Origin of the sequence: Natranaerovirga pectinivora, from assembly GCF_004342165.1 — a bacterium.
Lineage (GTDB): Bacteria > Bacillota > Clostridia > Lachnospirales > DSM-24629 > Natranaerovirga > Natranaerovirga pectinivora.
On sequence record NZ_SMAL01000006.1, the window covers coordinates 1 to 57,671 of the forward strand.

Consider the following 57,671-nt stretch of genomic DNA (forward strand, 5'->3'; position numbering starts at 1 on the left):
AATTAACATGTTAAAGGGAATTGAGGATAAGTGCATTATTTTTTTACAAAAAAATAATGTTGAGGTTTTTACACCCCAACATTTATTATAGAACCTAAAAAAGAAAGATTATAAAGGAGCGTGTCATATGATATCGAACCAAATACTACAAAACACAATAGATGGACTCAAATCAATAACAAAAATAGATATAAATGTAATGGACATAGAAGGAAAGGTATTAGCTTCTACTGAAGAGAATAAAGAGGATTATAATAGTGCAGTGGTCTCTTTTGTAGCATCCCAAGCAGAAAGTCAATTGGTCCAAGGTTATCATTTCTTTAAAATATTTGATGACTTGCAAGTAGAATTCGTTATTTCTGTAAAAGGGGATGGGGAAGAAGTATACAAAGTTGGGAAGATAGCTTCTTTTCAAATTCAGAACTTACTTGTAGCCTATAAAGAAAGATTTGATAAGGATAATTTTGTTAAAAATTTATTATTAGATAATTTATTATTGGTTGATATCTACAATCGCTCCAAAAAATTGCATATAGAAACAGAAGTAAAAAGAGTGGTTTATATTGTTGAGACAAAACTAGAAAAAGACAATAATGTGTTAGAAACGGTTCGTAGCATTTTTCCAGCAAAATCAAAAGATTTTATTACAGCAGTAGATGAAAGAAATATCATTTTAGTAAAAGAATTAAAAGATAATGATGGATACGAAGAAATAGAAAAAACTGCTAAAGTGATTTTAGATACTTTAAATAGCGAAGTAATGTCTAATGTGTATATTGCATTTGGTACAGTGGTTAATGATATTAAAGACGTTTCTAGATCCTATAAAGAAGCTAGAATGGCTTTAGAGGTAGGGAAGATTTTTTATAGTGATAGATATGTCATTGGATATAATAATTTAGGAATAGGAAGATTGATATATCAATTGCCAATACCACTTTGTAAAATGTTTATCAAAGAAATTTTTGATGGCAAGACACCGGATCAATTTGATGAAGAAACAATTACTACTATCAATAAATTTTTTGAGAACAGTTTAAATGTTTCAGAAACATCAAGACAGTTATACATCCATCGTAATACTTTAGTATATAGATTGGATAAACTACAAAAAACAACAGGGTTAGATTTAAGGGTCTTTGAAGATGCCATTACTTTTAAAATTGCATTAATGGTTGTAAAATATATGAATCATATGGATTATATGAATTATTAAGATATAAAAGGTAATAATTATCTATTTAAAAATGACAAAAAAAGCTATAGACTACTAGTAAGGAGGCAGATTCTGTGATACAACTGGATAACGTTTCAAAAGTGTACCCAAATGGTACAGAAGCACTAAAAAATATAAACATCAAAATAGAAAAAGGAGAATTTGTTTTTATAGTAGGAAGTAGTGGTTCAGGCAAGTCTACTTTAGTAAAACTATTATTAAAAGAAACAGATCCAACTGAAGGAAGAATATTCATAAAAAATTATAATCTAAGTATCTTAAAAAGAAAAAATGTGCCTAAGCTTAGAAGAGAACTAGGAATTGTTTTTCAAGATTTTAGATTATTAAAGAATATGACAGTATATGAAAATATAGAGTTTGCTCTTACGGTAACAGAAGCATCTAGAAGAAAGATAAGAAGACAAGTTCCTATGGTTATGTCTATGGTCGGATTAGCTAACAAAGCCAAAAGTTATCCTTATCAATTATCAGGTGGGGAACAGCAAAGAACAGCTTTAGCGAGAGCCCTAGTGAATAATCCGCCAATTCTTTTAGCAGACGAACCTACAGGAAACCTTGACCCTAAGAACTCTTGGGAGATTATGAAATTATTAGATGATATAAACAAACGTGGGACAACAATCATATTGGTAACACATAATAAAGATATCGTAAATGCCATGCAAAAAAGAGTAATTACCCTTAATAATGGTAGAGTTATAAGTGATATCCAAAAGGGAGGCTATGATGATGAAAATTAGTGCCCTTGGGTATAGCGTAAAACAAAGTGTAAAAAACATGGTTAAAAATCGTTTGTTAACTGTTGCATCAATAAGTACAATAGCCGCATGTTTATTTATTCTTGGACTCTTTTATACAATACTAACCAATTTTCAATATATGGTGAATCATTTAGAGATTGGCGTAACAGTTTTCTTTAGAGAAAACATAACAGAAGAAGAAATAGATTTTATTGAAAGTGAGATAAGGCTTAGACCGGAGTTAAAATCCATAAAATATGTCTCACCAGATGAAGCATGGGAAATGTTTAAAGAAAAACTTGGAGATTTTCCAGAAGTATTACTTGGTTTTGATGACGATAACCCATTAGCCCATTCTGCATCTTTTGAGATATATCTAGATGATGTTGAAAAGCATAATGAATTTGTAAGATACGTGGAATCTATACCAGGTGTAAGACTTGTAAGAAGGTCTGATGATGTAGCTGAAATAATTAAAGGATTTAATGTCCTTATTGCCTATGTGTCTATTGGTATTATAATAATACTCTTATTGGTCTCTGTATTTCTTATTAGTAATACAGTAAGAATAGGGGTAAGTATGAGAAAAGATGAAATAAAAATTATGAAGCTAATAGGTGCAACAGATGGATTCATTAGAAGACCATTTATTTTTGAAGGAATCATTATAGGATTAGTTGGGGGAGCAATACCACTAGGTTTAATATATTTATTGTATAACAATGTTATACGTTATATAGAAGAAAGGTTTAATATATTAAGGGACTTGTTACAGTTTCTAGAACCTAGTGAGATATTTAATATCTTAGTACCTGTTTTATTAGGTATTGGAATTGTTATTGGTATAGTTGGTAGTAGGATTACACTTAAAAAACATTTACGTGTATAATCATGGAGGTGGGTAATGATTAAGTCTAAAAGATTACTTAAAATTGTACTAGCTATTGGTATGCTAACGATTTTATCAACAAGTATTTTTGCAAACCAAATAAATGATGCAAAAAACCAGAAAAACGATTTACAAGAGAGAATTGAACAAACGAGACAAAAAATAGAAGCATTAGAAGAGAACAAAGCGAATACTAAAAACTACATAAATACCCTTGATAATGAGATTGTAACTTTGACAAAAGAAATTATGAGTTTAGAAGACCAGCTTACTGTAAAAGAGAGAATGATAGAAAACACCCTAGCTGAATTAGAAGAAGCGAGACAAAATGAAAGAAGACAATATGAATTAGCTAAAGACAGAATAAGGTTTATGTATGAATATGGTGAAACATCATATATTGATTTATTATTACAATCAACAAGCTTAACGGATTTCTTTAATCGGGTAGAGTATGTTGGCAAAATAGTAGAGCATGATAAAAGTGTTATGGAAAACTTATTGTTTGCAAAAGAACTTATTGAAGAAAAAGAGATGCAATTAGAAAATGAAAGAAATAAACTTGAACATTTAAGAGCTGAAAATACCCTTCAAAAGCAAACAGTTGAACGTGTTATGGTTATGAAGACTAATGAATTGGAAAATGTGGCTCAAAATATTGAAAAAAGTATAAAAGCATTAGAAGAAGATGAAAAAAGCTTAAAAGAAACAGAGGATCTTATTAAAAGATTAGAAGCTGAAAGTAGATTGGTATATGCAGGTGGCAATATGGAATGGCCAGTACCTGGGTATGGGCGAATAAGTTCTCAGTTTGGAATGAGAACCCATCCAATTTTTAAAACTCAAGATTTTCATAATGGTATAGATATACCAGCACCAACGGGAACCTCTGTGGTTGCAGCAGCAGCAGGACAAGTTGTAGAAGCAGGATGGAATAATTCTTATGGGTATTATATTATAATAGACCATGGTAGTGGTTTTATGACACTATATGCACACCATTCTCAATTGCTTGTTCAAAGAGGACAGACCGTTAAAAAGTGGCAAACGATAGCTAAAATAGGTAGTACAGGTAATTCAACTGGACCTCATTTACATTTTAGTATAAGAAGAAATGGAGAATGGATTAATCCATTAACAATGTTAAATCGATAAATTCATATAAAAAAGTAGTAATATTAAGTGATACTTAAATTACTACTTTTTAACATTTAAAGGTAAAAATACTATGATTTATAATGGGTATTTTCTAAGATATAACAAATACTTTATAACATAGTGATGATTCATATTATATTTTTTCATGGTATAATAATTAATGTATAGAATAGAATAATATTAGTTAACTAAGGAGATATTTTTATATGAATAGAGAATACTTAAAAGGTTTAATATCTGGGTTTACCATCATACTCCTTATTGGGGCAATATATATTGGTTCAAATAATTTTGTTGACTTTCTTCAAGAAAATGGCATATATTTTGAAGGAACAGGGGTACAAGAATTAGAAGTTGATGAAAAAATAAACAAAATCATTAGATATCTAGATAATTTTTATTATGAAGATTTTGATACGGATGAAATTTTAGATAGAGCTTTTAAAGGAATGGTAGCTGGTATTGGTGATCCCTATTCTACTTATTATACAGAAGACGAATTTCGGAATGTATTGGAATCAGCGGCAGGTGAATATAGTGGGATAGGTGTTGTTATATCTCACAATGAAGTAGACGATGAATTTATAGTATTACTACCTTTTGTAGGTGGACCAGGAGATAAAGCAGGATTGTTACCAGGGGATATTATTATTCAAGTAGATGGGATTAGCATAGAAGGAATGGATTTAACGGAAACAGTGAATTTAATAAAAGGAGAAGTAGGTACAGAAGTTGTACTAACTATAATAAGAAATAATGACCAACTAGAAGTACCTATTATTAGAGAAAAAATAGACATTCCAACTGTATCAAGTGAAATGTTAGAAGACAATATAGGGTATCTAAGAATAAGTGAATTTGATAGGGTCACATATAATCAATTTATGGATGCAATAAATGAATTAGAAAACCAGGGTCAAAATGGACTTATTATAGATTTAAGAAATAATCCTGGAGGCATGCTTCATACGGTTATTGCTATAGTAGATGAACTGATTCCTAAAAATAAAATAATAGTTTATACGGAAGATAAACATGGTAGACAAGAAATAGAAAGATCTAAAACAGGGACTTACTTTGATAGGCCATTGGTAATACTTATAAATGAGCACAGTGCTAGTGCGTCTGAAATACTAGCTGGGGCTATAAAAGATCATGGTGCAGGAACATTGGTTGGAACTACAACATTTGGTAAAGGTTTGGTTCAACGACTTATACCTCTAGGGGATGGAACAGCAATAAAGACAACAATATCAAGATATTTTACCCCATCTGGAAATTATATACATGATAGAGGTATTGAACCAGATGTGGAAGTTATTTTACCAGATGAGTTAAGATTTAGAGGCAACCTTACATTGGAAGAAGATTTACAATTGCAAAAAGCACTGGAGATAATTAATGAGAAGATAAAATAAATATAATGGAGATTATTATATGCATTTATTAGAAATCATTCATTTAACTCTACTTAGTACTGCTAAAGCAGTATTCGATAGTGCTTTTTTACTTATTATAATTTTAATAGCTTATATGATTAAAAAAACACAGAACTTAAATATATATGGATATAAAATCCCATATAATAGCTTTACTCAATTGATTGAGAGCGTTTTACAAGGCATAATTATTGGTGTGGTAGGGAGTGCTATAATAGCTATTATAGGATTGCCAATTCGAATTACTACTCCAATATTATTTCTTCTACCAATTGCTATTATATCTGCATTTATACATCCAAGGTTCCTGTGTTTTTCTTATTCAGCATCCATACTTTCACTTTTGAGTATTATTTTTAGCGGACAAAATATACTAGGTTATACCATTCCTAATCTAGATATTGATGTAAATGGTTTGATTGTATTAGTAGGTGTTTTACACTTAATGGAGGCAATACTCATTTTCTTTGTTGGAGGTAAAAACCCTATCCCTATAATAACAAAAAAAAATAATAAAATCGTAATGGGACATATGCTACAAAAATTTTGGCCAATACCATTTTCTTTATTAGCACTTAATATAGGAGAAATAAGTGGGAGTATTATAAAAATGCCTAGTTGGTGGCCATTAATAAAGCCTGTTATTGATAGTAATGCTTCCTATTATTTTGTATTGTTACCTATCATAGGGGCATTAGGATATAGAACAGTTACTTTTGCCTATCGTCCAGAAATAAAAGCCAAAATCTCTTCTGTAAGACTATTGGTATATAGTGTGATATTAATTATATTGGCAGTGATTTCTGTAGACAATGGTATATTAAGGGTAATAGCAATACTTTTTATGGCACTTGCTCATGAAGGTATTATTCAATACGATCATTTTATAGAAACTGTAAAAAAACCTTTATATGGGGTGCCTAGAAAAGGCATAAGAGTATTAAGTGTCCATCCTGATGGAATAGCACAACGATTGGGGATAAAAGTTGGAGATATTATACATAATATTAATGGGTTTGAAATTGAAAATTCAAAAGACTATAAAACTGTAATGCAAGATAGTTATAAAAGTTTTTATATAGAAGTAGAATGTGAAGAAGGGTATAAAGACAAATTAACATATAATACTTTTATAAAAGAAAAGAATTTAGGGTTAAATTATTTGCCTGAAAATCCTAAAATAGTATTTAAGTATAATACATTAAATGACTTTAAATTAATAAGGATAATATTAAAGAAATTGAATAAAAAAATATAAATGATAGTAAGGTTATTCTTACTATGAGAGTATCGACAAAGTCGATACTCTTTTGATATATTCTAGGTGGTGAAGGGATTTTTATTATATATAAGTTTCAGAAACCTGTAACCATCCTTGGCTACGCTATTACACTTATATATAATAAAAATCCTTGTTAAAATAGGAACATATGTTTTAAAATTTATATTGATTATGTTATAATAATAAAATATAATAATAAGAAAGTAGTATTTTCTCAAACTTTGCAAGGAAGTTTGTAGATTAGTCTTTCATATCAACCGTGTAACATGCCATTCGTTTCGCTACAGGCATAAGGTTTCAATGAAAGACTAATCTCCAAATCCTTGCAAGCAAGTTTGTAGATTAGTCTTTCATATCAACCGTGTAACATGCCATTCGCTTCGCTACAGGCATAAGGTTTCAATGAAAGACTAATCTCCAAATCCTTGCAAGCAAGTTTGTAGATTAGTCTTTCATATAAAAAAGAAAAAGGTGATTATATGCCTGAATTTAAGATTGTTTCAGATTTTCAACCAACAGGAGATCAGCCCCAAGCCATAGAGATGCTGGTAGATGGATATAAAAAGAATAATAAAGCACAAACATTACTAGGGGTAACAGGTTCTGGTAAAACCTTTACGATGGCACATGTAATAGAAAAAATCCAAAAACCAACATTAATTATAGCCCATAACAAAACTTTAGCAGCTCAATTATATGGTGAATTTAAAGAGTTTTTTCCAGAGAATGCAGTTGAGTACTTTGTAAGTTATTACGATTATTATCAACCAGAAGCATATGTACCCCATACAGATACATTTATAGAAAAAGATTCATCTATTAATGAAGAAATAGACAAGCTTAGACATTCAGCCACTGCATCGTTATTTGAAAGAAAAGATGTTATTATAATAGCCAGTGTATCTTGTATTTATGGATTAGGTGACCCAATAGATTATAATAATTTAGTTGTTTCATTAAGACCTGGAATGGAAAAAGAAAGAGATGAAATACTAAGAAAATTAATTGATATACAATATTCTAGAAATGATTTAGATTTTAAAAGAGGTACCTTTAGAGTTAGAGGAGATGTTGTAGAAGTCTATCCAGCTGGCTCAGGGGAAAGGGCCATAAGAATTGAATTTTTTGGAGATGAAATAGATAGGATAACAGAAGTAGATACACTAACAGGAGAGTTATTAGGAACCTTAGATCATATTTCTATTTTTCCCGCATCTCATTATGCCATCCCAGAAGAAAAGATAGAACTGGCCATCCAATCCATAGAAGAAGAATTAGTAGAATGTGTTAAAAACTTTAAAAGCGAGGACAAACTTTTAGAAGCTCAAAGAATAGCTCAACGAACCAATTTTGACATAGAAATGTTAAGAGAAACAGGATTTTGTTCAGGTGTTGAAAACTATTCAAGACATTTATCTGGACGAGCACCAGGAAGTACACCCCATACATTAATCGATTACTTTCCAGAAGATTTTTTAATCATAGTAGATGAATCTCATATAACTTTACCTCAAATTAGAGGAATGTTTGCAGGTGACCAAGCTAGAAAAAGTACTCTAGTGGAGTATGGTTTTAGAATGCCATCGGCTAAAGACAATAGACCATTGAATTTTCCAGAGTTTGAAGAAAAAATCAATCAAATATTATTTGTTTCGGCTACACCTGGCCCATATGAAAAGGCCAATGAAGAATTAAGAGCAGAACAAATTATAAGACCAACAGGTCTATTGGATCCTATTATTGAAGTTAGACCAGTAAAAGGACAAATTGATGATTTGATAAAAGAAGTAAATATAGAAATAGACAACAAAAGGAAGGTATTGATTACAACATTAACAAAGAGAATGTCAGAGGACTTAACCAATTATATGAAAGAAGTTGGCATACGAGTAAGGTATCTACATTCTGATATTGATACTTTAGAAAGAATGGAAATTGTAAGAGACTTAAGAATGGATGTTTTTGATGTTTTAATTGGTATTAATTTATTAAGAGAAGGCTTGGATATACCAGAAGTTGCTTTAGTGACAATATTAGATGCAGATAAAGAAGGTTTTTTACGTTCAGAAACCTCTCTTATTCAAACGGTGGGTAGAGCTGCAAGAAATGCTGAAGGTAGAGTTATTATGTATGCTGATAAAATCACAGACTCTATGAGAAAGGCAATCTCTGAAACCAATCGAAGAAGGTTGATTCAAGAAGAATATAACAATGTCCATGGCATTACACCTCAAACCATTAAAAAGAAAGTAAGAGATTTAATTAGAATATCAAAAGTATCTGATGAAAAAGGGTCATATCAACTTAAAAAAGATCCTGAGTCTATGGATATAGACGAAATAAGAGCATTAACAAGTCAATTATCTAAAGAGATGCATCAAGCAGCAGCAGACTTACAATTTGAGAAAGCAGCAACAATACGTGATGAATTAATAGAGCTAAAAAAACACTTGCAAAAGTTAAAGGATTAATCGTTACATTAGAAAGAAGAGGATATAATGGCGCAAAATAATATAGTAGTAAAAGGAGCTAAAGAACATAATTTAAAAAATATTGACTTAACAATTCCTAGGGAAAAATTTATTGTATTTACAGGGTTAAGTGGATCGGGAAAATCCTCTTTAGCCTTTGATACAATATATGCAGAAGGCCAAAGAAGGTATGTAGAGTCTTTATCAGCATATGCTAGACAATTCTTGGGACAAATGGAAAAACCAGATGTTGAACATATAGAGGGATTATCCCCTGCTATTTCTATTGATCAAAAAACCACTAGCAGGAACCCAAGGTCAACGGTTGGGACAGTAACTGAGATCTATGACTATTTTCGATTGCTTTTTGCTAGAATAGGCATACCCCATTGTCCAAGTTGTGGAAAAGAAATAAAGAAACAAACAGTGGATCAAATGGTTGATCATATTATGTCATTAGAAGAAAGAACAAAAATTCAGCTATTGGCTCCAGTGGTAAGAGGGAGAAAAGGACAACACTTAAAAGTTCTAGATCAAGCAAGAAAAAGTGGATATGTACGAGCTAGAATCGATGGCAATTTATATGAACTAACAGAAGATATAGATTTGGATAAAAACAAAAAACACACCATTGAAATAATTGTAGATAGGCTAGTAGTAAAAGAAGGCATAGAAAAAAGATTAGCAGATTCTATTGAGACTGTATTACAGATAACAGGTGGTTTATTGGTTGTAGATGTAGTGGATAAAGAATCTCTGACTTTTAGTCAGAGCTTTGCCTGCCCAGATTGTGGCATTAGTATTGATGAAATCGAACCTAGAATGTTTTCTTTTAACAATCCCTTTGGTGCTTGTGCTGAGTGTCACGGTCTAGGATTTAAGATGGAATTTGACCCAGAACTTATTGTGCCAAATGAAAAACTCACCATTACAGAAGGTGCTTTTGTTGTGCCAGGGTGGGCTTCTGCTGCTAATGATGATAGTTATGTACGAAGTTTATTAGATGGGCTGGCTGGGGCATATAAGTTTAACTTACGTGTGCCTTATGAAGCGTTATCAGATGAAGTGAAAAACATACTAATGTATGGAACCAATGGAGAGAAAGTTAAAGTCATCTATAGCAATGAAAGAGGTACAGGTGAGTACGATACAGAATTCGAAGGTATCCTTAAAAATCTTGAAAGACGTTATAGAGAGACTTCATCTGAATATATGCGACAAGAATATGAAGGCTATATGACCAATACCCCTTGCCCAAAATGTAAAGGGGCAAGACTAAATGAAGAAGTATTGGCCATCACAATTAGTGATAAAAATATTGCGGATTTAACAGAGTTATCTATAAGCGATTTATATGAGTTTTTTAATACAGTAGAGTTAAATGATAGACAAAAACTCATTGGGGAACAAATACTAAAAGAAATTAATGCAAGAATAGGCTTTTTAATGGATGTTGGATTAGACTATCTGTCATTATCAAGATCTGCAGGAACTTTATCTGGTGGAGAAGCACAAAGAATTAGATTAGCAACTCAAATTGGTTCTGGATTGGTTGGTGTTGTCTATATTCTTGATGAGCCAAGTATTGGACTTCATCAAAGAGACAATGAAAAATTATTAAAAACATTGGATAACTTAAGAAGCTTAGGGAATACACTAATTGTTGTAGAACATGATGAAGATACAATGTTTGCAGCAGACCATATTGTGGATATTGGTCCGGGAGCAGGAGCTCATGGTGGACAAGTAGTTGCTCAAGGAACAGCGAAAGAGATTATGGCAAATGAAAACTCTATTACAGGGGCTTATCTAAGTGGCAAGAAAAAAATAGAAGTGCCAAAAACAAGAAGAAAACCTAATGGCAATTGGCTTACAATAAAAGGGGCTTCTGAAAACAACTTAAAAAATGTAGATGTTAAGATTCCTCTGGGGGTTATTACTTCTATAACTGGGGTTTCAGGCTCAGGCAAAAGTACATTAATTAATGAAATATTATATAAAAGTCTGGCAAAAGAATTAAGTCGAAGCAAAGTAAAGCCAGGAAAGCATAAGGCTATAGAAGGCATAGAACATCTAGACAAGGTAATTGATATAGACCAAGCACCAATAGGTAGAACACCAAGATCTAATCCAGCAACTTACACAGGAGTTTTTGACCATATTAGAGATTTATTTGCCACAACTCAAGAGGCAAAAATGAAAGGGTATCAAAAAGGCCGTTTTAGCTTTAATGTCAAAGGTGGAAGATGTGAATCTTGTAGAGGTGATGGGATTATAAAAATCGAAATGCATTTCTTACCAGATGTTTATGTGCCTTGTGAAGTTTGTAAAGGCAAAAGATACAATCGGGAAACTTTAGATGTAAAATACAAAGGCAAGACTATTTCAGATGTTTTAGACATGACAGTAGAGGAAGCATTAGGATTCTTTGAAAATATTCCTAACATCAAAAGAAAACTAGAAACATTATTTGATGTTGGTTTGTCTTATATAAAGTTAGGACAATCCTCTACAACTTTATCAGGAGGGGAAGCTCAAAGAGTTAAGCTTGCTACAGAGCTTAGCAAGCGAAGCACAGGAAAAACCATATATATATTAGATGAGCCAACAACGGGTCTACATTTTGCAGATGTTCATAGACTAGTTGATATTATTCAAAGGCTAGCAGAAGGGGGCAATACCTTATTAATTATTGAGCATAATCTAGATGTTATTAAAACGGCAGATTATATAATTGATTTAGGACCAGAAGGTGGAGACAAAGGTGGAACAATATTAGCCACAGGGACGCCAGAAGATATTGCAAAAGTAGAAGCATCCTATACAGGGCAATTCCTTAAGAGAATGTTAAATTAAATAAAAAAGGAAGAGAATAATACATTCTCTTCCTTTTTTTACCTATTTGTATTTTAATTTCATAACCAATATAGTAAGAGCAAATATAAAAGTAACCACATTTGCAATGATAATTGGTAAGTCTCCTATAATGAAACCATAAATAGTCCAACAAAAAACACCTGTAGTAAAGATAGAGTACATACCTAATGAAATACCAGAAGTGTCTTTGTCTTTAATAGTTTTTAAAGTTTGAGGTAAAAAAGAAATAGTTGTTAGTGTTGCTGCTATAACGCCAAATAGTTCCATGGTGAGCTCCTTCGTATTTGTTATTAGTAAATTACTAAAGTAAGTATACAGAGAATATGAAAATAAATCAACAGTCAAAAAAAGATTGTTAACCTATTAAAAAATATGGTTGACAATATCTCTTTGAATTTGTATTATAATAATATAACAAAATGAAGGGAAGTATTACATATGAATTTAAAAACAAAAGATATTGTACAAGTAGCATTGTTTGCAGCTTTAACAGCAGTTGGAGCCTTTATAACCATTCCATTTCCATTTGTTCCATTTACATTACAATCTTTTTTTACAGCTTTTGCAGGGGTTTTATTAGGTGCGAAACTAGGGATGCTATCACAATTGGTATATGTTGTAGTAGGACTAGTAGGTGTGCCGGTTTTTACAAAAGGTGGAGGACCTGGATACATATTTGAAACAAGCTTTGGGTACTTAATTGGCTTTATTGTTGGGGCTTATGTAATTGGAAAACTAAGTGAAAGGGTTACAAAGATGACCGTACAAAAGCTATTTCTAATTATTATGACAGGAATTCTGGTTGTGTATATGATAGGTGTACCTTACTTATATATGATTATGAGGCTGTATATTAAAAGTGATGTTGCTATAAGCTGGGCAGTAAGAGTTGGCTTTACAACCACCATAGGTGGGGATATTGTAAAGAGTATTATTGTTGCTTTTATAGGTTTTAAAATTGTGCCTATATTATCAAGACAAAATCTAATATCAAGAAGAGGATTCCATGAACTTAGAATACATAACAAATAAAGTATTGAATGGCCAATTAATTGATTATGAGGAAGCTGTAGAATTATCATCTATAAAGGATTTAGATGAACTTTTAGAAGCTGCTAATACAATAAGAGAAAAATTCAAAGGCAATAAAATGGATTTATGTAGTATAATGAACGCCAAATCAGGGAAGTGCTCTGAAAATTGTAAGTTCTGTGCCCAGTCCGCTCACTATAAGACAGGAGCCCCAGAGTATTCTTTGATAAGTAAAGAAGAAGCATTAAAGATGGCAAAGGAAAATGAAGAAAATGGTGTTCATAGGTTCTCTCTTGTTACAAGTGGTAAAGGTATTTCTGACGGAGAACTTGATAAAGTTACTGAAATATATGATGAACTCAAGAATAAAACGAAGTTACAGCTTTGTGCTTCTTTTGGCATTATTTCTTATGAACAGGGATTAAAGTTAAAAAAAGCAGGGGTAACCATGTACCATCATAACTTAGAAACAAGTAAAGCGTTTTTTCCAAAAATATGTGACACACATACCTATGAAGATCGGATAGAAACAATAAAAAATGTAATGAAAGCTGGTTTAGATGTTTGTTGTGGAGGTCTTTTCGGATTAGGTGAAACCATGGAAGATAGAATAAAAATGGCTTTCGACATTAGAGCATTAGGAATAAAATCTGTGCCAATAAATATTCTACAACCTATAAAAGGAACCCCACTAGAGAATAATATGATACTACAACCAGATGAAATATTAAGGATTATTGCTGTCTTCAGGTTTATCATTCCAGATGGATATATTAGATTTGGTGGCGGTAGAAAATCTTTAGGAGAACATCAAGAAAAAGGTCTGAAATCAGGTATTAATGCTGCTTTAGTAGGAAACTATTTAACCACTATAGGGAATAAGATAACGGAAGATATAGAGATGATAAAAAGGCAAGGGTTAGAAATTTGAACAGTTATAGCAGGATAAAATTTTAAGGATATGCACATTCTATAGGTAATTTAATACCATAAAAGTATAGAAAAACTTAAGGAGTGTGCATATGGCAGAAAAGGTAAGACGATTTTTTCCAGGAGGTAATACGTCAGTAGGATTTTACTCTAATTACGATTACATAATAGATAAAAATGCCAATAGAATTATTGTTCTTAAAGGTGGACCAGGAACAGGAAAATCATCCTTAATGAAAAAAGTTGCTGAAGTTCTATTAGAACAGGGGTACAAGTTAGAATTTCATCATTGTTCCTCTGATAATGAATCCCTTGATGGTATTGTTGTGCCAGAATTAAAAGTTGCAATGATTGATGGTACAGCACCTCATGTGGTAGATCCCAAAAATCCAGGGGCAGTTGATGAAATCATCAACTTAGGAGAATATTGGGACGTTAGTAAGCTGGAGAAAATAAAACAACCCATACTAGAGTATATAGAAAAAAATGGAAAATTTTATAAACGCGCCTACAAATATTTTGGTGCAGCTAGGTTGATATTAGAAGATATCATTTGGAAGCACGAAGAAGCTTTAGATATTGGTAAACTCAATGTAGATACGGATGCTTTAATCCAAGAAGTATTTGAAGATGTAAAAGTAAGCAGTACATTGGGTAAAGAGAGACATTTGTTTGGAAGTGCCTATACCCCTAATGGCTATATAGATTATACCGATGAACAGATTCATAAAGACTATAAGATATATCACATTTCTGGGGATGTAGGAACAGGAAAATCAACACTATTAAATAAAATAGTTATAGAAGGCAAAAAAAGAGGTTTGTTTGTAGAGGTACTACACACACCATTAATCCCAGAAAAGATTATGACAGTAATCATCAAAGACTTAAAAATTGCATTTACAACAAGTGACCTTCTAAAGGAAAAGGCTTATCAATTAATTAATACAGATCATTATTTAGATAGGGAGTATTTAAAAGTCTATGAAGAAGATATAAAAGAAGATAAAAAAGTCTTTAATGAGTTAATAGATATTGGAATTAATAATATTAAAAATGCTAAGAAAAATCACGATATTATAGAAGCGTTTTATATTCCTAATATGAATTTTGATGGGTATGACCAGTTAAGAGATGATATCGTTAATAGAATGATAGAGTATAAATAAGATAGTAAAAGGAAGCAGAAAGAATATAACTGCTTTCTTTTTATTTTATGACCCTTTTACTATACTAGATTTTAGTGTAAAATATTTCTATTACATAGAAGGGAAGATAATAATTTATTATATGAAAAAGACAATCAATAAAAACCATAAAAAACAAATAATTAAGTATTACTTACATAAATATCGCTTTCATTACATAATAGGCATACTCACATTGGTGTTTGTAGATATAATCCAATTAAGAATTCCCCTTATTACAAAAGATGTAACAGATGGTTTGCAAACAGGGACTTACACTATGGAAAATATTGCAAACAGAGTAACTGTATTGATTGTAATAGGAATTTCCATCGCCATTGGAAGGTTTGTTTGGAGATATTTCATATTTGGAACCAGTAGACATATTGAATATGAACTTAGAAATGATTTTTTCGGGCATTTAGAAAAGTTAAGTTTAAGGTATTATAATGACCATCAAACAGGAGATTTAATGGCCCATGCTACCAATGATTTAAATGCAGTAAGAATGATGTTGGGGCCAGGAATACTTATGGCATTAGACGCATTTGTATTAACAACATTAGTAATTATACAAATGGTGACAGTTATTAGTTTAAGGTTAACATTGTTTGCAATTATTCCATTGCCTTTTATTGCAATTGGGAGTTTGCTTCTTGGAAAAGTAGTCCAATTAAGATTCAAGGAAAAACAAGAAGCCTTTTCAGAGTTAACAGACCAAGTTCAGGAAAATTTATCAGGGATTAGGGTAATAAAAGCATTTGTACAAGAATCAAAAGAGCTCCTAGCCTTTCAAAAAGTAAATGCTAAAAACTTTGAAAAAAATATGAAGTTGGTAAAACTATTTGCTTGGATGATGCCTTTATCGGGTCTCATTTCAGGTCTTAGTATTTCCATTATATTAGGCTACGGAGGTTATCTTGTCATTTTAGGGGATATAACCATTGGTGAATTTGTGGCTTATATTAACTACTTGTATATGCTTATATGGCCAATGATAGCTTTTGGGATGTGTATCAATATCATTTCCCAAGGGAGAGCTTCTTTTAATAGAATTCAAAGCATCTTAAACGAAGTTCCAGAAATAGAAGACAATGAAAAAACAAAAGATATTAAGGTCATAAAAGGCAATATAACCATTAAAAATCTTAATTTTACATACTCACATTCAAAAGAAAAAGCTTTAAAGAATATTAACATTAATATTATTGGAGGCCAAACCATCGGAATTGTTGGAAGAACTGGAAGTGGTAAAACAACATTGGTGAATCTATTATTGAGATTGATTAACCCTAGGGAAAACACCATTTTTATGGACGGTAATGATATTTTTGAAATACCTTTAAAAACCTTAAGATACAATATTGGTTACGTACCACAAGATAATTATTTATTCTCTAATACTATTAAAAACAATATCGCTTTTGGTATGCCTCTTGCTTATAATGAAGAGGTTAAAAATGCTGCCCAAATAGCAAATGTACATGATAATATAATGGATTTTACCAATGAATATGAAACGATCGTTGGTGAAAAAGGGGTTACTCTTTCTGGTGGACAAAAACAAAGAGTATCTATTGCTAGGGCCATTATAAAAAATACACCTATATTAATTCTTGACGATGCAGTGTCTGCTGTAGATACCAATACGGAAGAGCAAATTTTAAGACATCTTAAAGAAAAAAGAAAAAATAAAACAACTATCATAATAGCCCATAGGATATCTACCATACAACATGCAGATAATATCTTTGTATTAGATGAAGGTGAAATCGTTGAAGAAGGAACACATACTGAATTAATTGCTAAAAAAGGGTTGTACTATAATATGGTTAAAAGACAACAATTAGAAAAAGAACTAGAAAAAGAAGTATAGGTAAGGAGAATGAAAATGGCTGAATCAAAGGAAAACAAAAATTTTGACCCTAGAATCATTAAAAGATTGCTAGAGTATGCTAAGCCATACTATAAATACATACTGTTTTCATTTGTACTCTTATTGGGGGTAGTAGCTTTAGAATTGATTCGTCCTATCATTATAGGAAGGGCCATCGATAATGTCATAATAGACAATAATCAAATATACTCAATAGTTGAGGAAGATGGAAAAGATACTTATAGAGTACAAAACTATTATATAAAAAAAGGCAATGTATCAGGTATAAATGCTACCATTGTTTATGATGAAGGGGCGGAGCACCCATACCATTTAGTTATCGGCATAGAGGAAGAAGAAATACCAGCCCTTAATACCATTAATGTAAGGGATTACGAAGAGCGTTACATTATAATACCTTTAGAGAGAAATGATATTAAGCATTTAAGACAAGAGGATATTAAAAATTTAATTTATGCAGCTGGATTATTTGTTCTTATATTGGCATTGGGATTGATAATAAGCTATATTCAAACCATAGTGTTAAATTATACAGGACAAAAAATTATATACAATATAAGAAATGATGTGTTTAAGCACGTAGAAAGTTTATCTCTAAAGTTCTTTAGTAACCATCCAATTGGAAGAATTGTCACAAGGGTTACTAATGATACAGAAACTCTAAATGAAATGTATACCAGTGTCATCGTAAACTCAGTCAAAAGTATTGTAATGGTGGCGGGTATTACTATTATGATGTTTTTATTAAATGTTGAGTTAACCCTTTATATAATGATGATTATGCCAATAATTGTCCTGTTAACATTATGGTTTAGAAAAACGTCAAGAAAGTTATACAGAGAGATTAGAACTAAAGTGGCCAATATCAATAGTTTTTTATCAGAACATATTTCTGGGATGAAGATTGTTCAAATATTTACACAAGAAGAAAGAAAGTATAATGAATTTGATGAGGCAAATAAGTCTCTTAATCAATCACACATAAAGCAACTTGTTATTTTCAGTATTTTTCGCCCAGCCATGTATTTGTTATATGTACTTGGTTTGTTTTTAGTGTTGTACTTTGGTGGTAAGAGAGTAATAAGTGGTCATATTACCATTGGGACATTGGTTATTTTTGTTCAGTATATTTCTAACTTTTTTGATCCAATACAACAATTAGCAGAGCAATTTGATATTATTCAATCAGCAATGGCTTCTTCGGAGAAGATTTTTAATCTGCTAGATGAAAAAATTGATATTATTGATGTTGAAGAGCCTATTTCTTTGCCAGTGGTAAAAGGTAGAATTGAATTTAAAAATGTTTGGTTCGCTTATGTGGATGAAGAGTGGATATTGAAAGATGTCTCTTTTGTAGTAGAGCCAGGAGAGGTTGCTGCCTTTGTGGGTGCTACAGGAGCAGGAAAAACATCTATTATCAATTTAATTATGAGATACTATGATATTCAAAAAGGTGAGATATTATTAGATGGTATTAACATCACTCAAATTAAAAAAGAAGACCTAAGAAAAAATATCGGCCAAATGTTACAAGATGTATTTTTATTTACAGGGACGATTAACAGCAATATAAGATTGAAAAATGAAGAAATAACAGATAAAGAAATAGTAAATGCGTCTGTTTATGTCAATGCGGATAAATTTATAAGAAAATTACCAAAACAATATGAAGAAAAGGTTTCAGAGGGTGGTACTACTTTCTCTGCTGGTCAAAGACAATTATTATCATTTGCGAGAACTTTGGCAAATAAACCGTCAATTTTGATATTAGATGAAGCAACAGCGAATATTGACACAGAAACAGAGCAATTAATTCAAGATGCCCTATACAAATTAATGGAAGGAAGAACCACTTTAGTAGTGGCACATAGGCTGTCTACAATACAAAATGCGAATAAAATAATTGTGCTTCATAAAGGAAAGATTCGTGAAATAGGAAGTCATCAAAAATTACTTGCAAAAAAAGGACTATACTATCAATTGTATGAATTGCAACATCAAGATGGTGTTTTGTAATTTTAACTTCAAAAAAAAAGAGGTATGTTTTAATGCCTTGAGTAATAAATATAGAATATATTAATTTAATGCGTTGAAGTTTTAAACAAATACACCAATAAATCAGATTTGTGTGACAAAAACAAACAAAAAATAGCTAAAAAAATGAATGAAACTATTATAATTACTGCAAAAACTATTGAGAAAAATAATGGTTTATAGTATAATTATACATACATTATCTCAACTAATAGGATTATTAGCTGAGATACTATATTATTACATAGTATTGAGAAGGTATCTTCAAAAAAATTTTTTAGGAGGCGTTAAAATGAGTAGAGAGAGATGGAGCTCTAGAAGTATTTTTATTTTAGCAGCTATAGGTTCCGCAGTAGGTTTAGGAAATACTTGGCGTTTTCCAGGTCAAGCGTATCAAAATGGTGGAGGGGCATTTTTAATTCCGTACTTTATCGCCCTAGTTACAGCAGGTATTCCATTATTGATCATGGAAATTGCAATTGGTAAAAAGTTTCAAGCAGGTGCGCCAACAGCTTTTAGAAAACTAGGTAAGAAAAAAGGTTTTGAATGGCTTGGATGGTGGCCATTAGCAACAAGTTTTGCTATTGTTGCCTACTATTGTATCGTTATGTCATGGACATTCAATTATTTATGGCATTCTTTAACGCTGGCTTGGACAAAAAGTTCAAGTGCAGATTTCTTTTATGGTGATGTATTAAGATTATCTGATTCTCCAGGGAATCTAGGTGGTTTAAATATGCCATTGGTAATTGGACTTGTATTAACATGGATTTTTATATGGTTTTCAATCCGTAATGGTGTAAAATCAATGGGTAAAATCGTTAAATGGACAGTGCCATTACCAATCATTCTATTAATTATTCTTGTAATTCGTGCATTAACATTACCAGGTGCTATAGATGGTATTAATTACTACTTAACACCACAATGGGATAGGTTAAAAGATATAAATGTATGGGCAGCAGCATATGGTCAAATTTTCTTCAGTTTATCTGTTTTATTTGGTATTATGGTTGCTTACGCAAGTTTCTTACCTAAAGATTCAGATGTACCAACAAACAGTATGATTATTGCTTTTGCAGACTGCTTATTAAGTTTCGTTGCAGGTTTTGCAGTATTTGGTACTCTTGGATTTTTACAACAAACATCTGGAACAGCTATAGCTGATATGTCTATTACTGGACCTGGATTGGCATTCGTTACATATCCAGAGGCTATTGCTCAATTACCTGGTGGACTTTGGATTCAAGTGGTATTTGCATTCTTATTCTTCTTAATGTTATTAACCCTTGGAATTGATTCAGCATTCTCAATTGTTGAAGGGATTGTGACAGGTTTAGTTGATAAATTTGGTTGGGATAAGAAAAAAACAGTTGCGGGAATGTGTTTTGTAGGTTTCGCTGCTGGTCTAATATTTGCAACTAATGCAGGACTTTACTGGTTAGATATCGTTGATAACTGGGTAAACAACTTTAACTTAATACTTATTGGTGTATTTGAGTGTGTTGTTGTAGGATGGATTTACAGTGCTAAAAAACTTAGAAATGAATTTAATGAAGATTCAAATATGAAATTTGGTCCTTGGTGGGACTTTATGATTAAGTATGTAACACCATTAAGTTTATTAGGACTTAACATATTATTCCTTATTGATAGTTTTAAAGCAAATTACGAAGGATATGCTACAAAACATTTACTTATCGGTGGATGGGGTATTGTATTAGCAACAATCGTTTTCGGGTTTGTATTTACTACACTTAAAGGTAAAGACTTAGAAGAAGAAGTTAACTAAGATCAGTTTAAAAAAGGAGTGGTCCTATGGAATTATCAGCAATCATAATGTTAATATTTGGCTTCGTGTTTTTAGGTGGAGGCTTAATATATAGCTTAAAAAAATTAAATTAATGATTTCAACGAAGCTTGTGTCTCTTGGGTAGTAAGAGACATAAGCTAAGTTAAAAGATAGGAAACACTTACTGAATTTTCAGTAGGTGTTTTTTTACATTTAATAACAGAGACATAACATTCAATTAATATAAAATTAATGGAAATTAATTACTCTAATACTGTAATAATAAAATACTAGGAGGTATTAATGATGTTAAAAAGAAACAAAAAACTCATTTCAGCTATCACAAGTTTTGTTATGGTATTAGCAATAGTATTAACTACTAGTAGTAATGTTTTTGCATTTTTTAACTCTAGTAAAGCTGCGACACCAGTTTTTCAAGGAAAAGCACCAAAATATGTATTTTTATTTATTGGTGATGGAATGAGTTATCCTCAAATCGCATCAACAGAGATGTATTTAGGAAAACAAGGCAGATTAAATGATCTTGTTAAGGGTGGGGGCATTGAGCAGTTAAACTTCTCTAAATTCCCAGTATCAGGCGCAGCCCAAACATTTGATGCCACCTCTTTTATTCCAGATTCAGCATCAACAGCAACGTCTATTGCATCAGGATATAAGACATTATCAGGTGTTATCAATATGGATATAAGCAAACAAATAGAATACACACCAATTTCAGAATCATTAGCAACTAAAGGATATAAAGTTGGTATTGTGTCAAGTGTGCCAATTAATCATGCAACACCAGCATCTTTTTACTCAAAAGTACCTCACAGAAATGAATATTATAATATAGCATTACAATTAGCAGATAGCGGATTTGATTACTTTGGTGGTGGTGGGTTTTTAAGTCCACAAGGTAACGGACAAACTCATATTTATGAAGTGTTAGAAGAAAAAGGCTATAACTTAGCCCTAGACAAGGCCAGTATCTTAAACTTAAACAATAAATCAGGAAAAGTTGTAGCCATAAATCCTGATATGTCAGTAGATGGTACGTCACTACCATATGAAGTTGACCGTAAACAAGGCGAATTGGCATTAGCTGATTTTGTAAGAAAAGGCATTGATGTATTAGATAACCCTAAGGGATTTTTTATGATGGTAGAAGGTGGTAAAATTGACTGGGCCAACCATGCAAATGATGCAGTAGCTTCAATCCACGATACCATAGCCTTTTCTAATGCAGTAGAAGAAGCCATAAGATTCTATAACAAACATCCAGAAGACACATTAATTATTGTAACGGGAGACCATGAAACAGGTGGTATGTCTATTGGATTTGCAGGAACGGGGTACTCAACATTTTTCGATAAATTAGATAGAGCCAATACATCTGCAAATGATATTTTTAGAAGAGAAGTTTTAAATCCGTACAAAGAAAAGCATACAATGGAAACGGCAAAACTTTCAGATTTGGCATTAGATATTAAATACTCTTTTGGAGTACTTATTCCAAATGATCCAGAAGCTAGATTTTATCCTGAAATGGTATTAAATGCCAATGAGATACAAAGATTAGAAGCAGCATTAAAACAATCAATGACACCAAGTAATCAAAGAAATTATTCCCAACAAGAAAGATTAATGTATGGTGGATATGAGCCATTATCAATAACACTGACACATATTTTAAATAATAAAGCAGGTATTACATTTGGTACTTATGATCATACAGGATTGCCTGTACCAGTATTTGCATTAGGGAAAGGTCAAGAATTATTTACAGGGTTCTATGATAATACAGATATCTATAGAAAGATGGCTGCCATTTTAAATGTAAGATAATAATAAAAATAGTCAAGTTGAGTGGGCCTTTGACTCAACTTGATACTCTTTAAAAAGTAAAATCATAAAGGGGATAACAAAATGAAAGAGTCACAAAATATAAACCGAGTATTTGTAGGGTTATCTATTTTTATAATTATATTGTTGATTCTATTACCTACAGGTTTTCCTACCAACGAGTATCCTAATAGTGATAGAGTAAGAGTGAGAATACTAGAAGTGGATGACTCTCTAGTTTATAGTGCAGGAGGTGTCATACTACAAGGATCACAGCTTTGTAAAGTTAGAATTCTAAATGGAGATTTTAAAGGAACAGAAACCTATGCTAGAAATACCTTTATGGGAAAACTGGATATGGATAAAGTGTTTGAAGAAGGGGATACAGCTTTAGCTGTAATAGATTTTTTGGATAATGAAGTGACATTTGTTACAATTATAGACCACTACCGCTTGCATTTAGAAATCATTCTATTTATTGTATTTGTAGCACTATTAATTTTATTTGCAAGATGGGTAGGGGTAAAAGCCCTAATATCCTTTGTATTAACCATACTAATGATTTGGAAGGTATTAATTCCATCCTTTTTAAAAGGCTATCATCCCATAATAATAGCTATGCTAGTCGTATTTATGTTGACTATTGTAATTATTGCTTTAGTAGCAGGCATCAATAGGAAATCATTAGTAGCAATTTCAGGATCTTTTTTAGGATCTGTATTAACGTGTATACTGGCTATTAGTTTTGGCAATGCTTTTAATATCCACGGTGCAATATTGCCTTTCTCAGAAACTTTATTATATACTGGGTACGCCCATTTGAATTTAACAGATATATTTATAGCGGGTATTTTTTTAGCGTCAGCAGGTGCATTAATGGATTTGGCTATGGATATATCAACGGCAATCTATGAAATGGTTCATAACAATCCTAATATAACAAGAAAACAAGCCATTCAATCAGGATTAGTAATAGGTAGAGCTGTAATTGGTACAATGACTACAACACTATTGTTGGCTTATTCAGGTGGATATGTGGCATTATTAATGGTATTTATGGCCCAAGGAACACCCATGATTAATATATTGAATTTAAGATATGTATCAGCAGAAATCCTCCATACCATTGTTGGTAGTATAGGGTTGGTCACTGTTGCACCTTTTACAGCAGTATTAGCAGGTATCCTATTTACACAACCAGCATTTTTAGAAAAGGTAAAAAGGGAAATGGAAGAAAGAGTGTCTCAAGAAGAAAAAGAAGTTATAAGTCAATTAAGCTAATAAGGCTATTATCTTTAACAACTCCTCTAATCTGTTAAGTATAATAGAATAACAATAGAACCTTTCCTCGCCGAATCTCAATAGTTACCTATTGGGATTTTTTTAATCTTTTGTATCAGGTTTTTCTATCCGTTGCTTTTACAAGAATTAATATATATAATTAGATAAGGTGGTTGAGAGGAGTGAAAAAATGTTTGATATAAAAGAAGAGTTAAAAAAACTTCCTGAAAAACCAGGTATTTATATAATGAAAAATACCAATGATGAAATTATATATATAGGAAAAGCAATCAATCTTAAAAATAGAGTAAGACAATACTTTCAAAGTAGTAGAAATCTAATGGCAAAAATCCAAAAGATGGTAACACATATTAGCTACTTTGAATATATCGTTACAGATTCTGAACTTGAAGCCTTAATCTTAGAGTGCAACCTTATAAAACAACACAGACCCAAATACAATACAATGCTTAAAGATGATAAGCATTATCCTTATATAAAAGTAACAATTAATGAAGCATTTCCAAGAGTGTTATTTACAAGGGATATGAGAAAAGATAAAGCAAAATACTTTGGACCATATACCAATGGTGGTGCAGTAAAAGAAACCATAGATTTAATAGAAAACATATGGAAAATAAGGACATGTAATCGTAATTTACCAAAAGATATTGGCAAACAAAGACCTTGTCTAAACTATCATATAGGCCAATGTTTAGCGCCTTGCCAAGGGTATATCAATATGGAAGAATATCAAAAAATGATTGATGAAATATTGAACTTCCTAGGGGGAAAATTTGATGATGTGGTAAAAGAGTTAGAAAGAAAAATGGCTGAATTCTCAATGAATCTTGAATTTGAAAAAGCAGCAGAGATAAGAGATCAGATTAATAGTGTAAAGAGCATTGCTCAAAAACAACGGGCTATAAATTCTTCTATGGAAGATCAGGATATTATTGCATTTGCTAGAGCATTTGATGAAGCTTTGGTACAAGTATTTTTTGTTAGAAATGGAAAGCTAATAGGCCGGGAACAATTTAGAATGAATGGTGTAGAAGAAATGTCTAGAAGTGAAGTAATGACAACCTTTGTTAAACAATTCTATTCTGGGACACCATTTATACCAAAAGAAATTATCTTACAAGAAGAAGTAGAAGATGAAGGATTAATATCAGAGTGGTTAACGAGAAAAAGAGAACAAAAAGTATATATTAAAACCCCTGTAAAAGGTGAAAAATCAAAGCTAGTAGAATTAGCAGCTAAAAACGCGTCTTTATCATTAGAGCAATTTGGTGAAAAACTAAAAAGAGAAGAACAAAGAACAAAAGGTGCTGTAAAAGAAGTAGAAGAGTGTTTAGGCTTAAACAATATTAATAGAATAGAAGCCTATGATATATCCAACACAGGTGGTTTCCAATCTGTAGGATCTATGATTGTATACGAAGAAGGCAAACCTAAAAGAAGTGACTATAGAAAATTTAAGATCAAATGGGTTAAGGGTCCAAATGATTATGCCAGCCTGGAAGAAGTTCTAACACGAAGATTCAATCATGCCATAAAAGAAGCCCAAGAATTAAATGAAAAAGGTCTTGAAAAAGAATACGGTAAATTTACAAAGCTCCCAGATATCATAATGATGGACGGTGGAAAAGGCCAAGTTGGAATTGCTTTAAAAGTACTATCTAATATAGGTTTGAACATTCCAGTTTGTGGAATGGTTAAGGACGATAACCATAGAACAAGAGCATTGTATTATAATGAACAAGAAATACTGATTGATAAAAGAACAGAAGCTTTTAAATTGGTAGAAAGAATTCAAGATGAAGTCCATAGATTTGCAATAGAATATCATAAAAAATTAAGAAGTAAGACCCAAGTCCAATCCATACTTGACGAGATCAATGGTATTGGTCCATCAAGAAGAAAAGCATTAATAAGCCATTTTAAGTCTGTTGAAAAAATTAGAGAAGCAACCATTGAAGAATTAGAGAATGTTGAAAGTATGAATAAAAAATCAGCAGAGGCCGTTTATAACTTCTTCCATTAGGTATAATTTAAATTAATTGAAGAAACAGGGTTCATATGATAAAATGGTTATATGTGCCTTAAATGGAACTAAGAAACAAAATGGAGGCTAAGTAATATGTATACTGTTGGTTTAACTAAAATTGTAGAAAAGATGAACTTAATTAATTTAACCCGTTGTATCTCTATAGAGGAGACTTTAATAAATCAATCGGATGTGAACAGACCGGCTCTGCAATTGGCAGGATTCTTTGACTATTTTGATTCTGACCGTGTTCAGATCATTGGAAAGGTAGAATACACATACCTTGAAAAAATGTCAGAGCGCTATAGAGCACAAGTAATAGAAACCTTATTTAAAAGTAAAATACCTTGCTTGGTATTTTGTAAAGGACTTGAACCATCAGATGACATTCAACGCTTAGCATTAAGATATAAAATACCTTTGTTACAATCCCATAAAACAACATCGTCATTCATGGCTGAACTCATAAGATATCTTAAAGTTGAGCTAGCACCAAGAATATCAATACACGGCGTATTGGTAGATGTTTATGGAGAAGGCGTTCTTATTACGGGTGAGAGTGGTATTGGTAAAAGTGAAGCGGCCCTAGAATTAATAAAAAGAGGACATCGTCTAGTAGCAGATGATGTTGTTGAAATTAAAAAAGTAAGTGATGATACCCTAATTGGAAGTTGTCCAGATATTATAAGATATCTTATAGAACTTAGGGGGATTGGTATAATAGATTGTAAAACACTATTTGGTGTTGAAAGTGTAAAAGAAACACAAAGCATTAACTTAGTTATAAAATTAGAAGAATGGGACAGAAAAAAAGAATATGATCGTTTTATGATAGAGGATGAATACATTGAATTCTTAGGCAACAAAGTTGTATGTCATTCTATACCTATTCGACCAGGTCGTAACGTTGCTGTAATTGTTGAATCAGCAGCTGTTAACCACAGACAAAAACTAATGGGCTATAATGCGGCAATCGAATTAAATAATCGTATAATGAACAATTTAGAAAAGAAAAAAGAAGCAACACAAAAAGAGTAAATATTTTATGAACTATTTTGAAGTAAAGACATATAATATAACAATACCCTACTATGAAAATAGAAATTTAAAGCTTCCTTGCAAGGCCTTGAAACTTTATTTTCAGCAAAGCTAGTGCCTCTTATACTAGTAAGATGCGTAGGCTGAGTTAAATAAGTTAGCGGAGGATAGTAAATTGAGTAATGAGATGTTATATAATGAATTTATAAATGTTCTAGATAAAGAGGATATATTAATAGAGGAACCTATGTCTAAACATACTTCTTTTAAAATAGGTGGACCAGTAGATTTTTTTCTCCTTCCAAGAACAATAGAACAATTAAAAGAATCCATTGATATATGTAAACAAAATCATATTCCTTATTATATAATGGGAAATGGAAGCAACCTCCTTGTAAAAGACGGTGGCTTTAGAGGTGTTATTATCCAAGTATATAAAAATTTAAGCAACCTTCATATCAATGGAGAAATAGTAGAAGCAGAAGCAGGCATATTACTATCCACTTTATCAAAAAAAGTATGTAAAGTTGAGTTAGCAGGCTTTGAATTTGCCAGTGGGATACCTGGAACATTAGGTGGCGCTGTATGTATGAATGCTGGTGCATATGGTGGAGAAATAAATGATGTTATCCTATCAGCTACAGTGATAGATGATAAAGGAGACATTATTACCATTGAAAAAGATGACTTAGAATTAGGCTATAGAACAAGTATTATTCAAAAGAACAATTTTATTGTTGTGAGTGCAAAACTGAAGCTTAAAAAAGGCAATATGAATGAAATCAATGCCATAATGGATGACTTAACAGATAAAAGAACAACAAAACAACCTTTAGAAATGCCTAGTGCAGGGAGCACTTTTAAAAGACCAGTAGGACATTTTGCAGGAAAACTAATAATGGATGCAGGCTTACGTGGTTATCGTATAGGTGATGCTCAAGTATCAGAAAAACACTGTGGATTTATTGTGAACTTAGGCAATGCTACGGCAAAAAATGTACTTGATTTAATAGAACATATCCAAGAAGAAGTTAAAAGCCAATTTCAAGTGGTATTAGAACCAGAAGTTAGAATCATAGGGACAGATGAATAAATGGCTCTTAGGTTTAGGTTTGAAAGGATGAAAATATGCGTTTTGTTATTGTAACAGGTATGTCTGGTGCAGGAAAAAGTACAGCTTTAAAAATGTTAGAAGATGTAGGTTTTTTCTGTGTTGATAATCTTCCTACCCTTCTTATTAAAAAATTTGCTGAGCTATGTTTTAAAGCAAACTCAGGAATTGATAAAGTAGCATTAGGAATAGATATTCGTAGTGGAAAAGATTTTAATGAGTTATTTGAAGATTTAAAAGAAATCAAAGAAAATGGTTTGAATTATGAAGTGTTATTTCTAGATTCATCAGATGAGATTCTTGTTAAAAGATATAAAGAAACAAGAAGAAAACACCCATTAATGGGTGATGGTCGTATACAAGATGGTATAAGTATGGAAAGAGAAATCTTAAAATACGTAAAAGAAAAATCCAATTATATAATAGACACAAGCAATCTTTTAACTAGAGAATTAAAATCTGAGTTAAACAAAATTTTCATCGAAGACAAAAGTTACAGTAGTTTATATATAACCGTATTATCTTTTGGATTTAAGTATGGGATACCTTCAGATTCTGATTTAGTTTATGATGTTAGATTTATACCTAATCCATATTATATACCAGAATTAAGGCCAAAAACAGGAGAAGACCAAATCATACAAGATTATGTTATGAACTGGGATGTCTCACAAAAATTCTTAGACAAGTTAGACGATATGCTAAGTTTCTTAATACCTAATTATATACAAGAAGGAAAAAATCAACTTGTAATAAGTATCGGTTGTACAGGCGGTAAGCATAGATCCGTAACATTAACCAATGAAATCTTTAAAAGATTATCAAAATACGATTACAGTATTAAGAAATTTCATAGGGATATAGACAAAGATAAAAAATCAAAAGAAATGTAAAAGGAAGTGAAGAGATGTCCTTTTCTACAATGGTAAAAGAAGAAATAGCAAGGCATCTTGGGCATGGAAGGCATTGTGAAATAGCAGAAATAGCAGCGATTATAAATATGTGTGGAAGAGTGAAAGTATTAGCTGAAAATGAAGCATCAATAAAGGTTCAAACTGAAAATGCAGCAGTGGCAAGAAAATACTTTACATTAATTAAGAAAACGTTTAATATTAATACAGAAGTATTAATACGAAGAAATACATACCTTAAAAAGAATAGGGTATATATAATGGTTATTGGTAATCCAACAAAAAGTATGGATGTATTAAAAGCAACAAAGCTAATTTATGAAAAAAATGGGGAATACAAAAGGAACTATGAAGTTAATCCCCTATTGATTCAAAGGACATGTTGTAAAAGAGCTTATATTAGGGGCGCTTTTTTAGGTGGTGGGTCATTAAGTGATCCAGAGAAAACTTATCATCTAGAATTTGTAAATCCTAATAAAAGCCATAGTAGCTCTTTGCAAGAACTCATTAATGGCTTTGAGATGGATGCAAAAATAGTACAAAGAAAAAAATACTATGTTGTTTATTTAAAAGAAGGTACTCAGATAGTAGACTTACTAAATGTTATGGAAGCTCATATAGCATTAATGGATTTAGAAAATGTAAGAATACTAAAAGAAATGAGAAATAACGTAAATAGAATTGTTAATTGCGAGACAGCCAATCTTAATAAAACAGTATCTGCGGCAGTTAGACAGTTAGATGATATAAGATATATTGAGGAAACCATTGGATTAGATAAGTTGCCTCAACCTTTAGAAGAAATAGCAAGAGTAAGATTGGAATACACTTCAGAAAGTTTAAAAGAATTAGGAATGTACTTAGATCCACCTGTTGGTAAATCAGGAGTGAACCACAGGCTTAGAAAAATAAGTGCTATAGCCCAGGAACTAAGGGATGAAAAGGGAGGAGAATTCTATGATTAAGAAAGATTTAAAGGTAAAACTGGCTTCAGGATTTGAAGCAAGACCAGTAGCTTTATTTGTTCAGGTAGCAAGTAAATTTGAATCTAGTATTTATGTAGAAATGGAAGACAAAAAGGTAAATGCAAAAAGCATAATGGGTATGATGAGTTTAGGTGTATTAGAAGGCGAAGAAATAACCGTTGTTGCAGATGGCAGTGACGAAGAAGAAGCAATGAATGAAATCGAAAAATATTTAAGTGCAACAGTATAAACACGGGAAACCGTGTTTTTTATATGCAAAAAAAGCTACTTTCCATATATTATAATAATTTCCATAACTAACCACTATATCTTAGAGAAATTTACAGATACTAGGTAATAAGAAAAAAAATACAGCTTTTACAGAGGTGAGTTATGAGGAAATTATTAATAATTATAACGGTACTATTACTAATGGTAGGATGTTCCAAGGAGCAGGAAACAAGTGTTGACAACCTGATAGAAGTAGAAGCAGATTTAACCATAGGATTTGAATCCTATCCTTCATCATTAGCTCAAAGTTTTTTGTTGAAAAATATATTAGAGAATAAAGGCTATATAGTCTCCTTAAAAAACATCTCAGATCAGAACAAATATGAAGCAATAGAACAAAAGAAGATCGATGTCGCTTTTGGGTGTTGGTTACCGGATATCAATATGTTAGATTTAATACAATATGAAGACTCAGTAGAAACTCTAGGAATCAACTATGCATCTAGTGAAATAAGATTGTACGCCCCATTTTATTCACATATATCTGATGTGACGGAATTAAATTTTTATAGAAAGAATCTTGATAGGACTATATATGTATTAGAAAGCAATAATGATTACCTTTATAATATGATTGATACATGGTTAGAAACAAAGGAAATAGACTATACCTTACAGACTCTAACAGTAAATGAATTAGATCAAAAAATAAAAGAATACGCAGAAGAAAACAAATGGTTTGTATTTGCAGGTTGGTCCCCACACTATTTATTAGGGAAATACAATCTAAGACCATTAACAGGAAAAACATTTATATTCCCTCAGCAAAACCATACAATTATAAATAAAAATTATGATAATGAAGAAATAAGAAGGGTTATAAAAGATTTTTATCTAGAGCCTTGGGAAATGAATGAATTGTTATTAATTCTTACAGAAAATGAAGTAAGAAAGTACAATAAGGAAATAGAAAATTGGATAAGAAGAAGTCCTAACTTGCAGAATCGAATAAGATAGAAAATTTGGAAAAGCAGTATTTTAAGTTTCTTTGAATACTGCTTTTTTTTAGGTATGGGTATCAACTTAAGAGAGTGCAATAAATAATTGTCCTGTTTAAAAGGTATTTAGGAAAAATAAAAATCACCATACTTAAGTTTTTTACACACCGATTAATTATTAATGTATACATAAAAAATAAAAGACAAACAGTCATATTTAACAATGATTGTTTGTTTTTTTGTGTTGAAGTATTCAACATAGAAAATTATGTCGAAAGATGTTGACATCATAAAAAATCTATTATATCATATACGAATGTTAGGATACAAAACATATTAAACATATAAGTAAAATATGGAATAAGATGGAAGCGCATTATAAGCGCTTTAACGAAATAAATGATCGAAGCAGTAAAGGAGAGAAGACAGTTGATAGAGCTTAGAAATCTTCATAAAGTTTATAATACTCGTGGAAAAGCAGTTCAAGCCTTAAATAATGTCAACATTAGGATTAACAAAGGTGAAATATTTGGTGTTATAGGACTAAGTGGGGCAGGCAAATCCTCTCTTATAAGATGTATCAATATGTTAGAAACGCCAAATTCAGGTGAAGTGATTGTTGAAGGTACAGACTTAACAAAGCTTAAACCTAAGGCCTTGCGTACCTACAGAAAAAAAATAGGAATGATCTTTCAGCAATTTAACTTATTAATGAATTCAACAGTCTATGATAACATTGCTTTTCCATTAAAAATCGCAAAGGTTTCAAAGAGTGAGATAGATAGAAGAGTGAATGAATTATTAGAGTTGGTAGAATTAAAAGATAAGAAAGATTCTTACCCATCCCAGCTATCAGGTGGTCAAAAACAAAGAGTAGGTATTGCAAGAGCTCTAGCTAATAATCCAGATATAATATTATCAGATGAAGCAACATCTGCCCTTGATCCAACAACAACAGAATCTATTTTAAATTTATTAAAAAACATTAATAAGGAACTAGGTATTACAGTGGTATTAATCACTCACGAAATGTCTGTTATTAAAAAGATTTGTGATAGAGTGGCTGTAATGGAAAATGGAGAAGTAGTTGAAGAAGGCAGTGTAATTCAAGTATTTGCAAAGCCAAAAACTCAAGTAGCAAAAAAATTCTTAAAAGATACAATTACTGAATTGCCTAAAGGATTTATAGCAGGGATTTCTAGTAATGAAAAAATACTTAGACTATTTTTTATAGGGGATAGTGCAACAGAGCCTATTATATCTAATATGATTAAACAATTTGATATAGACATTACCATACTTGCAGGCAACATTGAGCGAATTCAAGATTCAGCAGTAGGTAACTTGTTAATAAAAATAAAAGGCAGCAAAGAGAGTATTGCATCAGCCATGGGTTATCTTGAAAAAAATAAATTAGGAATCGAGGTGACCAAATAATGAGTGGATTTATTAATTATATAGTAAAAATGTTACAACTTCTGTATCCATCTTTACTAGAAACCTTGTATATGGTATTTTTCTCAACCATTTTATCATTAATAATGGGATTGGTTTTAGGAATCATTCTTGTTGTTACTGAAAAAGGACATATTTGGGAAAAAGCGAGACTTAATAAAGTATTAAATAGAATAGTAAACATAACAAGATCCATTCCATTTATTATATTGATGATAGCAATTTTTCCTATATCAAGGTTGATTGTTGGAACAATTATAGGATCAACCGCGACGATAGTACCCTTATCAATTGCAGCTGCACCTTTTGTGGCAAGAGTTATTGAATCTTCGTTAAAAGAAGTAAATTGGGGCGTTATAGAAGCAGCATTATCTGTAGGAGCAACAACGCCTCAAATCATTTTTAAAGTAATGATGCCAGAAGCTTTACCATCTTTAATACTTGGTTTGACCATTACCATCATAAATATAGTAGGGTATTCTGCAATGGCAGGAGCTATTGGAGGTGGAGGCATTGGTGACTTGGCCATTAGATTTGGTTTTCATAGACATCAAATCGATGTCCTTTACGCTTCTATTATTGTACTGATTATCTTAGTAGAGATCATTCAGTATATTGGATATTTTTTCGCGAGGAAAGCAAATAAAAGATAAACTTTTTAGTAATTTATGTGACATAGTCACTTTTTATAAAAAAACAATATAAAGGAGTAGATATATATGAAAAAAAGAATTTTATCATTATTATTAGTAGCTATGATTGTTGTCCTTGCAGGTTGTTCAACAAATAATACAGAAACTAGCAATCAACAAGTCAACAAAAAGTTAGTGGTAGGAGCAACACCAGTACCACATGCAGAGATATTAGAATTTGTTAAACCAATCTTAGAAGAGCAAGGTATAGAATTAGTAATTAGAGAATTTACAGATTATGTTACACCAAATATGGCATTAAATGAAAAACAATTAGATGCAAACTTTTTTCAACATGTACCTTATATGAATAACTTTGCAGAAAACAACAATGTAGAATTGGTATCTGTAGCAACAGTCCATGTAGAACCTATGGGATTGTATTCTGTAAAAATTGATGCCTTTGAAGATTTAAGAGATGGGGCTATCATTGCAGTGCCTAACGATGCAACAAATGAGGGAAGAGCATTACTTCTTCTTCAAGCCTACGGCTTAATTAAATTAGCTGACGAAACAGGTCTTGTACAAACGCCTAGAGATATTGTAGAGAATCCTAAAAACTTAGTATTTAGAGAATTAGAAGCAGCAGTACTACCAAGAGTATTAGTAGATGTTGATGCAGCAGTTATAAACACTAACTTTGCTCTTGAGGCAGACTTTAATCCAACAGATGATGCTTTAATTATGGAAGATAAAGATTCTCCATATGCCAACATCTTAACAGTTCGTCCAGACAACAAAGAGGATGAATTGATTCAAGCATTAATAAACGTATTGAATTCTGACGAAGTAAGAGCATTTATTCTTGAGAGATATGAAGGTGCAATTGTACCAGCATTTTAGGAAATAAAAGTAAATACTAAGATTAGCCATATAAAATGCTGATCTTAGTATTTTTAGTTTAAAGAAAATAACGTTTAAACATAATAATACAATATAGAAAAAATATAAAAACTTTTTGTAGGCCTATTGACAAGTGGTAAAAATTATTATAATATTACATCAGTGCTGTAACAGATTAAACATATAAGAATAGTATGTATTGAGGTTGGAAATAAAACATAAGCCTTATATGTTGAAAGTAATTTTTTTTACCCTATAACCTAGTAAACATATATGAAATACATAATTCAATGGGAGGTATTTAAAATGAGTCAAGTAAATGAAAAGAAATCAAATGGGAGATTTAGCTCTTTAATATTAAAAGAAGATTGGTGGGCAGTTTGGTTAGGCATTATCCTTATGGTAGCAACTCTTGTTGGATGGTTAACTAAACCAGTGTTACCAGGAAGATGGGGACGCGAAGGTTCTTTTGATATCGTAAAGTCAATTAACTTTGAAAATTTACCAGGAATACTATGGACAGGAATTGTATCTTGGGCAGTGTTTTCATTAGCAGTATATTTCTTTAAAAGAAGTAATTTTAAAAAGTTTGTAGTAAGCTTTCCTATAATATTTGTTTTAGCAATTGTAGCCTTTTTAATAGGTAATTATAATCCTTGGAGACATTATGGATTTAACAATGTTATTTGGGCATTAGTGATTGGTTTAATCATTAGTAATACAATTAAAACACCTGAATTCTTAAAAGGTGCCATGTACACAGAATTATTTATAAAAACAGGTTTAGTACTTTTAGGTGCTTCCATTTTATTTGATAGAGTATTAGAACTAGGCGCTTTAGGATTAGGGGTTGCTTGGATCGTAACACCATTAGTAATTGTAATAATGTACTGGTTCTCACAAAGAGTTTTAAAAATGAAAGATGGACGTAGTTTAGCCATAACATTAGTATCTGCATTATCCGTATGTGGGGTATCAGCAGCAATCGCAACTGGTTCAGCAGCAAAAGCAAAAAAAGAAGAAATCAGTTTAGCCATATCAATCAGTTTGATCTTTACAATTTTAATGATGATCTTTATGCCGGTTCTTATAAGAGTAATGGGACTTTCTCCAGCAGTTGGAGGGGCTTGGATTGGTGGTACTGTAGATGCAACAGGTGCCGTTGTTGCAGCAAGTACTATGTTAGGTGAAGAAGCAATGCAAGTAGCAGCTATAATTAAAATGGTTCAAAATGTATTAATTGGTATCGTTGCTTTTGCAGTAGCTGCATTCTTTACAACAGTTTATGAAAAAGACGCTGAGGGTAAAAGAACTGTAAGTGTTAAAGAGATTTGGATTAGAATGCCTAAGTTTATACTTGGATTCATTGGTGCATCATTAGTATTTTCTTTTATCATACCAGGAGATTCAGTATCAGCAAGTTTATCCGTGTTAAATGATTATAGAGAGTTTTTCTTTACACTAGCATTTATAAGCATTGGGTTAGAGTCTAACTTTAAAGATATGGCTAAGTTAGTAAAAGGTGGAAACCCACTTAAATTATATTTAGTAGGTCAAACCCTTAATATTGTATTAACATTAATAGCAGCTATCGTATTTTTTGGTGGAAGGTTCTTTACACTACCTTTCTAGAAAGAGTGGTATAAATGAAAAAACTAAAATTAAACATAAAAAGAATATTGATCGGATTGGTTCTTGTTAGCGTAGTTTATATTGTTGCTGCAGATTTAGATAATTCTCAAACAAAAAGAAGTGGCGCAGGAGATATTTGGTGGGCAGGTGTGCCAGAAATCCACGAAATCTACGACAACTTAAATAGCAAATAGAGGTGAGGATAGTTTTCCTTCTTATATGTAAAACTAAATGGTATATATGAGTCCGTTTTATTGACATTTTGGGCTAATCATGGTACTTTTTAATAAGATGAAAAGATAAAACATATAAGAATACTATGTTATAATAGGAGGAATTATTTATGCAAATCAAAATCAATGGTGAAGTGAAAGAATTAGAGAAAGCATTAAACGTAACAGAGCTTTTACAAACTCAAGATGTAAAAATGCCAGAAATGGTTTCAGTAGAACTTAATGGTGAAATAATAGATAGAGATGATTTTGATACAACAGTAGTAAAAGAAAATGATGAGGTGGAATTCCTATACTTTATGGGAGGTGGCGCATTTGGAATTTAATGAAGAACGCATTGAAAGGTATTCAAGACATATTATCTTATCAGAAGTAGGTGTTGAAGGCCAAGAGAAGTTATTAAATGCTAAAGTACTTGTAATCGGTACAGGTGGTTTAGGTGCGCCAGCAGCAATGTACCTTGCAGCAGCAGGTGTTGGAACCATTGGATTAGTTGATGGTGATGTGGTTGATTTATCGAACTTACAAAGACAAATTATCCATGGTACAAAAGATGTGAATAAAGATAAAGTGCAATCTGGAAAAGAAACAATTAATGAAATGAATCCAGATGTTAATGTGATTACTTATAATACTTTTGTTGATTCTTCAAATATATTAGATATTATCAAAGATCAAGACTATGATTTTATCATAGATGGTACGGATAATTTTAGTGCGAAATTTTTAATAAACGATGCCTGTGTTTTGGCTAAAAAGCCATATTCTCACGCAGGAATCATACGTTTTCAAGGTCAATTAACAACTTATCTTCCAGAAAACAATACACCATGTTACAGATGTATTTTCAAACAGCCACCTCCAGAAGGTGTTGTGCCTACCTGTAGAGAAGCTGGTGTTCTAGGTGTAATGGGTGGCGTAGTTGGGACATTACAAGCGACGGAAGCGGTTAAATACATCCTTGGATTAGGGGATTTATTAGCAGGATACCTTCTTACATACGATGCCCTTAAAATGGAATTTAGAAAAATTAAAATCAAGCATAATGGTAAATGTGGCGTATGTGGAGACAATCCAACAATTGATACATTAATTGATTACTCAGGACCTATTTGTGATTTAAAAAGCGGCAAATTGGAAGGGTGATGCAAATGGTTGTAAAAATATCAAGAGAAAATGTTGATAAAATTATAGAACAAGGTAAAAAAGAATTTCCAATAGAATGTTGTGGGTTAATTGGTGGCATAAAAGAGGAAGATAGATTTATCATAAAAGAAATTCATTCTTTATACAATACGGATCAAAGTAGCGAACATTTTTCTATGGATCCAAAAGAACAATTTCAAGTGATTAAAGCTTTAAGAAAAAACAACCTTGAACTTTTAGGAAATTATCATTCTCATCCTTATACACCGTCAAGACCATCAGATGAAGATAAAAAGCTAGCATATGACTCTGCTATGATATATGGAATTCTTTCCTTAGCAGCAGATGAGCCAGTACTTAACTTTTTTATGATATACGATCAAGATGAAGTTAAAAAACTAGAATTAGAAATAGATTAGTTACTATAGATAAATAAACCACGAATTTCACTATATAAAAGCAAAAAACTCACAATAGTATTTGAAGGGTTTTTAATGGGTACCTATGAAGGAATCAATGCTTATTATATAGTGAAAAATTGTATAAAGGTTTATAAAGGCATTATGTTTAGATAAGGAGAGCAATCATGATAAAAATACCAGAAAGAGTTATAAACGAAATTAAAGAATACCCTGTAAAATTAAAAGAGTTTAAAGCAGGGATTATAGAGCCAGATAGATTTAAACCTTATAGAGTATCTATGGGGATTTATGAGCAAAGAGATAATAATACCTTTATGATTAGAACAAGAATACCATCAGGGGTTATTACTTTAGAACAGTTTAAAAAGATAACTGAATTAGCAGATATACACAGTCATGGCCATGTCCATCTTACAACAAGACAGGATGTTCAATTCCATAAAGTGTCATTAGAAGGCACAGAAGCTATTATGATGGGATTATTAGATGTGGGTATCATGACTAGAGGAACAGGTGGAAATACAGCAAGAAATGTTGTTGCTTCAGCATTATCAGGTGTTTCAAAAGAAGAACCATTTGACGTTACTTTAGATGCGTTGGCTACAACAGAATTCCTTTTAACGGAACCTAGTGCTTTTAATTTACCAAGAAAATATAAAATTGGATTTTCTATTTCTAAGGCAGACGATGCCAATGCAACAGTATCTGATTTAGGTTTTATTGCAAAAGAAAAAGATGGCCAATTAGGATATGAATTGTATGGTGCAGGTGGATTAGGTGGAAGATCTACAACAGCATTAAAGTTAGATGAGTTTATTCCAAGGAGTGAAATTCTGTACCATGTACTAGCAATGAAAAATATCTTCGAAAAAGAAGGCGATAGAACCAATAAGCATAGTGCAAGAATTCGTTTTATTGTGTATAGATTAGGTGAAGAAGAATTTAGAAGAAGATACAATGAAGAATTGGAAATTGTAAAAAAAGAGTATAAATTGGACTTAGACTTACCATTAGAAGTATCTAGTGCTGCACCAAACAACAATGCAGCTTCTAAAAGTAATAATATCGTGGCACAAAGACAAGAAGGATTATACGCATTATACATCCACCCACAAAATGGAAATATAACTGTTAAAAATATAAATAAAATATTAGATTTCTTAAGTAACCTTGCTTACGAAACTACTATCAGATTAACAAATACACAAGGTTTATATGTGAGAGATTTAAAAGAAGAAGATGTTAGCAAACTTGATGAAATAACAAAAGAGTTCTCATCACCATTTGTTTTAGATCATTCTGTAGCTTGTGCAGGTGCTGCCACTTGTAAATTAGGCTTATGCTTATCACAAAATTTATTAGACGCTATTGTTGAAAAATTTGAAACAGTTGAGGAGAGCATCAAATCTTTATTGCCTCAAATTTTTATCTCAGGATGTCCAAACTCTTGTGGACAACATCAAAAAGGTAAAATTGGTTTAGCAGGAAAAGCAAAAAGAACAGAAAAAGGCTTAGTGCCTCACTATACTTTATTCTTAAATGGAAACTTTGGAGAGAATGCAGAGTTAGGTAAAGCTTCTGGAGATATTCCAACTAAAAAAATACCAGACTTTTTATATGAAATTGGAGTATTAAAAAGTCAAAGCAATATAGAAAGTTTTTCAGAGTTTTTAAATGCTAAAGCAGATGAAATCAATAATTTAGTTCAAAAATTTAGCGAGATTGATGTAGACAATGAAGACTTATATTACGATTATGGTTCAGATGAGAAATTCTCATTAAAAGGTAGAGGACCAGGAGAATGTAGTGCTGGGGTTCTAGACGTTATTCAATTAGATCTAAACAATGCAGATGCAGCATTAGCTGATTATGATAAATCAAAAGTATCGAGTAAATTATACGATGCATCTGTATCAGCAGCAAGAGCTTTACTTGTATTAAATGGTGTGGATTCATCAAAAGAAAGAGTGATTTTTAAAGAGTTTGATACACATTTTATTGATACTGGTTTGATTAAAAAAGAGATTAAAGAATTAATTAATGATTTAATTGACTTCAAATTAGGGGATATTGATAGCCTTCATGAGCAATATGAAGATGTAAAATACCTTGCTACAAGAGTTAGAAAAATGTTTGAATCATTAAGCCCACAATTAAATATTACTTTAGAAAAAGAATGGCATCCAGAAATAACAGAAGTTGAAGAAACGTCAAGTGAATCAAAAGAAAATACTTCTCTTAATATTGTTGATTTTAAAGGTGTAAAATGCCCTATAAACTTTGTAAAAGTAAAAATAGAGTTATCTAAAATACCAAGTGGTGAAACCATTGGATTTTATTTAGATGATGGAGAGCCAATTAAGAATGTACCAAGAAGTGTTGAAGGTGAAGGCCATGAAATCATAGAGATTAATGAAAACTTTGAGGGTTATAATCTGTTAGTAGTTAAGAAAAAATAGAGGTGACGTAATGATATATGATAATATCTCCCAATTAATTGGAAGTACACCAGTTGTAAAATTAAATAAATTGGCCAGTGAAAATATAGCAGAGGTTTATGTAAAGTTAGAAATGTTTAATCCTGGTGGTTCTGTCAAAGACAGAATCGCCTTCAATATGATAGAACAGGCAGAAAAAGATGGGTTTATAAAACCAGGAGATACCATTGTTGAACCAACTAGTGGGAATACAGGGATCGGGTTAGCTATGGTTGCCACAGTAAAAGGCTATAATTTAGTATTGGTTATGCCAGAGTCTATGTCTACTGAAAGAAGAAAGTTACTTAAAGCTTATGGCGCAGAATTAGTTCTAACAAAAGCTCATCTAGGGATGAAAGGTTCTATTGATAAAGCAGTAGAATTAGCTGAAGAAAATGGTTACTATATGCTACAGCAGTTTGAGAATGCTGCTAATCCAGCCATTCATAGAGTAACAACAGCACAGGAGATTATTAGCGATTTTGGTAATGATTTGGATGCTTTTGTTGCTGGTGTTGGAACTGGTGGAACCATAACTGGTGTTGGTGAAATTTTAAAAGAAAATATTAAAGGCATACAGGTCGTTGCTGTAGAGCCTTGGGATTCAGCAGTTTTATCTAATGAAGAGCCTGGACCACATATGATTCAAGGGATTGGAGCTGGGTTTGTTCCTAAAATCCTTAATGTGAAGGTTTTTGATAGGATTGTTAAGGTGTCTAATGAAGATGCGTTAGAGACTGCTAAGGCCTTAGGGAAACAGGAAGGAATTTTTGTAGGGATATCTTCTGGAGCAGCTGTTTATGCGGCTATTGAAGTGGCTAAGGAACTTGGTAAGGGTAAGAAGGTTTTAGCTATTGCACCTGATGGTGGAGAGAGGTATTTGTCTACCCTTCTTGTTTAGAATTTTACTGGCTTTTAGATAATATAAAGAGACTTTATTTTGAGTAGATTAGTATGTTCAAATTTGTAGTCCATAATTTTTCATCATACCAAAAGCTTCGACAGTGACGGGGTCACTTGAAAAAAGAAAATTCATTTCCTTGCAAGCAAAACTAATTTTCTTTTTTCAAATCCACAAACGTCCTGTTTGTAAGGGGTTTGCTACGCCATCCTTGGCTCCGCAACTTCGCTTATGGTATGATAAAAAATTATTCTTTGCAGTTTAATGCGGTAATTGGATAAACCTAAAACCAACCGTAAAACCAATAACATAAAAAGTCGAATACCGAAACAAATTAGGCTTTTAACACGACAGAACGAAGTGACTGACACCAGGTTTGTTTAAGGCATATATACTAAATTTGGCGTCGACTGGCTGAAAGGAAAAGCAGCCAAGTTTAGTATATATGTTTTAAACAAACCCCCGTAAGAACCAAGTAAAGTAACATTTAGTAGAAAGAGGTGGTTATATGCGTTTTCAAACGAATTTAATTCATGGTAATAGAGCAGATGATAGAGAGACTGGGGCTACTAATGTGCCTATTTATTTGTCTAATTCATATGCACATAAGACGGCTAAGGAGTTGGCGGATATTTTTTCTGGTAGGGATATGGGGTATGTTTATACTCGTATTTCTAATCCTAGTGTAGATGCTTTTGAGAAAAGAATGTTGGCTGTGGAAGGTGGTATAGCGGCCATTGCTACCGCTTCTGGTATGTCAGCGATTTACTTAGCCCTTATGAATATTCTTTTGCCAGGGGATGAAATTATTGCAGCTTCAGGTGTTTTTGGTGGTACTTACAATTTGCTTAAGAATTTGCAACAGCAAAATATTAAAGTGAAGTTTTTAGATGAGTTAAATGACAAGACTTTAACAAGTGAGATTACAGAAAAGACAAAAGTTGTTTTTGCTGAGACTATAGGTAATCCTAAGTTAGATGTTTTGGATATTGAAACAGTGTCTAGAGTCTGTAGTGAGAAGGAAGTTGTTTTTATTGTAGATTCTACAGTGACCACACCTTATCTGATTAAGCCTATTGAGTTAGGTGCGGATATTGTTATACATTCAACCTCTAAGTACATTAACGGAACATCTAATGCCATTGGTGGTATTATTGTTGATGGTGGTAGCGTTAAATACATGAATAGCAAGTATACAAATTTTGAAATGTATGCTAAGAGATTTAGAAAGTTTGCTTTTACAGCTAAGTTAAGAAATGAATTAGGAAAAGATTTAGGAACAAGTATGGCACCTATGAATGCTAATTTGAATCTTACAGGGATAGAAACATTAAAGCTAAGAATGAGAGAGCACTGTAAGAATGCCCTTCAGTTGGCGGAATATTTATCAGCGAGTCCAAAGGTAACAGAGGTCAATTACCCAGGTCTTAAAGAGAGTCCTTATTATACATTAGCAAGTAAATATTATGGCAATGAGTGTGGGGGTATTTTAACAGTTCGCTTTGGATCTAAAGAAAAAGCTTATAGTTTTATAGATCAACTTAATATTATGAGTAACTTGGCTAATATTGGGGATACCAAGAGTTTGATTATACATCCAGCATCTACTATTTGTGCTCAAAATACAACGGAAGAAAAAGAGCAAATGGGTGTTTATGAAGATCTAGTTAGAATATCTGTTGGTATAGAAGATATAGAAGATATCATAGAAGATGTACAGCAAGCATTAGATAAGATTTAGGAGGGATCGTTATGAAGTCAATTTATATACCTAACAATACCCCTCAAGACAAAATCATCGATAAAATTGAAAATGAGATTATAAAAAAATATCATAAATTTGTTATTTTAGAGTTTGAAGATCAAAAGGACCATAATATTTGTAGGTGTATGATCGAAGGAATAAAGTCCTTCTATGATGTTTTCTTAATATTAAAAACAAGAATTCCCCAAGATACAAAAAAAGTAGAAGAGTATTTTTCCTATGGTATACATGGTATTTATTTTAGTGAGACTAAAAGAGTTTATTCAAAAGATGAATTAGATAAGATGGTTTATGCTACAAAGATTTTTCCAAATGGGCTGGTTTTATGTGAAGCAAATAGTGATAAAGAAACTTTAGACTTACTGCTAAAGAATAAAATCATCCCATTTTTACAAGATAAAAGTTCAGAATCTATTGAATACATACTTAAGAATAAAGATTTTAAAAAATTATTATCTAAAGAATTATTAAAATATATACCTGTTTATCAAGAAGAAATAGTTTATAATCTTGCAGATAAAATTAAGATGAAGATGATTTTAGAGGGGATTAATTTAAGGCAAAAGTTAATGGTTAAACAAGTTGAAGAGTCTTTTAATTCTAGTGGTCTGTAAAGGGGTTGAAATATGAAATCGGTTTATATTGATAAAAGGCCTCTTTGGGTTTTACTGTTTTTAGAATATAAAAATGCATTAATGCTGTTAACTTCATTTATTATGTTTTTTGTGTTTATATCATCGGATAGAATACCTGAAGGATTATCTATAGAAGGCTATAAAACAATGGTTATTTTTATATTGGCTATATTTTTATGGGTTACTAATATTATACCCTTGGCCATTACCAGTTTAGGCGTTATGGGATTACTAGCCACCTATAATGTTTTAGAAGGTGGTAGAATATATTCTTTTTTTGGTAATGAAGCATTGTTTTTTATAATAGGGGCATTCATAATATCAGCAGGGATATCAACGTCAGGGTTAAACATTAGAATATCCTATTTTGTGCTTTCTAAGTTTGGTCATAGCCCTAGTAAGTTAGTGCTAACAATATTTTTCTTAGGGGCAGGGTTAGCTCACTTTATGCCTGCACATGCCGTTGCAGCATTGTTATTTCCTATACTTGTTGCAGTAGCAGATAAATTAAAATTAGAACCAGGTTCTATTTTAGGAAGATATATGTTTTTTGCATTGGCTTGGGGAAGTATTATTGGCGGTGTTGTTACACTTTTAGGTGGTGCTAGAAATGCATTGGCAATAGGGATTCTTAATGAGGCAACAGGGCTTAATATTAGTTTTATGGATTGGTTTATTACAACAGCGCCACCTGTTTATGGCATAATGGCTGTTGTGACTATATATCTAAAGTATAAAGTAAAGTTATCTCAAAAAGATACCCATTTAATTCAAGAGTTATTAAGTGAAGATACCAGTCGACTAGGAAAAATAAAGTTTAATGAGATTAAAGCCTTTGTCATACTGATTTTAACCATTTATATGTGGGTTTTTCAAAGCAATCGGTTTGGTATTGCTAATATTGCCTTAATCAGTGCAGCCCTTTTCTTTGTACTAAATGTTATGGGCTGGGAAGATGCAAAAGATCAGATAAACTGGGGTGCCATATTTATGTATGGTGGTGCTATTGCTTTAGGTAGGGCATTGGTGGATACTGGTTTGCTTACCTATTTATCAGAAGAATATTTGTTGACAATGAACATTACATTGGCAGGGTTTATTATTGTAACCTTTGTCATCAGTTTGTTTTTAACAGAGGGCATTTCTAATGCAGCAGTTGTCGTAATGCTTTTGCCAGTTATACTAGAAATGGCATTAAGATTAGGGTTTGATCCAAAGTTGGCTGTGTATATTGTTGCAATACCAGCAGGTCTCGCATTTATGATGCCAATGGGTTCACCGCCCAATGCCATAGCATATTCATCAGGGTTTATAAAACCTAATGACTCTATGAAAACTGGATTTGTATTAAATATGATTTCCATAGGGATTTTCTTGCTTTTTGCATTGTTCTATTGGCCTTTATTAGGATTATATTAGGAGGGATAATATTGGATAATAAGTCTACGAATATTGTTTGGCATAAGACAAATATTACAAAACAAGATAGAGAAAAATTACTTGGTCAAAAAGGTGTTCTTTTATGGTTTACTGGATTGTCAGGTTCTGGAAAATCTACTATTGCGACTGCATTAGAACAGAAGCTTTGGGAGTTAGGCAAACTGACTTATTTGCTAGATGGTGATAATGTAAGACATGGTCTTAATGGTGATTTAGGTTTTAGTGAAGAGGATAGGAAAGAGAATATCAGAAGAATTAAAGAGGTTGCTAAGTTATTTGTTGATGCTGGTGTGATTACCATTGCTTCTTTTATTGCCCCTTTTAGAGAAGATAGGGATAGTATTAGAAGAGAATTAGGAGATCGTTTTGTAGAGGTTTTTGTGAATTGTCCTATTGAAGTTTGTGCGTCTCGTGATCCTAAGGGGTTGTATGAGAAGGTTAAGAATGGGGAGATTAGGAATTTTACTGGGGTGGATTCCCCTTATGAAGTGCCACTTGACTGTGAGGTTGAGATTAAGTCTGATGAGGTTTCTGTTGAAGAGGCTGTAGATAGTTTGTTAAGAATCATTAGCAATCTTTAGGGACGGTTCTTCATAATTTACTCCTAAATTCAAGACTTTGGTAGATTTATTGTCTTGGACTTTGGTTGATGTCCAACATAATCTTGATTATATAAACGCTTAAAAACCCACAAACATCCTTGTTTGTAAGGGTTTTGCTTCGCCATCCTTGGCTCCGCTATTGCGCTGTTTATATAATAAAGATTCTGTTTCTTGGCAGATTTGAAGTTTTTAAAAAGCAAGAACAAGATATTTATTATTAGGGACGGTTCTTAATAAATTTTATGTAGTACTTTATATTTTTTTAGATAAAAACCTAGTTTTCCGATATGTTTATAAAAGTGTAATTATAATTTGTGAGGTGATTTTTTTGGAAAGGGTTCGATTGGATACGGATGTCCTTGTTATTGGTGGTGGTACTGCTGGGTGTTTTTGTGCTTTGACTGTTGCTGAACATTCTTCTTTTGAGGTTTTGATTGCTGAGAAGGCTTTTGTTAAGCGCAGCGGTTGTTTGGCAGCTGGGGTGAATGCTATTAATGCTTATATTGGTAAGGGAGAGACAGAGGCGTCTTTTGTTGATTATGTTAAGAAGGATTCTGAAGGGATTGTTAGAGAGGATTTGGTTTTTTCTATTGCTAAAGGTTTGAATCGTGTGACTAGAAAGATCGAGAGTCTTGGTTTGACCATTTTAAAAGATGAGAAGGGTGAGTATGTTGGTAGAGGTAAAAGGAGTATTAAGATTAATGGTGAGAATATAAAGCCGATCCTTGCTGAGGCTGTTACAAGTAAAGAGCGTATTTCTATTTTAGAAAGGGTTCAAATCGTTGATTATATTCTTGCTAATGATGAAGTCATAGGGGCTATTGGTTTTTCTTTGGCTGATAATAAATTGTATGAGATTTTTGCTAAGGCTGTAGTTTGTGCTACTGGCGGAGCTGCTGGGATTTACAAACCTAATAATCCACAGTTTTCAAGACATAAGATGTGGTATAGTCCTTTTAATACAGGTGCGGGTTATGGTATGGGTATTAGGGCAGGAGCAGAGATGACAGGTTTTGAGATGCGTTTTATTGCTCTAAGGTGTAAGGACACCATTGCACCAACTGGGACTATTGCTCAAGGTGTTAAAGCAGAGCAAGTAAATAGCAAAGGCGAAGCATATGTGAGCAAATACGGTAAAGCAACTACTTATATGAGATTGTATGCAACAGTTAGAGAGAATATGGAAGGTAGAGGGCCTTGTTATCTTAAAACAGTTGGTGTAACGGAAGATCAAGAAAAAGAATTGTTTAAAGCTTATCTTAATATGGCGCCGGCACAGGCCTTGAAGTGGGCAGAGAATCATACTGGCCCAAGTAGTGAAAATGTTGAGATTGAAGGGACGGAGCCTTATATCGTTGGTGGCCATACTGCTAGTGGTTATTGGATTGATAATAACAGGAAAACAACTCTTAAAGGGTTATATGCTGCTGGTGATGTGGCTGGTGGAAGTCCTAAGAAATATGTAACGGGTTGTTTTGTTGAAGGGGAAATTGCTGCCCAATCTATCATTAGGGAGATTCAGAATAAAGAGATAAGTGATATTCACCTTGATGAAAAAGATGTGGCATACATCCATAAATTTTATTCAAATAAAGAAGGAAGTTATACATATGAAGAGATCGAAGAGGCCATGCAAAAAGTAATGGATGAGTATGCTGGTGGCATTTCTCAAGGGTATGGATATAGCAGTGATAAGTTAAAGATTGCATCCAAAAGAATTGATGAGTTAATTGAATTGAGTGATTCATTAAGTGCTAACGATTCTAATGACCTTGGTAAGATTTGGGATGTCATTGATCGATTGTTTGTTGCTAAAGTTTTAATTCAGCATTTAGAGGCCCGTAAGGAAACAAGATGGCGATGTTATCAAGAGAATAAAGATTATCCTGATAAAGATGACAATCATTTTTTAAAGTATGTAAATTCCATCTATAAAGAGGGAAAGGTAAATGTTTTTTATAGAGAGCTTATTGGAAGGGATGATATTTATGAGCATAAGTATTAACAAAGATAAATGTGTTTCTTGTGGTAGGTGTTTTAGCGTTTGTCCTGGTAATTTGATAAGTGGCGATAGGGATGGTAAGGCGGATATTAAGTGTCCTCGGGATTGTTGGGGGTGTACTGGGTGTATTAAGGAATGTCCTACGGGGGCTATTGAGTTTTATTTGGGGTTGGATATTGGTGGTAATGGGGGGCATTTGGAAGTTTGTGATTATAAGGAGTTTCTTCAGTGGAAGTTGGTTGATCGTTGTGGGGAGGTGAAGGTTGTTAGGACTTATAAGGAGGATGCTAATCGGTATTAAGTGGTTGTTTTATTCGTAGGATGGGTCCGTGTGTGAGTGGCTTATGCCAATAAAGTTCCGTTAATTATTTTTAGAAAAACTAAGTTCGTTGCAGTAGTTATTTCTGAACCTTAAAAACTCCCTTCGGTCAGACATTTAAGGTTCTTAACGAAATAGCTACCTTCACTCACTAAGGGTTTCTATAAAAATAATTAAGAGTCACTTTATTCACATAAGCCACTCACATACTGTGATCGTGGTATCAACAGGCTGAAATTGTGGGTTTTTAGGGGAAGTTTTAATCGCTTTGCTCTAAAACACTAGGGTTATCTGTGGAAAAAGTTGGATGCAACATTTTGAGTTTATAAGAGATTATTCTCTTTAATATATAAAATATATTAATTTTTTGGGAGGTTATGTTATGGATCATTTAGATCATTTGGAAGCACAGAGTATTTTTATTCTTCGTGAGGCGTATAAGCATTTTGGGAAGTTGGGGATGTTGTGGTCTGTGGGGAAGGATTCTACCGTTTTGTTGTGGTTGGCTAAGAAGGCGTTTTTTGGCCATTGTCCATTTCCTTTTATTCATGTGGACACTAAGTATAAGATTCCTGAGATGATTGAGTTTAGGGATAGGACTGCTAAGGAGTACAATTTGGATTTGATTGTTCATAGTAATGAGGAAGCTTTGGCTAATGGTATGGGGCCAGAGCATGGGCGTATGGTTTGCTGTAAGGCTCTAAAGACTGAAGGGTTGACCCAGGTTACTAAGAAGTATGAGTTTGAAGGTTTGATTCTTGGTATTCGACGTGATGAAGAGGGTTCTCGTTCTAAAGAGAGAATTTTTAGTGAGAGAAATTCGGAGTCTGAGTGGGATTATACGGATCAGCCACCTGAGTTATGGGATCAATTTAAAACGGATTTTAAGAAAGGGAATCATATTCGTGTGCATCCAATTCTTCATTGGAACGAGCTTGATATTTGGGAGTACATTAAAAGAGAGAATATTCCTTTAGTAGATTTGTATTTTGCTAAAGATGGTAAGAGATATAGAAGTCTTGGGTGTGCCCCTTGTACCACTCCTATTGAGTCAACGGCTTCTAATATTGATGAGATTATTGAAGAACTTAAAAATACAAAGCAATCTGAAAGATCTGGTAGAGCACAGGATCAAGAGATGGCACATGCAATGCAAAAACTAAGAAAAGATGGATATATGTAATTGGAGGTGAAAGGTATGGAGAATTCTAGAGAAACTTTAAATATAGTAGTAGTAGGTCACGTAGACCATGGTAAGTCCACCCTTATTGGTAGGTTATTGTTTGATACAGATTCTTTGCCAGAGGGAGCAATTGATAAAGTTAAGCAATTAGCAAAGGAAAAAGGTAAAGCATTTGAGTATGCTTACTTACTTGATGCTTTTGAAGAAGAGCAAGAACAAGGAATTACGATAGATACAACACAACTTCAGTTTTCTACAGAGAAAAGAGATTATGTCATCATTGATGCACCAGGACATAAAGAGTTTCTTAAAAATATGATTTCTGGAGCAGCCAATGCTGAAGCAGCTTTTTTATTGGTGGATGCTAATGAAGGGATACAGGAACAATCAAGAAGACATGGTTATATCTTATCTCTTCTTGGTATTAAAAAAGTTTATGTTATTGTAAATAAAATGGACTTAGTGGATTACTCAGAAGATAGATTGAATCAAATTAAGACAGATTTTAATGAGTTTTTAAACAATCTTAATATCTATCCAATAGATTATATTCCTATTTCAGCTTATTTTGGTGAAAACATAGTGAAGAAATCTAAAAAAATGCCTTGGAATAGAAGTGGTAGTATTATTGAGATAATGGATACCATTCCAAAAGACAAAGATTTAGAGAAAAAGCCACTTAGGTTCCCTATTCAAGATGTGTACAAATTTGACGATCGTAGAATTATTGCAGGTAGAATTGAATCAGGAACTTTAAATGTGGGGGATGAAATTTTAATATCCCCATCTAATAAAACCACAAAAATTAAATCCATTGCTTATTGGTCGGATAAAGATCAAAGAAATGAAGCGTCTGCTGGTATGAGTGTGGGTATTATTGTAGAAGATGAATTCTTCAACAAAAGAGGAGAGATTATTTCTCATATAGAGGATGCTCCTATTAAAAGTAATATTTTCAATGCCAATGTTTTTTGGATGGGTAAAACCAATCTTGTTAAGAATAAAAAGTATAAGTTAAAACTTTCTACAAAAGAAGTTGAGTGTGAAGTAATTACCATTAATAAAATAATTGATGCATCAACTTTAGCTCAAGGTGATTTTGCTGAAGGTATTAAGAAGAATGATGTAGCAGAAGTAACCATTAGAACAAAAGAAATGATTTGTTTTGACGAATTTGCTAATTTACAAACCACTGGTAGATTTGTTATTGTTGATGGTTTTGACGTAAGTGGTGGAGGTATTATTTCTGGAATTGAAGATTCTCTAAAAAACAGAGAGTTGGTAACCAATAGTACCAATATTGCACCTAGAAAAAGACTGGTTTCTACAAAAGATAGAGAAAAATCATATGGTCAAAAAGGTAGAGTGATATGGTTAACAGGCTTATCAGGTAGTGGTAAGAATGAAATAGCTATAAAACTTGAGAAAAAACTATTTGATTTTGGTAAAAAAGTGTATTACCTAGATTCTACTAATTTAAGATTTGGTCTTAGTTCAGACTTAGAGTTTTCTGCAAAAGATGCTCATGAGCAAACAAGAAGAATTGCCGAAGTGGCAAGATTGTTTGCAGACAGCGGTACAATTGTTATTGTTTCTTCTGTAAGTAGATATAGAAAAGATAGAGAATTTGCTAAAGAAATTATCGGGGAATCAGTGTATAGAGAAGTCTTTATAGAGGCAACTGAAGATGTATGTAAAAAAAGAAATCCAGGTGGCATTTATGAAGATGGAGATGAAAACTTCTATTATGAGAAATCTGATTACCCTGTTTTTTCACTATTTATTGAAGATGCAGAGTTTAATGCAGATAAAAAAGCCCTTTCTTTAATTGAGCTTATAAGAGGGTAGATAAGGGCATAATCTAATTGAAATTTAAATATCTAAAAACTCGGAAGTTTTCCGAGTTTTTTACTATATTTTACCTAAACCCTTTGTTATAATAATTATAAATGGGAGTATATAAATAATAGGGGTGATTAGTATTAAAAAATTAATTGTAATAGTAAGCTTTGGCTCAGTTTCAAAATTAAAAAGACAACAGAGTCTAGATATATTTTTAGAGTTGATTTCTAAAAATCATCCAAATTATGAGGTGGTTCAAGGTTTTACCTCTCAAAGAGTCATCGATACTATCAAAAAAAATGAAGGCATTGAATTTTATCTACCGGAGCAGATTGTGGCAAAGGCTATAAGGGATGGTTATGAAGAAATTATTATACAACCTCTTAATATTATTGCAGGTTCTGAGAATGAAAAAATACAAGAATTGGCAAGAAAGCATAATAATGGGGATAATGAAATAGTTAAAATTAGTAAATCACTGCTGTCCGACACAGATAGTTATGAAGGGGTTGCTGATGCTATAACCAAAGTTATTTCCAGAGAAGAAGAAGAAATGATTTTATTAGTGGGTCATGGGAGTTATCATATTAGTGATAGCCAATACACCTTCTTACAAAAATATTTAAACAACAGAACCTCATCATTTGTTGTGGGTAATCTGATGGGTAATTTAACTATAGAAAAAGCAATCAAAAAAATTAAGAATCAAAAAGTAAAAGGGGTTAAAATTTTTCCACTGATGATTACAGTCGGCAAACATATGTTAGAAGATATTGGTGGGGAAAAAGAGGATTCTGTTAAAAATATGTTGATAAAAGAGGGTTTTGATGTAACCTTTGTGGATAAAAGTATTTTGGAGTACCATGTTTTTCAACAAATATATTTAAAAAATATAGAAGAAGTCGTTAAAAAACAAATGGAGGAATAAGAATGCAGGTAGGCGTCATTTCAATCAATCATAAAAAAGCACCTGTGGAGATAAGAGAAATAGCAGTTTTTACAGATAAAAAGAAAATTGAGGCCATAGATAAATTATTAGAGCTATCCATTGAAGAAGTGGTTATTTTATCTACTTGCAATAGAAGTGAGGTATATATTGCTTCTAGTAATATGGATGAAGCTTTAATTGAAGTGAAAAATTTTCTAATAGATTATTTTAAAGTAAAAGAGTTGGCATTGTATTTAACCATGAATAAAAATGAACAAGCCATAGAGCATATTTATAAAGTAGCAATCGGATTAGATTCAGTTGTTATAGGAGAAGATCAAATTCTTGGACAGGTTAAAAATGCATTAGAGTTTGCTATGGAAATCGGTTCAAGTAAAAAGTTTTTAAATAAAGTGTTTAGAGAAGCCATGACCTTTGCTAAAAAAATGAAAAGCAACTATAGAATATCTGAAAATCCTCTTTCTATCCCTTATATAAGCGTAAAGTTTGTCAAGGATAGAGTTAAAGATTTAAAAAATCAAAAGGTTTTAGTGATCGGTACAGGAGAAATGGGTGCATTAGTTCTTAAACATTTAAAAGCAGAAGGGGTTAAGGATATTGTAGTTTGTTCTAGAAGTAAGTCAAGATGTAAAAAAGATGATATGGATGATATTTTTAATGATGTGGATTGGATTTTATATGAAGAAAGATACACAATTGTAAATGATGTTGATATTATTTTTTCGGCGACAAGAGCGCCACATATTATCTATAAAAAGGATAGGTATCCTAATGTTGAAAAAGAACAATTGATAATGGATATGGCTATGCCAAGGGATATTGATCCAAGGCTAAGCGAATTAAAGAATGTTCAGGTTTTTAATGTGGATCATTTAAAAGATATTGCACAGGTCAATATGGCTTTAAGAGAAAAAATAGGGGAAGAAATAAAAATTCAATTACAAGAAGAAGTAGAAAAAACAAGTCTTTGGATTAATGTTGCTAAGGTAGATCCAATTATTCAATCGCTACAGTCTCTAAGAGAGGAAGTTGCAAGGGATACCCTTGATATTATTAGTAAGAAGATGGCATTAAATAGACGTGAGACGGTGTTTTTAGAAAAACTAATCAATTCTTCCTTAAAAAGAATGGTAAGAACGCCTATAAAGGCATTAAAATCATTAAAGGAAGAGGATGAAATAAAGGCATACAAAGAAATGCTCCATAAATTATATGATGTATAGAAGGTGATAAAATGTATTTTCCTATCATGTTAAATATAAAAGATAAAAATGTTTTGATTATTGGTGCAGGAAATGTTGCTTTTCATAAAGCAAAAAAGTTATTAGCGTGTGAGTGTCATCTAAAGGTTGTAAGTTATTTTTTTACTAAGGAATTTTTAAAATTAGAGAATATAGAATTTATTAAAGACCATTATAATAAAGGGTATTTGCAGAATAATTATATGGTCATTGCGGCAACAGATAATAAGGATTTGAACAATGAGATTTATAGGGATGCTTTAGAGTTAGGTATTTTATGTAGTGTTGTGAGTGGAGGAGCGTCTGATTTCATCTTGCCTGCTAGTTTTAATAGAGGAGATTTGAGTATTTCTGTTAGTACCAATGGGAAGAGTCCTTCTTTGAGTAAGCGTATTGTGAGAGATTTAAAATGTGTTTATGATGAATCTTATGAAGAGAAGGTAGATTTATTAGGACAGATACGAGAGGAAATGCTGCTTTCAGAGGAAATTCCTGAAAATGAGAAGAAGTTTATATTGAATGAGATGGTTAATTTTAGTGTGGAAGAGTTGAGGATTTTTGCTAAGAAGATGTTTGAAGGAGTTTGAAGTAGAGAATTTCTTCATAATATATAAGTTAAATTGGCGGCCTTTCTCTTCAACCCGACTTTAATTTAACTTATATATTATGAAGAAATAGGAAATAGGTACAGATTTTATTTTTGTGTGAAAAGTTTCTTAAATAAGTTATTGTTTATGTGAGGTTTATAGAAAGGGTAGATTTTTGATGAAATTAATCGTTGGTTCTCGAGGAAGTAAGTTGGCTTTGGCTCAAACTCAGTGGGTGATTGATCAACTTAAAGAACATTATAGAGATTTGGTTGTAGATATAGAGGTTATAAAGACTAAAGGTGATAGGATACAGAATGTTTCTTTAAATAAAATTGGGGGAAAGGGTGTTTTTGTTAAGGAGATAGAGGCTGCTTTATTAGATGGATCAATTGATTTTGCTGTACATAGTATGAAGGATATGCCTTCTGAAATTCCAGAGGAATTGGTTTTTGCCCCTTCACCTATTAGAGAAGATCCAAGGGATGTTATTGTTACAAAACATTTAGTAAATAAGGTACAGGATTTGCCCCAAGGAGCAGTTATTGGTACTGGAAGTAAAAGAAGAAAGTTTCAATTGTTAGAGTATAGAAGTGATTTGAAAATAGTGGATATTAGAGGCAATATTGATACAAGAATTAACAAAATGCTTACAGAGAATCTTGATGGTATAGTTTTAGCAGCAGCAGGGATTAACCGATTAGGGTTTGAAAGTTGTGAAGCTTATCGTATTTTACCTTTAGATAAAGAAGTTGTAATTCCTTCGCCAGGGCAAGGTATTTTAGGGATTCAAGTGCATGTAAAGAGGCCAGAAGTGTTAGAGTTGTTTCGATCTATAGCCCATTATGAAACCAATATACAGTCTTTTGTAGAGCGAGATTTTTTGAAAACTTTGAATGGAAGTTGCCACGTACCCATAGGTGCTTATTGTGAAATAGAAGATGAGGACCTTATTGTGAGGGGCATCTATGGAGATGAAGATGGTAAAAAGATTAGCAAGAAGGTTGTTAAAGGAAGTCTAGAGGATAAAGCATTTATAGGAAGTTCCCTAGCAAAGGCTTTATTAGAAGAGGTGAAGGACTAATGTCAAAAGTATATTTAGTAGGTGCAGGGCCTGGAGATGAAGGTCTTATTACTGTAAAAGCCTTAGATAAATTAAAAGAAGCAGATATAGTCATTTATGATAATCTTGCAAATCCTGATTTGCTTAAGCATTGTAAGATAGATGTTGAAAAAATCTATGTTGGAAAGATTTCTAAAAACCATACATTAACTCAAGAAGAGATTAATGAGTTAATAGTAGAAAAAGCGATAGATAAGAAAATTATAGTAAGATTAAAAGGTGGAGACCCTTATGTCTTTGGTAGAGGTGGTGAAGAGGGGGAACATCTTTATAAAAATGGTATAGATTTTGAAGTTATCCCAGGTATTACATCTGCCATTGGTGGCCTTGCTTATGGTGGCGTGCCCATTACACATAGGGAATATGCCTCTTCTTTTCATGTTTTTACAGGACATCTAAAAAATGAAGAAGATGATTTGGATTGGGCTACCATTTCTAAACTCCAGGGCACTATGGTGTTTTTAATGGGTGTAGGAAATTTAGAAAGAATTTGTACCAGTCTAATAAACAATGGAAAAGACAGTAAGACACCTGTTGCAATGATTTATAAAGCCACAACGCCCTATCAAAAAACTGTTGTAGGGACCATAGATTCAATTGTTGAAATTGCTAAGGAGGAAAAGATTAAGGCGCCTAGTTTAATAGTAGTTGGTGATGTTGTAAAGGCAAGGGCGTATCTTAACACTTTTGAGAAGAAGCCTCTTTTTGGTAAGAAAGTTGTTGTTACTAGAGCAAGAGTAGATAGCAGTGGGTTAGCTAAAAAATTAAAGGCATTAGGAGCAGAAACTATAGAGATTCCTACCATTAAAATAAAAGCCATTAATAATTGTGGATTAAATGAAGAGATAAGAGACATTTATCAATACTCTCATTTGATTTTTACGAGTAAAAATTCTGTTACTATATTTTTTGATACACTTTTTAAAGAGAATAAAGATGTAAGGGCACTTTCCAATTTAAAGATAACGGCTATTGGAAGTGAGACCTCAAGAGTTTTAAAGGAATATGGAATTGTTCCTGATTTAATGCCTGAAGATTATGTTGGGGAGGGTGTAGTAAAGGCTTTAGAGGAAATATTGAATCCAAGTGATCGTATTTTATTCCCTAGGTCTAAAAATGCACGTTCTTTTATGGTGGAGGCATTGTCTAAGGTATGTTATTTGAAAGAGGTTCATATTTATGAAACGGTTAAAGAGGATTTGGTGGATAATAGTCTATTAGAGGATTTTAGTGATGTGGATTGTATTAGCTTTACTAGTGGGTCTACAGTGGATAATTTTGTTGATTTTATTGGGAGAGAGCATTTGAGCCAATTGGATGGGGTGAAGGTTGTTTCTATTGGGCCAGTTACTTCTGAGAGAGTTGGGTCTTATGGCTTGAGTGTTTATAGGGAGGCTGCCGAGCATAATGTTGATGGGTTGGTTAAGGCTGTTTTAGATTGCTTTAGATGATTATATAATAGAGTGGGATGGGACGACTCGTGAGTATGATATATAAGATTTATCGACCCATACCCATCCTTGGGTATAAGGGTCGAGCTACGCCATCCTTGGCTTCGCGGTATAATCTTATATATAATACTCCCGAGTCTGCGAGTGGATTCTGTAGTGTGTATTTAGAGATTAGAAATTAATAGAGAGTGGGATGGGACGACTCGTGAGTATGATATATAAGATTTATCGACCCATACCCCTCCTTGGGTATGAGGGTCGAGCTACGCCATCCTTGGCTTCGCGGTATAATCTTATATATAATACTCCCGAGTCTGCGAGTGAATTCTTTGTAGGTGTTACAACTTAATTAGAATACAAAGTTCAAATAAATGGATAGTGCTAAAAATATGTTTTTATGGAGGTTGTTTTATGAATAGACCTACTCGATTGAGGAATAATGGTGTGATTCGGGGTCTTGTTAGGGAGACTTCTTTGAGTATGGATGATGTGATTTATCCTATTTTTGTTGTGGAGGGGGAAGGGGTTAAGCGTGAGATTCCTTCTATGAAGAATCAGTTTCATTTGTCTGTAGATATGTTGGATGAGGAAGTTGGTGTGTTTAAGAGTAAAGGGATTAAGTCTTTGTTGATTTTTGGTACACCTGGTTATAAGGATCATAAGGCTTCTTCTGCTTTTGATTGTGATGGTATTGTTCAGAGAGCTGTTAGAAAGATTAAAGAGATTGATTCTGAAATGTTGGTTATTACGGATGTTTGTTTGTGTCAGTATAAGGATGATGGCCATTGTTGTGTGTATCATAAGAATATCCAGATTGATAGAGAGACTACGTTGGAGATTTTGAGACAAGTTGCGCTTAGTCATGCTTTAGCTGGAGCAGATATGGTTGCTCCTTCTGATATGATGGATGGAAGGGTTGGACATATACGAAAAGTTTTAGATGATAGTGGTTTTGAGCATGTTTCTATTATGTCTTATAGTGCTAAGTATGCTTCTTCTTTTTATGGGCCTTTTAGAGAAGCTGCTCATTCAGTACCTTCTTTTGGTGATAGGAAGATGTATCAAATGGATATAGGGAATAGTAAAGAAGCTATGAAGGAAATGGCTTTAGATGTTATGGAAGGTGCAGATATTTTGATGGTTAAGCCTGCGCAGCTTTATTTGGATATTATTAAGAAAGCCGAAGAGCGGTTTGATTTGCCAATTGCAGCTTATCAAGTTAGTGGTGAGTATGCTATGATTTATAATGCTGTTGAAGGTGGGTATTTGGATCGTAGGGCTATTTATGAGAGTTTGTTGGCCATTAAGAGAAGTGGGGCTAGTATTGTTATTAGTT

Annotated in this window: 49 protein-coding genes (1 of these 49 running past the window's edge); 48 read left to right on the forward strand and 1 reads right to left on the reverse strand. The window is 32.4% G+C overall.

The window, feature by feature from the left end; translation table 11 throughout:
* The first annotated feature begins 127 nt into the window (after positions 1-127).
* The 8 genes from EDC18_RS09110 to uvrA all read left to right on the forward strand — a co-directional run bounded on the left by EDC18_RS09110 (position 128) and on the right by uvrA (position 12,072).
* On the forward strand, positions 128-1,216 hold the full coding sequence (locus EDC18_RS09110; RefSeq protein WP_132252421.1) for a PucR family transcriptional regulator: 1,089 nt from the start codon (positions 128-130) through the stop codon (positions 1,214-1,216).
* Positions 1,217-1,290: 74 nt separating this feature from the next.
* Entirely contained in the window at positions 1,291-1,977 is a 687-nt protein-coding gene (gene ftsE / locus EDC18_RS09115) for a cell division ATP-binding protein FtsE (RefSeq protein WP_132252423.1), read from the forward strand.
* Entirely contained in the window at positions 1,964-2,866 is a 903-nt protein-coding gene (ftsX, locus tag EDC18_RS09120) for a permease-like cell division protein FtsX (protein WP_243115105.1), read from the forward strand. The genes ftsE and ftsX overlap by 14 nt, the downstream gene beginning before the upstream one ends.
* 15 nt (positions 2,867-2,881) lie before the next feature.
* Positions 2,882-4,021 carry a murein hydrolase activator EnvC family protein gene (locus EDC18_RS09125; RefSeq protein WP_132252425.1) on the forward strand — a complete coding sequence of 380 codons (1,140 nt, stop codon included), beginning with the start codon at positions 2,882-2,884 and terminating at the stop codon, positions 4,019-4,021.
* 209 nt (positions 4,022-4,230) lie between these two features.
* Positions 4,231-5,442, forward strand: coding sequence for a S41 family peptidase (locus tag EDC18_RS09130; RefSeq protein WP_132252427.1), 1,212 nt, complete (start codon positions 4,231-4,233; stop codon positions 5,440-5,442).
* A 19-nt stretch (positions 5,443-5,461) separates the two neighbouring features.
* A complete protein-coding gene (locus EDC18_RS09135; RefSeq protein ID WP_132252429.1) occupies positions 5,462-6,721 on the forward strand; it encodes a PDZ domain-containing protein in 1,260 nt (419 codons plus the stop codon).
* Positions 6,722-7,224: 503 nt separating this feature from the next.
* A complete protein-coding gene (gene uvrB / locus EDC18_RS09140; RefSeq protein ID WP_132252431.1) occupies positions 7,225-9,216 on the forward strand; it encodes an excinuclease ABC subunit UvrB in 1,992 nt (663 codons plus the stop codon).
* Between the two features lie 27 nt (positions 9,217-9,243).
* Positions 9,244-12,072: an excinuclease ABC subunit UvrA gene (gene uvrA / locus EDC18_RS09145; RefSeq protein ID WP_132252433.1), complete on the forward strand. Its 2,829-nt coding sequence runs from the start codon at positions 9,244-9,246 to the stop codon at positions 12,070-12,072.
* Positions 12,073-12,114: 42 nt separating this feature from the next.
* Here uvrA and EDC18_RS09150 read toward each other — a convergent pair whose 3' ends face one another.
* The gene (locus EDC18_RS09150) at positions 12,115-12,360 is read right to left on the reverse strand and encodes a SemiSWEET transporter (protein WP_132252435.1); all 246 of its coding nucleotides are present in this window, start codon (positions 12,358-12,360) and stop codon (positions 12,115-12,117) included.
* Positions 12,361-12,531: 171 nt separating this feature from the next.
* On the opposite strand from EDC18_RS09150, the gene EDC18_RS09155 reads away from it, so the two are divergent.
* From EDC18_RS09155 to hemB, 40 genes are all read left to right on the forward strand, one after another.
* Entirely contained in the window at positions 12,532-13,125 is a 594-nt protein-coding gene (locus EDC18_RS09155; RefSeq protein WP_132252437.1) for a biotin transporter BioY, read from the forward strand.
* Complete coding sequence (bioB, locus tag EDC18_RS09160; RefSeq protein ID WP_132252439.1) at positions 13,100-14,056, forward strand: biotin synthase BioB; 957 nt, start codon at positions 13,100-13,102, stop codon at positions 14,054-14,056. The genes EDC18_RS09155 and bioB overlap by 26 nt, the downstream gene beginning before the upstream one ends.
* A 91-nt stretch (positions 14,057-14,147) precedes the next feature.
* Positions 14,148-15,224, forward strand: coding sequence for an ATP-binding protein (locus EDC18_RS09165; protein WP_132252441.1), 1,077 nt, complete (start codon positions 14,148-14,150; stop codon positions 15,222-15,224).
* 121 nt (positions 15,225-15,345) lie between these two features.
* The gene (locus EDC18_RS09170; RefSeq protein WP_132252443.1) at positions 15,346-17,118 is read left to right on the forward strand and encodes an ABC transporter ATP-binding protein; all 1,773 of its coding nucleotides are present in this window, start codon (positions 15,346-15,348) and stop codon (positions 17,116-17,118) included.
* A gap of 15 nt (positions 17,119-17,133) precedes the next feature.
* Positions 17,134-19,155: an ABC transporter ATP-binding protein gene (locus EDC18_RS09175; protein ID WP_243115106.1), complete on the forward strand. Its 2,022-nt coding sequence runs from the start codon at positions 17,134-17,136 to the stop codon at positions 19,153-19,155.
* Between the two features lie 310 nt (positions 19,156-19,465).
* Positions 19,466-20,965, forward strand: coding sequence for a sodium-dependent transporter (locus EDC18_RS09180; protein WP_132252446.1), 1,500 nt, complete (start codon positions 19,466-19,468; stop codon positions 20,963-20,965).
* A 26-nt stretch (positions 20,966-20,991) separates the two neighbouring features.
* On the forward strand, positions 20,992-21,078 hold the full coding sequence (locus EDC18_RS14955; protein ID WP_132252721.1) for a MetS family NSS transporter small subunit: 87 nt from the start codon (positions 20,992-20,994) through the stop codon (positions 21,076-21,078).
* A gap of 193 nt (positions 21,079-21,271) precedes the next feature.
* Positions 21,272-22,813 carry an alkaline phosphatase gene (locus EDC18_RS09190; protein WP_243115107.1) on the forward strand — a complete coding sequence of 514 codons (1,542 nt, stop codon included), beginning with the start codon at positions 21,272-21,274 and terminating at the stop codon, positions 22,811-22,813.
* A gap of 81 nt (positions 22,814-22,894) precedes the next feature.
* Positions 22,895-24,091, forward strand: a complete 1,197-nt coding sequence (locus EDC18_RS09195) for a YibE/F family protein (protein ID WP_132252449.1) — start codon at positions 22,895-22,897, stop codon at positions 24,089-24,091.
* A 190-nt stretch (positions 24,092-24,281) separates the two neighbouring features.
* Positions 24,282-26,138: an excinuclease ABC subunit UvrC gene (gene uvrC / locus EDC18_RS09200; RefSeq protein ID WP_132252451.1), complete on the forward strand. Its 1,857-nt coding sequence runs from the start codon at positions 24,282-24,284 to the stop codon at positions 26,136-26,138.
* 96 nt (positions 26,139-26,234) lie between these two features.
* A complete protein-coding gene (hprK, locus tag EDC18_RS09205; protein ID WP_132252453.1) occupies positions 26,235-27,179 on the forward strand; it encodes an HPr(Ser) kinase/phosphatase in 945 nt (314 codons plus the stop codon).
* 175 nt (positions 27,180-27,354) lie between these two features.
* The gene (gene murB / locus EDC18_RS09210) at positions 27,355-28,272 is read left to right on the forward strand and encodes a UDP-N-acetylmuramate dehydrogenase (protein WP_243115108.1); all 918 of its coding nucleotides are present in this window, start codon (positions 27,355-27,357) and stop codon (positions 28,270-28,272) included.
* A gap of 35 nt (positions 28,273-28,307) precedes the next feature.
* Entirely contained in the window at positions 28,308-29,183 is an 876-nt protein-coding gene (gene rapZ / locus EDC18_RS09215; protein ID WP_132252455.1) for an RNase adapter RapZ, read from the forward strand.
* Positions 29,184-29,197: 14 nt separating this feature from the next.
* Positions 29,198-30,166, forward strand: coding sequence for a DNA-binding protein WhiA (gene whiA / locus EDC18_RS09220; RefSeq protein WP_132252457.1), 969 nt, complete (start codon positions 29,198-29,200; stop codon positions 30,164-30,166).
* The gene (locus EDC18_RS09225; protein WP_132252459.1) at positions 30,159-30,416 is read left to right on the forward strand and encodes an HPr family phosphocarrier protein; all 258 of its coding nucleotides are present in this window, start codon (positions 30,159-30,161) and stop codon (positions 30,414-30,416) included. The genes whiA and EDC18_RS09225 overlap by 8 nt, the downstream gene beginning before the upstream one ends.
* Before the next feature lie 143 nt (positions 30,417-30,559).
* Positions 30,560-31,414: a glycine betaine ABC transporter substrate-binding protein gene (locus EDC18_RS09230; protein WP_132252461.1), complete on the forward strand. Its 855-nt coding sequence runs from the start codon at positions 30,560-30,562 to the stop codon at positions 31,412-31,414.
* 410 nt (positions 31,415-31,824) lie between these two features.
* On the forward strand, positions 31,825-32,832 hold the full coding sequence (locus EDC18_RS09235; protein WP_132252725.1) for a methionine ABC transporter ATP-binding protein: 1,008 nt from the start codon (positions 31,825-31,827) through the stop codon (positions 32,830-32,832).
* Entirely contained in the window at positions 32,832-33,503 is a 672-nt protein-coding gene (locus tag EDC18_RS09240) for a methionine ABC transporter permease (RefSeq protein WP_243115109.1), read from the forward strand. The genes EDC18_RS09235 and EDC18_RS09240 overlap by 1 nt, the downstream gene beginning before the upstream one ends.
* A 66-nt stretch (positions 33,504-33,569) precedes the next feature.
* Entirely contained in the window at positions 33,570-34,385 is an 816-nt protein-coding gene (locus tag EDC18_RS09245; RefSeq protein ID WP_132252462.1) for a MetQ/NlpA family ABC transporter substrate-binding protein, read from the forward strand.
* Between the two features lie 306 nt (positions 34,386-34,691).
* Positions 34,692-36,017 carry a YeiH family protein gene (locus tag EDC18_RS09250; protein ID WP_132252464.1) on the forward strand — a complete coding sequence of 442 codons (1,326 nt, stop codon included), beginning with the start codon at positions 34,692-34,694 and terminating at the stop codon, positions 36,015-36,017.
* A 14-nt stretch (positions 36,018-36,031) separates the two neighbouring features.
* Complete coding sequence (locus tag EDC18_RS09255) at positions 36,032-36,211, forward strand: hypothetical protein (protein WP_132252465.1); 180 nt, start codon at positions 36,032-36,034, stop codon at positions 36,209-36,211.
* A 149-nt stretch (positions 36,212-36,360) separates the two neighbouring features.
* Positions 36,361-36,576, forward strand: a complete 216-nt coding sequence (thiS, locus tag EDC18_RS09260) for a sulfur carrier protein ThiS (protein WP_132252467.1) — start codon at positions 36,361-36,363, stop codon at positions 36,574-36,576.
* The gene (locus EDC18_RS09265; protein WP_132252469.1) at positions 36,566-37,396 is read left to right on the forward strand and encodes a HesA/MoeB/ThiF family protein; all 831 of its coding nucleotides are present in this window, start codon (positions 36,566-36,568) and stop codon (positions 37,394-37,396) included. Before thiS ends, EDC18_RS09265 begins: the two co-directional genes overlap by 11 nt.
* Before the next feature lie 5 nt (positions 37,397-37,401).
* Entirely contained in the window at positions 37,402-37,815 is a 414-nt protein-coding gene (locus EDC18_RS09270; protein WP_132252471.1) for a M67 family metallopeptidase, read from the forward strand.
* 167 nt (positions 37,816-37,982) lie between these two features.
* Entirely contained in the window at positions 37,983-40,277 is a 2,295-nt protein-coding gene (locus tag EDC18_RS09275; RefSeq protein WP_132252472.1) for a ferredoxin-like domain-containing protein, read from the forward strand.
* A 10-nt stretch (positions 40,278-40,287) separates the two neighbouring features.
* The gene (gene cysK, locus EDC18_RS09280; protein ID WP_132252474.1) at positions 40,288-41,196 is read left to right on the forward strand and encodes a cysteine synthase A; all 909 of its coding nucleotides are present in this window, start codon (positions 40,288-40,290) and stop codon (positions 41,194-41,196) included.
* A 508-nt stretch (positions 41,197-41,704) separates the two neighbouring features.
* Entirely contained in the window at positions 41,705-42,937 is a 1,233-nt protein-coding gene (locus EDC18_RS09285) for an O-acetylhomoserine aminocarboxypropyltransferase/cysteine synthase family protein (RefSeq protein WP_132252476.1), read from the forward strand.
* Positions 42,938-42,948: 11 nt separating this feature from the next.
* Complete coding sequence (locus EDC18_RS09290) at positions 42,949-43,575, forward strand: hypothetical protein (RefSeq protein ID WP_132252478.1); 627 nt, start codon at positions 42,949-42,951, stop codon at positions 43,573-43,575.
* A 12-nt stretch (positions 43,576-43,587) separates the two neighbouring features.
* The gene (locus EDC18_RS09295; RefSeq protein WP_132252480.1) at positions 43,588-45,015 is read left to right on the forward strand and encodes an SLC13 family permease; all 1,428 of its coding nucleotides are present in this window, start codon (positions 43,588-43,590) and stop codon (positions 45,013-45,015) included.
* A gap of 11 nt (positions 45,016-45,026) precedes the next feature.
* A complete protein-coding gene (gene cysC / locus EDC18_RS09300) occupies positions 45,027-45,617 on the forward strand; it encodes an adenylyl-sulfate kinase (protein WP_132252481.1) in 591 nt (196 codons plus the stop codon).
* Between the two features lie 349 nt (positions 45,618-45,966).
* Positions 45,967-47,643 (forward strand): adenylyl-sulfate reductase subunit alpha, encoded by a 1,677-nt coding sequence (locus EDC18_RS09305; protein WP_207669191.1) that lies wholly within the window; start codon positions 45,967-45,969, stop codon positions 47,641-47,643.
* Positions 47,627-47,941 carry a 4Fe-4S dicluster domain-containing protein gene (locus EDC18_RS09310; protein WP_132252483.1) on the forward strand — a complete coding sequence of 105 codons (315 nt, stop codon included), beginning with the start codon at positions 47,627-47,629 and terminating at the stop codon, positions 47,939-47,941. The genes EDC18_RS09305 and EDC18_RS09310 overlap by 17 nt, the downstream gene beginning before the upstream one ends.
* A 400-nt stretch (positions 47,942-48,341) precedes the next feature.
* Positions 48,342-49,142 carry a sulfate adenylyltransferase subunit CysD gene (cysD, locus tag EDC18_RS09315; protein WP_132252485.1) on the forward strand — a complete coding sequence of 267 codons (801 nt, stop codon included), beginning with the start codon at positions 48,342-48,344 and terminating at the stop codon, positions 49,140-49,142.
* 15 nt (positions 49,143-49,157) lie between these two features.
* Complete coding sequence (gene cysC / locus EDC18_RS09320) at positions 49,158-50,990, forward strand: adenylyl-sulfate kinase (RefSeq protein ID WP_132252487.1); 1,833 nt, start codon at positions 49,158-49,160, stop codon at positions 50,988-50,990.
* Between the two features lie 124 nt (positions 50,991-51,114).
* Positions 51,115-51,912 (forward strand): sirohydrochlorin cobaltochelatase, encoded by a 798-nt coding sequence (locus EDC18_RS09325; RefSeq protein ID WP_165878535.1) that lies wholly within the window; start codon positions 51,115-51,117, stop codon positions 51,910-51,912.
* Between the two features lie 2 nt (positions 51,913-51,914).
* On the forward strand, positions 51,915-53,156 hold the full coding sequence (gene hemA / locus EDC18_RS09330; RefSeq protein ID WP_132252491.1) for a glutamyl-tRNA reductase: 1,242 nt from the start codon (positions 51,915-51,917) through the stop codon (positions 53,154-53,156).
* 11 nt (positions 53,157-53,167) lie between these two features.
* On the forward strand, positions 53,168-53,761 hold the full coding sequence (locus EDC18_RS09335; protein WP_132252493.1) for a precorrin-2 dehydrogenase/sirohydrochlorin ferrochelatase family protein: 594 nt from the start codon (positions 53,168-53,170) through the stop codon (positions 53,759-53,761).
* A gap of 178 nt (positions 53,762-53,939) precedes the next feature.
* On the forward strand, positions 53,940-54,845 hold the full coding sequence (gene hemC, locus EDC18_RS09340; protein ID WP_132252494.1) for a hydroxymethylbilane synthase: 906 nt from the start codon (positions 53,940-53,942) through the stop codon (positions 54,843-54,845).
* On the forward strand, positions 54,845-56,335 hold the full coding sequence (cobA, locus tag EDC18_RS09345; protein ID WP_132252496.1) for a uroporphyrinogen-III C-methyltransferase: 1,491 nt from the start codon (positions 54,845-54,847) through the stop codon (positions 56,333-56,335). Before hemC ends, cobA begins: the two co-directional genes overlap by 1 nt.
* Before the next feature lie 411 nt (positions 56,336-56,746).
* Positions 56,747-57,671, forward strand: the 5' portion of a protein-coding gene (gene hemB / locus EDC18_RS09350; RefSeq protein ID WP_132252498.1) for a porphobilinogen synthase. Its footprint extends 44 nt past the window's final position; the window shows 925 of its 969 coding nt (coding positions 1-925); its start codon is at positions 56,747-56,749; the stop codon falls past the right edge of the window.

Coding starts and splice junctions, on each gene's coding strand:
- thiS (WP_132252467.1), top strand. CDS start 36,361: ATGCAAATCAAAATCAATGGTGAAGTGAAAGAATTAGAGAAAGCATTA.
- uvrB (WP_132252431.1), top strand. CDS start 7,225: ATGCCTGAATTTAAGATTGTTTCAGATTTTCAACCAACAGGAGATCAG.
- EDC18_RS09110 (WP_132252421.1), top strand. CDS start 128: ATGATATCGAACCAAATACTACAAAACACAATAGATGGACTCAAATCA.
- EDC18_RS09135 (WP_132252429.1), top strand. CDS start 5,462: ATGCATTTATTAGAAATCATTCATTTAACTCTACTTAGTACTGCTAAA.
- EDC18_RS09150 (WP_132252435.1), bottom strand. CDS start 12,360: ATGGAACTATTTGGCGTTATAGCAGCAACACTAACAACTATTTCTTTT.
- hemC (WP_132252494.1), top strand. CDS start 53,940: ATGAAATTAATCGTTGGTTCTCGAGGAAGTAAGTTGGCTTTGGCTCAA.
- EDC18_RS09180 (WP_132252446.1), top strand. CDS start 19,466: ATGAGTAGAGAGAGATGGAGCTCTAGAAGTATTTTTATTTTAGCAGCT.
- EDC18_RS09310 (WP_132252483.1), top strand. CDS start 47,627: ATGAGCATAAGTATTAACAAAGATAAATGTGTTTCTTGTGGTAGGTGT.
- EDC18_RS09295 (WP_132252480.1), top strand. CDS start 43,588: ATGAAATCGGTTTATATTGATAAAAGGCCTCTTTGGGTTTTACTGTTT.
- EDC18_RS09240 (WP_243115109.1), top strand. CDS start 32,832: ATGAGTGGATTTATTAATTATATAGTAAAAATGTTACAACTTCTGTAT.
- cobA (WP_132252496.1), top strand. CDS start 54,845: ATGTCAAAAGTATATTTAGTAGGTGCAGGGCCTGGAGATGAAGGTCTT.
- EDC18_RS09130 (WP_132252427.1), top strand. CDS start 4,231: ATGAATAGAGAATACTTAAAAGGTTTAATATCTGGGTTTACCATCATA.
- EDC18_RS09270 (WP_132252471.1), top strand. CDS start 37,402: ATGGTTGTAAAAATATCAAGAGAAAATGTTGATAAAATTATAGAACAA.
- EDC18_RS09170 (WP_132252443.1), top strand. CDS start 15,346: ATGAAAAAGACAATCAATAAAAACCATAAAAAACAAATAATTAAGTAT.
- EDC18_RS09290 (WP_132252478.1), top strand. CDS start 42,949: ATGAAGTCAATTTATATACCTAACAATACCCCTCAAGACAAAATCATC.
- uvrA (WP_132252433.1), top strand. CDS start 9,244: ATGGCGCAAAATAATATAGTAGTAAAAGGAGCTAAAGAACATAATTTA.
- EDC18_RS09255 (WP_132252465.1), top strand. CDS start 36,032: ATGAAAAAACTAAAATTAAACATAAAAAGAATATTGATCGGATTGGTT.
- cysK (WP_132252474.1), top strand. CDS start 40,288: ATGATATATGATAATATCTCCCAATTAATTGGAAGTACACCAGTTGTA.
- EDC18_RS09155 (WP_132252437.1), top strand. CDS start 12,532: ATGAATTTAAAAACAAAAGATATTGTACAAGTAGCATTGTTTGCAGCT.
- EDC18_RS14955 (WP_132252721.1), top strand. CDS start 20,992: ATGGAATTATCAGCAATCATAATGTTAATATTTGGCTTCGTGTTTTTA.
- cysD (WP_132252485.1), top strand. CDS start 48,342: ATGGATCATTTAGATCATTTGGAAGCACAGAGTATTTTTATTCTTCGT.
- EDC18_RS09125 (WP_132252425.1), top strand. CDS start 2,882: ATGATTAAGTCTAAAAGATTACTTAAAATTGTACTAGCTATTGGTATG.
- EDC18_RS09195 (WP_132252449.1), top strand. CDS start 22,895: ATGAAAGAGTCACAAAATATAAACCGAGTATTTGTAGGGTTATCTATT.
- EDC18_RS09245 (WP_132252462.1), top strand. CDS start 33,570: ATGAAAAAAAGAATTTTATCATTATTATTAGTAGCTATGATTGTTGTC.
- EDC18_RS09230 (WP_132252461.1), top strand. CDS start 30,560: ATGAGGAAATTATTAATAATTATAACGGTACTATTACTAATGGTAGGA.
- uvrC (WP_132252451.1), top strand. CDS start 24,282: ATGTTTGATATAAAAGAAGAGTTAAAAAAACTTCCTGAAAAACCAGGT.
- EDC18_RS09165 (WP_132252441.1), top strand. CDS start 14,148: ATGGCAGAAAAGGTAAGACGATTTTTTCCAGGAGGTAATACGTCAGTA.
- EDC18_RS09190 (WP_243115107.1), top strand. CDS start 21,272: ATGTTAAAAAGAAACAAAAAACTCATTTCAGCTATCACAAGTTTTGTT.
- EDC18_RS09275 (WP_132252472.1), top strand. CDS start 37,983: ATGATAAAAATACCAGAAAGAGTTATAAACGAAATTAAAGAATACCCT.
- EDC18_RS09285 (WP_132252476.1), top strand. CDS start 41,705: ATGCGTTTTCAAACGAATTTAATTCATGGTAATAGAGCAGATGATAGA.
- rapZ (WP_132252455.1), top strand. CDS start 28,308: ATGCGTTTTGTTATTGTAACAGGTATGTCTGGTGCAGGAAAAAGTACA.
- EDC18_RS09250 (WP_132252464.1), top strand. CDS start 34,692: ATGAGTCAAGTAAATGAAAAGAAATCAAATGGGAGATTTAGCTCTTTA.
- whiA (WP_132252457.1), top strand. CDS start 29,198: ATGTCCTTTTCTACAATGGTAAAAGAAGAAATAGCAAGGCATCTTGGG.
- EDC18_RS09225 (WP_132252459.1), top strand. CDS start 30,159: ATGATTAAGAAAGATTTAAAGGTAAAACTGGCTTCAGGATTTGAAGCA.
- hemA (WP_132252491.1), top strand. CDS start 51,915: ATGCAGGTAGGCGTCATTTCAATCAATCATAAAAAAGCACCTGTGGAG.
- hprK (WP_132252453.1), top strand. CDS start 26,235: ATGTATACTGTTGGTTTAACTAAAATTGTAGAAAAGATGAACTTAATT.
- cysC (WP_132252487.1), top strand. CDS start 49,158: ATGGAGAATTCTAGAGAAACTTTAAATATAGTAGTAGTAGGTCACGTA.
- bioB (WP_132252439.1), top strand. CDS start 13,100: ATGAACTTAGAATACATAACAAATAAAGTATTGAATGGCCAATTAATT.
- ftsX (WP_243115105.1), top strand. CDS start 1,964: ATGATGAAAATTAGTGCCCTTGGGTATAGCGTAAAACAAAGTGTAAAA.
- EDC18_RS09335 (WP_132252493.1), top strand. CDS start 53,168: ATGTATTTTCCTATCATGTTAAATATAAAAGATAAAAATGTTTTGATT.
- EDC18_RS09175 (WP_243115106.1), top strand. CDS start 17,134: ATGGCTGAATCAAAGGAAAACAAAAATTTTGACCCTAGAATCATTAAA.